We start from the raw sequence: 57,464 nt of genomic DNA, 5'->3' as shown, positions 1-57,464 counted from the left end.
CTGTACGACGCGTCCGCCCTCACCGGCGATCTGATGCTGTTCATGCGGGAACTGCCGAAGGTCGACGACGCCTACCGGCAGATCTTCATCGAGAAGTGCAACGCGTTCCTCAACACGGTCGACACCGAGGTCCTCGACGAGCTGCCCGCCGGCCAGCGAGTGCTGTGGATGCTGGTCCGCAAACACAAGATCGACGAGCTGGTGGAGATCGTGCCGACCATCCGGTCGCGGCACCGCATCGTGCGGCGCGGCCTGCGCCGGTACCACGACCTCATGTTCCTCGACGACAATCTGCCCGAGCTGCCGCGGGTACTGTTCGCCGCGGGCACCCCGCGCCCGCGTACGAGGCTGCACGAGGCCACCTGGCACGACGGAAAGCTGCGGCTGCGCGGCCACGCGTTCATCCCCGGGCAGCCCGCGGCCCGCCCGTGGACCACCACGCGGATGATCTGGCTCAAGGGGCCGGGCGGGCACCAGAGCCGCCGAATCCCGCTGGTCAACCGCCGGTGCCCGGACGCCACCGCGGACTTCGGTGCCCCGGGGGTCTCGTACGACTGGTCCGGCTTCACCGCGGAGATCGACCCGGCGCTGTTGCGCGGCGCGGACGGCGAGTGGCGCGACGGCACGTGGTCGCTGGTCATGGGCGTGGTCGGCCTCGGCCAGAAGAGCCAGGGCTCGTTCGAGCTGGGCCAGCGAGCCAACCCGGTCCGGTTCACCAGCTCGTACGTCGACAAGGACGTCCGGATCACCCCGATGGTCATCGACCGCCGGGTGAAGCTGCAGGTCGAGCACATCGGTGCCTGGCTGGAGGGCGGCGTCCTCGCGGACGGCGCAATCGAGATCCGCGGCGAGCTGACCGGCCGTGGCCCCCACCCGGTGACCGCCCGGCTGTCGCGCATCTCCGGGGTCGCCTGGCGCAGCTACCCGGTGCACATCACCGGGGACCGGTTCACGTTCCGTATCCCGGTGGAGGACCTGCAGGACGGCGATACCGCGGACCGGCCGCTGCTGGTCGGCGAGTCGGGTGACCGCTGGACCGTCGAGCTGGCGCCGGGCGACGAACACACCCGCCCCATCCGGCTCGCGGTGCGCGACGACTTCGCCTGGGCGCCGATGTTCCTCGGTGCGCGGGTGGTCAACCTGCACGCGGACAACGCCGGGCACCCGGTGCTCAGCGCGCTGCCGTACGGGCCGCAGATCACCTCGATCACCACCGGCGCGCAGACCTACCGGGTGACCGGCACGCTGCCGCCCGGCAGCGGCACGGCCGGGGAGTGGGCCGACCTCAAGCTGGTCCTGCGTACGGCGTCGGCGCGCGAGACCCGGTCCTGGCCGGTCGAGATCACGGGCGACACGTGGCAGGCCGAGTTCGACCCGCTGCACGTCCCCCGGTTCGGCGAGACCGTACGGCTGCGCGCCGGTACGTGGAACCTGCTGTGCCGCGTCGGCAACGGCCCGATCCTGCAGCTGCCGTTGAGCGCGGCGGCCCTGGTCCCGCTGCCCCTGCCCCTGCCGTCCGACCCGCGGCGGGTGACGCTGGAATGGCTCGGCGACGAACGTGCCGTCGTACGCGCCCGCAGCGCGCTGGCGGACAACGAACGCGGCAAGCACTGGGGTGCGCACAGCCGGGAGACCCTGTACCCGGCGTACCGGAAGCAGCCGCTTCGGGACGCGGTGCTCTACAACAGCTTCACCGGCCGGCAGTACTCGGACAGCCCCCGGGCCGTACACGAGGAACTGGTCGCCCGCGGCCTGCCGCTGGAGCACGCGTGGGTGGTCGGCGACGGCCAGGCGGCGGTCCCGGCGGGCGCGCGTGAGATCGGGCTGTGGCGCCGGGAGTGGTACGAAGCGCTCGCCACCTCCCGCTACATCGTCACCAATCAGCACCTGCCGCACTGGTTCCGCCGCCGCGAGGGCCAGGTCGTGGTGCAGACGTGGCACGGCACCCCGCTGAAGCGGATCGGCTTCGACATCGAGGACCCGCAGTTCGCGGACCCGCTGTACTTCGACAAGCTGGAGGAGGAGGCGCGCAACTGGAGCCACCTGGTCTCGCCCAACCGGTTCAGCACGCCGATCCTGCAGCGCGCCTTCAAGTTCCCCGGCCAGATGCTGGAGATCGGGTACCCGCGCAACGACATCCTGTTCGCCGACCGGTCGAAGGTGGGCCCCGCGATCCGGGAGCGGATCGGGCTGCCGCCCGGCAAGAAGGTCGTGCTGTACGCGCCGACCTGGCGCGACGACGAGTTCTACGACGCCGGTGGGTACCGGATCACGATGCAGCTCGACCTGGAGGCCGCACAGGCGAAGCTCGGCGAGGACCACGTGCTGCTGGTCCGACGGCACCCGAACATCGTCGACGAGATCCGCGGGGCGGGCAACGGGTTCGTCTGGGACCTGTCGACCTACCCGGACATGGCCGATCTGCTCGCGATCACGGACGTGCTGATCACGGACTACTCGTCGGTGATGTTCGACTTCGCGAACACCGGCCGCCCGATGCTGTTCTTCACGTACGACCTGGCGCACTACCGCGACCAGCTCCGCGGCTTCTACTTCGACTTCGAGGCCGAAGCCCCCGGGCCGCTGCTCAGCACGTCGGACGAGGTGGTCGCGGCGATTCGCGACGTGGACACGGTGAGTGCCGAGTACGCCGACCGGTACAAGGCGTTCGCGGCCCGGGCCTGCGACCTGGACGACGGCTCCGCCGCCACGCGGCTGGTCGACCAGATGCTCCAGGCGGGCGGTAGTGGATCTTGAGCAGGGTGGACCGGGTGCTGCGCCGCTGGCGGGCCGCCGCGCCGGCGCCCGGCCAGGCGCGTCGCGTGGCGGCCGTGGTCAACGCCGAGGGCGAGGCCACCCGCAAGATCCTCACTGACATCCGGTGGGAGCTGCGCGAGCAGCGCAAGTACCTGGAAGCGTTCCGGCACGTGGTCGCCCGCGACGTGTTCGCGGAGCTGCGCGCGTTCACGGAGGCGCAGCAGCTCGGCCTCGCCGCCACGCTGGAGCGGGTCGCCGCGGACCGGATCAGCTTCGCCCGCTTCGGCGACGCCGAGCTCAAGCTGATGCTGCGGCCCGACACGGAGACCGGCGGGCAGCCGTGGTCCGCGGGGCTCGCCGGCGATCTGCGCGAGCTGCTGACCATGCACGGCCACGACCGCGAGCGCCTGCTGCTGGGCTTTCCGCACCCGTACCGGAACCTGCAGTGGACCGGGGTCTGGCTGGACCTCTGGCCGGAGCTGCGGCCGCTGCTCGACCCGGACTTGGTGTTCGGGACGACCCACGTGACCCGGCCGCTGATGTTCCAGCGCCTGGGAGAGCAGGGCACCCGGTTGTGGCGCGACATCTGGGCGGACCGGGACGTGTGCGTGGTGACCGGGGAGAAGTCCCGTTTCGTGTGGGAGGCGGGCCTGTTCGACGGGGTGCGCTCGCACCACACGGTCCTGTCCACCAGCACCGACGCGTACGCGGACCTGCCGCGCCTGATGAAGGAACTGGCCGACCAGGACCCCGATCGGCTATACCTGGTGGCGCTCGGCCCGGCAGCTCCGCTGGTGACCGCCGGGCTGGCCCGCACGGGCCGCTGGGCGATCGACGTCGGCGCGCTGCCCCAGAACTGGGCGAAGGCTCAGAAACGCTGACCCGCGCTTACCATGCACGACAACGAATTCGGGAACTCTGGAGGGCCATCCGGTGTGGCGTAGGGCGCGGCAGTCGATCCGTCGGTATGTGCGGCCGGGCGCGGGTGACGCGTCGGGTGCCGCCGCGACGGCCAAAGGCGCGGACGACGCCACCCTGAAGGTGCTCAAGGACATCCGCTGGGAGTTGCAGGAGCAGCGCAAGTACTTCGAGAACTTCCGGAAGGTGATCGCGGCCGACGTGCTCACGGACGTCGCCCGCTTCACCGACGAGCACCAGCTCGGCTTCGAGCAGACGCTGGAGAAGATCGCCGCCGAGCGGGTCAGCTTCGCCCGTTTCGGCGACGGCGAGTTCACCACGATGCTGCGGCCGGAGTTCAACCTGCGCTTCCAGCCCTGGTCGGCCGAACTCGCCGCGGACCTGCGGGCGGTGCTCACGCTCGACGGGTACGACTCCGACCGGCTGATGCTCGGCTTCCCGTACCCGTACCGCAACGTGCACTGGTCCGGGGTCTGGCTGGACATCTGGTCCGAGGTGCGGCCCCTGCTCGACACCTCGATCTCGTACGGCAACAGCCACGTCTCCCGGCCGGTGTTCTTCCAGCGCACCGGCAACCGCGGCGTCGAGCTGTGGCGCAACGTCTGGGACAGCCGGGAGATCTGCATCGTGACCGGGGAGAACTCCCGGTTCACGCTGGAGCCGGCGCTGTTCGACAACGTCAAGTCGAGCCGATTCGTCCATTCCACCCCGGTGAACGCTTACGCGGACCTGCCGCGGCTGATGCAGGAGCTGGAGAAGGAGGACCCGGACCAGCTCTACCTCATCTCGCTGGGCCCCACCGGCACGCTGCTCGCGGCGTTGCTGTCCCGGATGGGCCGGTGGGCCATCGACATCGGTCACATCAGCGACAGCTGGGCGAACGTCTTCGCCGGCGGCCAGTGGCCGGAGTCCAAGGGCGTCAAGGCAAAGTGACCCCACCTCCTGCCCGACGGGCATGACGGCGGCCACTATCGTTCCATGTCATGACCTCCATCGCGCTCGCCGAGGAACTGCTCCTTCTCGCGTACGACGACGAGACCGGGAAGGCGACCGGCTCGCGTATCGGGCTCGACCTCGGCATGGCCGCGGCCGTGCTGGTCGATCTGGCGCTGAAGGGGCGAATCGCGTACGTCGACGGCTACTTGAAGGTCGTCGACCCGACGCCGGTGAACGACCCGATCGAGGACGCCGTGCTGGCGAAGGCGGCGGCCGACGAGCCGCACACCCCGGCGCAGTGGGTGCAGCGGCTGCGGCACGGCCTGCGCGCCCGGGTCCTCGACGACCTGGTGGCGCGGGGGGTCGTGCGGGACGTCGACGAGACCCAGCTCGGGGTCATCCACGTGCACCGGTACCCGACCACCGACCCCGCGTACGAGGCGGAGATCCGGGGCCGGCTGGCCAACGCGCTGATGAGTGACGCGGTGCCGGACGAGCGCACCGCCGCGCTGGCCACACTGCTCATCGCCACCCGGATGGAGCCGGCGCTGCGGCTGCCGGCCGACGAGGCGGCGCGCGCACACCAGCGGCTGGAGGCGATCGCCAGCGGGGCGGGCTTCTCCGGCGGGGTGAACCTGGAGGACTCGATCGTGCGGCCCAGCGTCGCGCTCGTCGTCGCCACGCTGGGCCGGGCGATCACCGCCGCCCTCGGCACCCCCAAGGCCCTCTGAGCCGGGCGCTCAGCCCAGGCCGAGCGCGGCCGCGGTCTCGGCGCGCAGCTCGGTCAGGGCGGCGGCCGCGCGGGTCCGGGCCGCGGCCACGTCGCCGTCGCCGACCGGCTCCACCACCTCCAGGTACGCCTTGAGCTTCGGTTCGGTCCCCGACGGCCGGATCACCACGCGCGCCGCCGCGGTCCGGAACGTCAGCACGTCCGCCGCGGGCAGCCGGTCCTCGACCTCGGTCAGGTCGGCGCCCAGCAGGGTCACGGGGGGCTTCTCCCGTACCTGGGTCATCGCCCGGCCGATCTCCGCCAGATCGTCGACCCGGACGGAGAGCTGGTCGGTGGCGTACACCCCGAACTCGGCGGCCAGCTCGTCCAGCCGGTCGGACAGGGTCCGGCCCTGTGCCTTGAGCGCGGCGGCCAGCTCCGCCACCCGTAGCGCAGCCGTGATGCCGTCCTTGTCGCGCACGTGCCCCGGCGCCACGCAGTACCCGAGCGCCTCCTCGTAGCCGTACGCGAGGTCCTCGGCTCCGCGGACGATCCACTTGAAGCCGGTGAGGGTCTGCGCGTACGGCACGCCGCGGGCCGCGCACATCGCGCGCAGCAGCGACGACGACACGATCGTGGTCGCGTACGTGCCGGGGACGTGGTGGCGCTGGAGGTGGTCGGCGAGCAGGGCGCCAAGCTCGTCGCCGCGCAGCGCACGCCACGTGCCATCCGGGCCGGGCACGGCGACCGCGCAGCGGTCCGCGTCCGGGTCGTTGGCGATCGCGAGGTCCGCGCCGGTGGCGGAGGCGAGCGCGAGCAGCCGGTCCATCGCCCCGGGCTCCTCCGGGTTGGGGAACGCGACCGTGGGGAACTGCGGGTCCGGCTCCGCCTGCGCGGCGACCACGGCCGGGGCGGGGAACCCGGCCCGGGTGAACGCGGCGGCCAGCACCGCCCCGCCGACCCCGTGCAGCGGCGTGTACGCGACCGTCAGATCGCGGGGGCCGGGGTCCAGCACCGCGGCGGCGCTGTCCACGTACCCCTGCACGACCGCCTCGGTCAGCACCGTGCCGGGCTCGCCGAGCGGCACGTCGGCCAGCGGCCCGACGGCCTGGATGGCGGCCTCGATCTGCACGTCGGCCGGGGGCACGATCTGCGCGCCCGCCCCGGCCGGGCCGCCCAGCGCCGCGCCCAGGTACACCTTGTAGCCGTTGTCCTGGGGCGGGTTGTGGCTGGCCGTGACCATCACCCCGGCCACCGCGCCGAGGTCGCGTACCGCCCAGGCCAGCACGGGGGTGGGCAGGGGGCGGGGCAGGACCAGCGCGTCCCGGCCCGCGCCGGTGGCGACCCGCGCGGTCTGCTCCGCGAACTCGCGGGAGCCGTAGCGGGCGTCGTACCCGATCACCAGCGGGCCCGGGCCGCCCTGGGCGGCGAGCCAGCCGACCAGCCCGGCCGCGGCGCGCGTGACCACCGCGAGGTTCATCCCGTTGGGTCCGGCGCGCAACTGGCCCCGCAACCCGGCCGTGCCGAACGTGAGTGGCCCGGCGAACCGGTCGGCCAGCTCCGCGGCGCTGCCGGGCAGGCGCTCCAGCAGTGCGGTCAGTTCGGCGCGGGTGGCGGGGTCGGGGTCGTCAGCAAGCCAGGCCTCAGCCCGGGCGCGAAGATCGTCAGAAGCCATGCTCAGTGGATAGCACGCCTCAGGCGTTCTGGAACGCGAAGGTCCGCGTCATCTCCTCGAAGATGGGCTTGCTCTCCGCGAACTTGGCGTCCGACGAGGTCAGGTAGAACGAGTACATCTTCCCGTCGCGGGTGGTCTCCTGCCAGATCCCATGCCGCATCTCGTCGCCCTTGCCGCACGTGTACTCCAGCTGCGCGCCCGCCTGCCCGGCCACCTCGACGTCGGACACGCTGAGCCGGCTGTACGGGTCGGGGCAGTTCTTCGAGGTCTGCAGCGTGTGCTCGGCGATCTTCTCGGCGAACCGGCGCGGGTCGGCGTCGCCCTTCTCGACCAGGATGCGGACCTTGCGCTTGCTGTCCTGCGGGTCGACGTAGTCCACCCAGACCCCGGAGGCGCTGCGGAGCCACGTCTTGGGGACCTTCACCGTCACACCCTTGCCGCGGTGCTCCTGGGTCTCGAACGACGCCTGCACCGGCTGCGCGGCCGCCTGCTGCTGGTTGCGCTGCCGGGTGTCGTTGCCGCCGGTGAACACCAGCACCAGGGCCAGCACCAGCACGACCGCCAGGCCGCCCGCCGCGGCGATCTGCATGTTGCGGGGCCAGCCCCGGACGGTGGTGACGGCCCGCTGCGCGCCCAGCCGCACCGTCTCCGACGCAGCGGCCAGGACGGCCCGGCGCCGGGCACCCGGGCTCACCACGACCGTGCCGGGCATCGGGTCACGAGCTGCCCGCGCGCCGTCCCACGAGCGGCGCGGCGGGATCACGCCGGTCGGGTCGGCCTGACTGCCGCCCGGGGGCAGCATGCTGGTCCGCTCGCTGTCCCCGCCGGGCGGGATGACCGTGGTCCGGTCGCCGTCGCGGCCCGGCGCCGGGTACGCCCCGGTGGGCGCGCCGGCGACCGGGGTCGCCGTGGTCGGCTCGGGCTCGGGGGCACGTCGCCGCCCACCGCCCTGGCGCAGCTTGGCGAGATGCCCGCTGAGCGACTCGCCCGGGGCGAGCATGGCCCGCCCGCCGATCCCGCCGCTGGGCTTCGCCTCGGGAGGCGGCACCGCCTGGGTCGCCGCCGGGTCCGGCCGCTGGGCCGGCACCACCGAGTACGGGTCCGTCATGAGGTGCGGCGGGGACTTGCTGGCCAGCGGGCCGGCCAGCTGCTGGCGCAGCATCGTACGGGCGGTCTGCACGTCGAAACGGCGGGCCGGGTCCTTCTCCAGCAGGCCCATCAGCACGCCGGTCAGCGAACCGGCCCGCTCCGTCGGGGCCGGCGGGTCCTCGACCACGGCGTGCATGGTCTCGATCGGGTCGCCCTTGTCGAACGGCGGCCGGCCCTCGACCGCGGTGTACAGCGTCACGCCGAGCGAGAACAGGTCGCTCGGCGGGCCGAAGTCGTGGCCCATCGCGCGCTCGGGGGAGATGAAGTGCGGCGAGCCCAGCACCATGCCAGGCGTGGTGAGCTGCACGTCGGTCGGCATCCGGGCCACGCCGAAGTCGGTGAGCACGCACCGGCCGTCGGCGCAGATCAGTACGTTGGCCGGCTTCACGTCGCGGTGCAGCACGCCGTGGGCGTGGGCGACCTCCAGCGCGCCCAGCAGGGCGATGCCGATCTTGGCCACCACGCGCGGGGCGACCGGGCCGTCCTCGATGACCATGTCGGCGAGGCTGCGCGCGTCCAGCAGCTCCATGACGATCCACGGCCGGTCGTTCTCGTGGACGACGTCATACACCTGTACGACTGCGGGATGCTGCAGCGCCGCCGCGGCGCGGGCCTCGCGCATCGTCCGCTCGAACATCGAGTCCCGGTCGCTCGGGGCCAGACCGGGCGGGAGCACGACCTCCTTGATGGCCACGTCGCGGCGTAGCAGCGTGTCGGCCGCGCGCCAGACCGTGCCCATGCCGCCATGGCCGACCGCGGCGCGCAAGGTGTAGCGCCCGCCGATGAGCGTGCCCGGGGCTGCGCGTCCGCTGGTCGGAGTGGTGTCACCACCGCTCCACGTCGGAATCTGAGTCACTGAGATTGCCACCGAGGGGGATATAGGGCCGGGGACCAACTCCGCTATCTTGCCGGTTCCCACCCCCTTTGTGAAAGTCGCTGGGGCCGTGTTCCGGGGAACTTGACTCCTGGTAGTGATATCTGTGCCGTCGGTTCCGGAGTTTGTCCACAGGTGGGCCAAAGACCACACCCCATCCCCTGAACGACGCCTTAGGATCGCCCCTGTGAACGCAGAATCCGGGTTCGAGATCAAGCCGGTGTACGACCGCGACGACGTGCCCCCCGGCGCCGAGGCGCGGATCGGCGAGCCCGGGCGGTATCCGTACACGCGTGGGGTGTATCCCACGATGTACACCTCCCGCCCCTGGACCATGCGGCAGTACGCCGGTTTCGGCACCGCCGCGGAGTCCAACGCGCGCTACCACCAGCTGCTCGCGGCCGGCACGATGGGGCTGTCCGTGGCGTTCGACCTGCCCACCCAGATGGGCTACGACTCCGACGAGCCGATCGCCCACGGCGAGGTCGGCAAGGTCGGGGTCGCCATCGACTCGATCGACGACATGCGGCGGCTGTTCCACGGCATCCCGCTGGACCAGGTCTCCACGTCGATGACGATCAACGCCCCCGGCTCGGTACTGCTGTTGCTCTACCAGCTCGTCGCGGAGGAGCAGGGGGTGCCCGGCACCGCACTGCAGGGCACGATCCAGAACGACATCCTCAAGGAGTACATCGCCCGGGGGACGTACATCTTCCCGCCCAAACCGTCGCTGCGGCTGGTGGCGGACACGTTCGCGTACTGCCGGGCCCAGATTCCGAAATGGAACACGATCAGCATCTCCGGCTACCACATGGCCGAGGCGGGGGCGTCGCCCGCGCAGGAGATCGCGTTCACCCTGGCCAACGGCGTCGAGTACGTGCGCGCCGCGGTGGCCGCCGGGCTCGCCGTGGACGACTTCGCCCCGCGGCTGTCGTTCTTCTTCGTCGCCCGCACGACACTGCTGGAGGAGATCGCCAAGTTCCGGGCGGCCCGGCGGATGTGGGCGCGGATCATGCGGGACGAGTTCGGGGCGAAGGACCCGAAGTCGCTCATGCTGCGTTTCCACACTCAGACCGCCGGGGTGCAGCTCACCGCGCAGCAGCCCGAGGTCAACCTGGTCCGGGTCGCGATCCAGGCGCTCGGCGCGGTCGCCGGTGGCACCCAGTCGTTGCACACCAACGGGTACGACGAGGCGATCGCCCTGCCGACCGAGAAGGCGGCCCGGCTCGCGCTGCGCACCCAGCAGGTCCTCGCGTACGAGAGCGGGCTGACCGGCACGGTCGACCCGTTCGCCGGGTCGTATGCGATCGAGGCGTTGACCGACGAGGTGGAGGCCGCCGCGACCACGCTGATGGAGCGCGTCTTCGCGCACGGCTCGGCGGTGGAGGCGATCGAGCAGGGCTTCCAGAAGCGGGAGATCGAGGCGTCCGCGTACCGGATCGCCAACGAGATCGACTCCGGTGACCGGGTGGTGGTCGGGGTCAACCGGTTCACCCTCGACGAGGAGGAGCACTACGAGCCGCTGCGCGTCGACCCCGCCATCGAGGCGGGTCAGGTGGCCCGGCTCGCCGAGCTGCGCGCCGACCGCGACGGCGCCGCCGTCGAGGCGGCCCTGGCCGACCTGCAGAAGGCCGCCAACGGGACGGACAACGTGCTGCCGCCGATGCGGGAGGCGTTGCGCCTTCGTGCCACCGTGGGGGAGGTCTGCCACACGCTGCGCGGCGTGTGGGGGACGTACCACCCGGTGGAGCGCTTCTGACTCCGGGGCCAGCCGAATCGGACTCGTGGTGTGCCAACCCGCGGCCCGCCGGGGTCATCGTGGGCTGCGTTTGAACCGCGTCACCTCCGCGAGACGTTACCCGTTGTAGGAGGTGGTGATTCGATGTCTGTGTTCATGGACACCGCTCTTATCAGGGCTTTCGTGACCGTACGCGTTCCGATCGCCACGGGAATGACGTTGCGCAGCGTCACCACAATCGGTCTACGCTGTCGCACGTTGCAGAAACCCGTCCAAACTTCGAGAGCGATAGAGAACCCGACATGACGAGTGCTCTGACGGTGCCCGGCGGCACCCCGTCGCCCACGGAGTCGATGTCGCCCGCTTGGCCCTCCCCGCCACCCGGCGCCGACCCGCTCCCCGGCCAGCTCGACCGCTGGCTGGCCGCCCGTGGCGCGGAACTCGTGGCGATCCGCCGGCACATCCACGCCCACCCCGAGCCGTCGCACGCCGAGTTCGAGACCGCTGCGCTCATCGCGCGCGAGCTCGCGGTCGCCGGGCTCTCCCCGAAACTGCTGCCCAAGGGCAACGGCGTCATCTGTGACATCGGCCGCGGCGACCGGGTCATCGCGTTCCGCGCCGACCTGGACGCGTTGCCGCTGCACGACGTCAAGGACGTGCCGTACCGGTCCACGGTCGCGAACGTCGCCCACGCCTGTGGCCACGACGTGCACACCACCGTCCTGCTCGGACTCGGGCTGGCCCTGGCCCAGCTCGAGGAGCAGGGGGAGCTGCCCGGCCGGATCCGGCTGCTGTTCCAGCCCGCCGAGGAGTCCGTGCCCTCCGGCGCGCCCGAGGTGATCGCCGCGGGCGGCCTCAAGGACGTCGCGGCCATCTACGCGCTGCACTGCTACCCGCAGTTGCCCGCCGGCCTGGTCGGGGTGCGTTCCGGGCCGTTCACCGCGGCCGCCGACACGGTCGACGTCACGCTCACCGGCCCGGGCGGCCACACCGCCCGCCCGCACCTGACCGCCGACCTGGTGCATGCGCTGGGCCGGGTCATCGTCGACGTGCCCGCGCTGCTGGACCGCCGGGTCGACCCGCGCGCCGGGGTGTCCATGGTGTGGGGTGCGGTGCACGCCGGGGAGGCGTTCAACGCGATCCCCGACGAGGGTCACGTGCGCGGCACGGTGCGCATCCTCAACCGCGATGCGTGGCGTGAGGCCCCGGATCTGGTCACCCGTCTGATCCGCGACGTCGTCGCCGCCACGGGCGCGCAGGCCGAGATCAAATACCAGCGTGGCGTACCCCCGGTCATCAACGACCGGATGGCTGCGGCCGTCATCGCCGGTGCGGCCGGGGCGGCGCTGGGCGCCGACCACGTCGTCGAGGCCGAGATCAGCATGGGCGGCGAGGACTTCTCCTTCTATCTGGAGCACGTTCCCGGCGCGATGATCCGGCTCGGCACCGGCATCCCGGGCGACGCGGTCCGCCACGATCTGCACCAGGCCGACTTCGACGTCGACGAGCGGTGCATCGGGTACGGCGTCCGCGTGATGACCCACACCGCCCTGGCCGCCCTGGCCACGGGAGCCTTCTGAGCCCAGCCGGTGGGCGGCGAGGTGGTGTGCCCACCCGACCTCGCCGCCGGCACCGCTGAGCGGCCTGCCCCTACTGTGGACCGTCGGTCGGCCCCGACGCGGGCTTGGCGGGCGGCTTCGCCGCCTCCGCGACCGGTCCGGCTGTCGCGACAGGGGTCGCTGTCGATGGGGTCGCAGCAGATGCCGTCGCCATCGCTGGGGCCGCCGTCGAGGGGGCGGGACGCGAGCGGCGGCCGTAGCGGCGGATCAGCCAGAAAGCGGCGAACGCGGGGATGCCCAGGGCCAGCAGCCACGGCAGCAGCGCGCCCAGCACGGTCAGCAGCACCGCCAGCGACGCGACGAGCGCGTGCCAGCCGCCTTTGAGCCCGGAGAAGAAGCCGGGCGTGCCCTCCGGCTTGGCCACGGCCGCTTCCGGGCCGAGCAGTTCCGCGGTGATCGTGGACAGGGCGGTGAGGTCGGCCAGGTGGCGCTTCTTGGCCTGCAGCGATGCCAGATCCGACTCCCGTGTGGCGACCTCGCGTTCCAGCATGACCAGGTCGTTGAGCGTCTTGGCCTGGGCCAGCAGCCGCCGGCCGCTGTCCACCCGGGCCTGCTGCGTGGAGATGCGCGCGTCCAGGTCGACGACCTGCTCGGTGACGTCCTCGGTGTTCGTGGAACGCTGCTGCTCGGTGCCCAGCCCGGCGATCTGGTCGACCAGCGCGGCGAATTTCGCCGACGGTACGCGCAACGTCAGCGAGGCGTTGTCCCCACCGGAGCCGTCCGGCCCGCTGTGCCGGTTGTCGCCGCCGACAAAACCGCCCACGCCGGTCGCGAACGCCGCCACCTGCGCCGCCGTGGCGTTCACGTTCTTCACCCGTACGGTGATGGAGCCGGTGTAAATGATCGACCGCTGGTCGACCGACAGGTCGGGTGCCTGGGCACCGGGGGCCTCGGCGCCGGGTGCCTTCTCCTGGGCGGCGTCGGCCTGGGCCTGGCCCTGCATCGGTGCCGCGGGTGCCCGCCCGACGGCCGTGCTGGCCTGGTCCGTGGAACCGCCCGAGCTGCAGCCGGCGAGCGCCAGAGCCAGGAGCGCGGCCGTCGCGCCCAGCGCCCGGGTGTTATGTGGGTGTCGCATTCCCATGATTTCCTCCATCCCCGCAGGGTCTGCACGCTCGGACGTGCGGCGAGGGTGTCGCGGTTCCGGCAGACTGCGAGTCGACGAGTAACGAATCGGCTGCGGAGGGATCCCGTGCGCGTCACGAAGCTCACCCACTCCTGCCTGCGCATCACCGGCGGCGACACCGTGCTGGTGGTCGACCCGGGCGTGTTCGGCGAACCCTCGGCGTTGGCCGGTGCGGACGCCGTACTCATCACCCACGAGCACCCCGACCACCTCGACGTGGACGCGCTCGCCGCGGCCGTCGCCGCCAAACCCGACCTTCGGGTGTACGCCCACGCCGACGTGCTGCCGCAGTTGTCCGGTCTGGCCGACGCGGTGACGGCCGTGGCGCAGGGCCAGGAGTTCGAGGCCGCCGGGTTCACCGTGCGCGCGTACGGCGGTCAGCACGCGGTCATCCATCCGGACATCCCGCGGATCGCGAACCTCGGCTACCTCATCGCCGACGGGCAGGACACGGTGTACCACCCGGGCGACTCGTACACCGTGCCGGCCGAGCCGGTCGACACGCTGTTCGTGCCGCTCAACGCGCCGTGGATGAAGCTCAGCGAGGCCATCGACTTCGCCCGTGCGGTCAAGCCCCGCCGGGCGTACGCGCTGCACGACCACCTGCTCACCGCGCAGGGGGCGCAGATCAGCAACGGGCACCTGGAACGGCTGTCCGGTACGGAGTACGCGCAGCTCGCCCCCGGTACGACCGTCGACTGACGCGGTGAGCGGGGACCGGTCCGCCGACATCGTGCGGCGGCTCTACGAGGCACCACCGGACGGTTTCGTCGCGGCCCGTACGGCGGCGGTCGACGCGGCGCGGCGCTCGGGCGACCGGGAGGCGGCGAAGCGGTACGCGGCGCTGCGCAAACCGACCGTCGCCGCGTGGCTGGTGAACCTGCTCGCGCTGCACCGCCCCGACCTGGTCGACGAGCTGGTCGAGCTGTCCACCGAGCTGCGCTCGGCCCAGCGCGCGCTGCACGGCGACCTGCTGCGTGAGCTCTCCACCCAGCGGCGCCGGATGGTGTCCGCGCTGGTCGGGGTCGCCCGGGACCTGGCGGTCGCCCAGGACCCGGCGCTGTCCGCGGGCAAGCTGCCGCTGGCCGAGGTCGAGGCGACGCTGACCGCGGCGCTGGCCGAGCCGGAGATCGCCGCGCAGGTGCGGTCGGGCCGGCTGGTGCGCGCCGCCTCGTACGCGGGGTTCGGCGAAGTGCCCCGGCCACGGCTACGCCTGATCACCGCGGACGATCCCGCCGAGGCCGCCGAGTCCGGCGACGCTCCGGTGGCCGCCGAGCCCGACGACGGTACTGAGGCCGCCGGGTCCGGCCAGGCTCCCGAGGCTGCCGAGCGCGGCAATGCGTTCGAGCGCGGCGACCGCCGGGCAGCGCATGACCGGCCGGACACCGGCCCGAAGGAAGCCGCCACGGCCGGGCCGGGGGCCGCCGCCCGGCGGGCGCTCACGCGGGAGCTGGCCTCGGCCCAGGCGGCCGAGCGCAAGGCGGCCGACGCACTCGATCGGGCGGTCGCCGCCGAACGTGACGCAGCTCATGCCCTGGATGAGATCGAGGCGGAGATCGCCGAGCTGGACCGGCGGCGGGCCGTGGCCCAGGCCGACGTGTCCGGGCGCACGCTGGCCCGACGCTCCGCGGAGCGGGAGGCGACCGCCGCGCGCCGCCGGGTCGGCGACGCCGAGGCGGCGATCGAGGACCTCGATCTTCGAGGACGTGAGTGAACGGCCATTTTCCAGAACCGGTCAGGCAGAGCAGAATCGGGCACGTGACTCCGGAACAGGCAGCCGCCACGGCCAAACCGGGACTCGCGGGGCTCGTCGGTGCGTTCGCCGAGTCACCGCGTACGCTGCGCCGCGCCCGGCTGCTCGGCCTGTCCGGGTGGGCCTACCACGTGTCCGCGAGGGCCGGGGCGCTCGGCGACGTGAAGCCCGAGACGGCGGCTGCGGCGATCGGCTTCATCGCGCCCGAGGCGGTCACCGACGGCTGGGAGGCGGCCGCCAAGACCACCGAACCGCGCGAGGTCGCCACCTGGCATCTGCATGAGCTGTGCGTGTGGGGTGCCGAGGAGATCGGCGAGTTCCCGAGGCTGAGCCGCCTGCTCGGGCTGGCCCGGCGGGTGGTGGACGGGGTCGACGCGGCGGGGCTCCCGCTGTTCGCCGCGTGGCGAGCGATGCCGGTACCGGACACGTCGCCGGGCGCGCAGGCCGCGGTGGCGCTGCACCTGCTGCACGAGCACCGGATGAGCGTGCAGGTCCTGGCGGTGCGCGCCAGCGGCCTCACGCCGTTGCAGGCGATCATCGCGGGCCCGGAGGGGGAGACCGGGGCGGTGGCGTTCGGGTGGCAGCCGCCGTACCCGCCGGCCGGGCCGATCGTGCGGCGGCTGATGTGGGCCGAGTCGGTCGCGGACGCGCTCGCCGGTCAGGCGTACGCGGAACTGGACCTGACCGAGCGGGTCGAGCTGATCGGCCTGCTCGAGTCGCTGCATCACGCCCTGGGCCGCTGAGCAGCGTGTTCGGGCCAAACCGGTTGGCGAGGCGCCCTTGCTGTGGTCCGATGCGCTGGTGACCGAATTGCCCGACGGCTGGACGACGCGCCGGCCGAGCCTGGACGACGTCCCCGCGATCCTCACGCTCGTGCACGCCAGCGACGTGGCCGCCATGGGCGAGCCGGACTTCACCGCCGAGGAGGTTCGCGAGGCGCTGACCGCGCCGAACACCGACATGAACCGCGACTGCTGGCTCGCCCTCGACCCGGCCGGGCAGATCGTCGGCTGGACGTACCCGCACAACACCACCGGGGGCGAACGCGACTTCATCGAGGTGTACGTCTGGCCGGGGCGGGGCGAGCCCGCGCAGCGCCCGCTGCTGGAGCTGATGCTGGCGCGGGTCGCCGAGCGGGCGACCGGATTCGGGTACGACCCGATGACCGTGCGCGCGGGCGCCATCGCCACCGAAACGGCGTGGATCGTGACGCTCACGGGCGCCGGGTTCACGTTCGTGAAGCAGCACGCCCGGATGAGCATCGCGCTGGACGACTCGGTGCAGCGGGTGCCGGAGCCGCCGGCCGGGGTCGCGGTCCGTCCCGTGCGCGCGGACGACGACGCGGAACTGCGCCGGTTCCACGCGACGATCGAGGAGGCGTTCGCGGACACGGACCATCGGGCGACCGACTATGAGACGTGGCGCGGGCAGGTCGCCGCGGAGAGCACCGTGGCGTACGACGAGTGGTTCGTCGGCGAGGTCGACGGGCAGTGGGCCGGGGTGCTGCAGAGCTCCGACGTGGGCGCCGAGGACAACGCCGGGTGGGTGAAGTTCCTCGCGGTGCTCGGCCCGTACCGGCGGCGGGGGGTGGGTGAGGCGCTGCTGCGGCGCGCGTTCGCCACGTACGCCGCGAAGGGGCGCACGGAGGCCGGGCTCGGTGTCGATCTGGCCAACCCGACCAAGGCCGCGCGGCTCTACCACGCGGTCGGCATGCGCCCGATGTACCAGGCCGAGATCTACCAGCGCACCGTGGCGGCGGCCTAGAGGTCCGGCGACGCGGTACGGGTGGGGCGCGAGCGCAGCTCGGTCACGTAGTCGTCCGGGGCGCCGGCCTTCTCGGCCGCGTTGGCGATCTCGGACAGGTACCACGTGGTGGGCATGCCGCCCTCGTAGCCCGCGAACACGTACACCCAGGCGCTGATGTCGCCCTCCAGCGTCGACACCCGGACCGTCACCTTCTGGTACGCCCCGGCGGTCACGCCCTCGACCTCGTCGAGCTGTGCCGCATCCCACTGGTGCACGTCGTAGAGCGCGACGAACACCCGGTCGCCGGGGGACTCGACGATCGTGGTGACCGCGCCCTCCCAGCCCATGTCACCTTCGCCCGCGAACGTCAGGCGCCAGCCTTCTATCCAGCCCACGCCGACCATCGGCGAGTGCGGGCAGTAGGCCCGCATGCGGGCGGGGTCGAGGTTTGAGCCGTACGCGGCGTAATGACGCACGGCGATGACGATAGCCCGAGCCGCCGGTAGGGGAGAATACGAAGGTGCGTAACGGCACGTCGGGGTGAGTTTTGCGAGGATTGGAGTGCTGTGAGCCGGATTGTCATCATTGGCGGAGGACCCGGCGGCTACGAGGCCGCCCTGGTCGCCGCCCAGCTCGACGCGGACGTGACCCTCGTCGAGGCCGATGGTGCCGGTGGGGCCTGCGTCCTGTCCGACTGCGTGCCGTCCAAGACCTTCATCGCCAGCTCCGAGGTGGTCACCGGCTACCGGCACAACGAGCAGTTCGGGGTCAGCTCAGCCGGGCTGGAGGGCGTCACGGTCGACGCGAAGGCGGTCAACGAGCGGGTCAAGCGCCTCGCGCTCGCCCAGTCCGGCGACATCCAGGCCAAGCTCGTCAAGGCCGGCGTGGACGTGGTCAACGGGCGGGCCCGGCTCGGCGAGGACACCCTGGGCCACACCCACCAGGTGCTCATCACGCCCGCGGGCGGCCAGCCGTACGCGGTGGATGCCGCCACCGTGCTGATCGCCACCGGCGCCACGCCGCGGGTCCTGCGTACCGCGGCGCCCGACGGCGAGCGCATCCTCGACTGGCGTCAGCTCTACGACCTCACCGAGCTGCCCGAGCACCTGATCGTGATCGGCTCCGGCGTCACCGGCGCCGAGTTCGCCAGCGCCTACCTGGCCATGGGGGTCCGGGTCACGCTCGTCTCCAGCCGGGAGCGGGTCATGCCGCACGAGGACGCGGACGCCGCCATGGCCATCGAGCGGGTCTTCCGAGAGCGCGGCATGACGATTCTGAACCAGTCCCGCGCCGACTCGGTCACCAACACCGGCTCCGGCGTGCAGGTCACGCTCGCCGACGGCCGTACGGTCGAAGGCTCGCACGCCCTCATGGCGGTCGGTGCGATCCCGAACACCGCCGATCTGGGCCTGCGCGAGTACGGCGTCGACGTCGCCGACGGCGGCTACGTCACCGTGGACCGGGTCTCCCGGACCAACGTCCCCGGCATCTACGCGGCCGGTGACTGCACCGGGGTACTGCCGTTGGCCAGTGTCGCCGCGATGCAGGGACGGATCGCGATCTGGCACGCCATGGGTGAGGCGGTCGCGCCGCTGCGCCTGCGTACGGTCTCCGCGAACGTCTTCACCGACCCCGAGCTGGCCACGGTCGGGGTCTCGCAGAACGACGTGGACGCCGGACGGGTGCCGGCCCGTCAGGTCATGCTGCCGCTCACCGGCAACGCCCGGGCGAAGATGGCCGGCCTGCGCGACGGCTTCGTCAAGCTGTTCTGCCGCCCCGCCACGGGCCAGATCGTCGGCGGTGTCGTGGTGGCGCCCAAGGCGAGCGAGCTGATCCTGCCGATCACGATGGCGATCGAGAACAACCTGACCGTGGACCAGCTGGCCCACACGATCACTATCTACCCGTCGTTGTCCGGCTCGATCGCCGAGGCGGCACGCCAGCTGATGCAGCACGAGGTGCAGTAGGGCGGTCGGCGCTCCGCCCGTCCGGCCCTTCGGCGCGGGGCCTGTCTGGGCCGGGCCGGTCGGCGCTCGGCCCGTCGGTGTCCGTGTGCAGCTCGGTGTCGCGGCCGCCGAACAGCGCGAGCATCCACCCCGCCGTGCCGAAGATCACCGCGGCGGTGGCGGCCACGGCGAACAACCGCCACGCCGACTGGGTCACCGCCGTGCCGCCGACGTGCCCGACCAGGCCCCCGTACGTGGCCCAGCCGATCGCGGCCAGCCCGTCGTACGCGACGAACCACTTGATCGGGTATCCGCGGCGGCCGGCGTGGTACCCGGCCGCCATCCGCCCGCCCGGCACGAACCGGCACAGCAGCAGCACCAACGGCCCGGGCCGGCGCAGGCCGCGGGTGAAGCGGGCGGCCGCGCGGCGGGTCCGCGACTCGCCGAGCACGGCGTCGTGCCGGGGGGCGAACCGGTGGCGTAATGCGGCCAAGCGGTCACCGACCCTGCCGCCGCCCGCGGTGCGGCCGAGCACGAACGCGATCGAGTCGCCGGTGAACATGCCCAGCGTCCCGACCGCGATGACCAGCGGGAGGCTCAGGTTGCCATACACCGTCAGGGCGCCCGAGGTGATCATGATGGCCTGGATCGGTACGACCGGGACCATGGCGTCCGCGGCGAGGAACCCGAACAGGGCAAGGTATGCCCAGGCCGGTGTCGCCACTGCGGTCAGCAGGTCGGTCATGTGGTCGGCCACCTCGCGGCTTGGGGCTGAAGGGCGTCTCCTGGCAGTAGAACGCGGATACCTGGGAGAAAAGCTGCAGATCTCAGCATGCGCTCAGGTCTGTTGCGGCAACCCGGTGATGCCCGACACCGTACGGCGCGAGAACGGCCCGAGTGTGGTGGTTTCGTCCCGGTGTCGGGCAGTTCGAGCCTGATGGGCAGTCGGTTTGCCGATACGTGATCGCCGCGGTGGCGCGTACGGTTGATGCGGTTCGCGACGCCGGGTCCCCGTTGTCGGCGTGGCGGACGGCGCGCGCCCGCCCGGCCGCGTCCGGGTATGCGGCGCCCCCGGGCCGTCGGTAGGTCCCGTACCGGCGGCCCGCCCCGCGCCTGCCTCAGTCGATGGTGCAGATGGTGGTACCCGCGGTCACCGTGGCGCCGACCTCGACGGCCAGCCCGGAAACCGTGCCGGCCCGGTGAGCCTGCAGTGGCTGTTCCATCTTCATCGCCTCGACCACCACGATCACGTCGCCCTCGGAGACCGTGTCGCCGTCCTGGGCGGCCACCTTGACGATGGTGCCCTGCATCGGCGCGGTCAGCGCGGCCGCGCCGCCCGCGGCCGCAGGGGCCTGCTGACGGCCTCCGCCACGGCGTGCGGTGGGGCGGGCGGCGCCGGCGGCTGCGGGCGTACCCGAGGAAAGACCGGCGGGCAGACGGACCTCGAGCCGCTTACCGCCCACCTCGACCACGACGGTCTCGCGGGCCGGCTCCTCCGTGCCGGGCGCGGCGTGCGCGACCGGCTCGACCCCACCGGCCCACTCGGTCTCGATCCACCGGGTGTGCACCGTGAACGGCTCGGACGTGAACGCCTCGTCGCGCACGACGAGCCGGTGGAACGGCAGCACGGTGGCGATGCCCTCGATGACGGTCTCGTCCAGGGCGCGGCGCGCGCGGGCCAGCGCCTCGGCCCGGTCCTCACCGGTCACGATGATCTTGGCGAGCATCGAGTCGAAGTTGCCGCCGATGACCGTGCCCGCCTCGACGCCCGCGTCGACCCGGACTCCGGGGCCGGACGGCCAGGTCAGCGCGGTGACCGTGCCGGGGGCGGGGAGGAAGTTGCGGCCCGCGTCCTCGCCGTTGATCCGGAACTCGATCGAGTGCCCGCGCGGCTGCGGGTCGGACGTGTGGCGCAGCGGCTTACCCGCGGCGATCCGGAACTGCTCGCGCACCAGGTCGACGCCCGCGGTCTCCTCGCTAACCGGGTGCTCCACCTGCAGCCGCGTGTTGACCTCCAGGAACGAGATCGTCCCGTCCTGGCCGACCAGATACTCCACAGTGCCCGCGCCGTGATACCCAGCCTCGCGGCAGATCGCCTTGGCGCTGGAGTGGATCTGCGCCCGCTGCTCGTCGCTCAGGAACGGCGCGGGCGCCTCCTCGACCAGCTTCTGGTGGCGGCGCTGCAGCGAGCAGTCACGCGTGCCGACCACGATCACGTTGCCGTGCGTGTCCGCGAGGACCTGCGCCTCGACGTGGCGAGGCCGGTCCAGGTAGCGCTCGACGAAACACTCGCCGCGCCCGAACGCGGCCACGGCCTCGCGGGTCGCCGACTCGAACAGCCCTGGGATCTCCTCGATCGTCCGGGCCACCTTCAGGCCGCGCCCGCCACCGCCGAACGCCGCCTTGATGGCGACGGGCAGCCCGTGCTCGCGCGCGAACGCCACGATCTCGTCCGCATCGGCCACCGGTTCGGGAGTGCCCGCGACCAGCGGCGCACCCGCGCGCTGCGCGATGTGCCGCGCGGTGACCTTGTCCCCGAGGTCGCGGATGGCCTGCGGGCTCGGCCCGATCCAGATCAAACCCGCATCGAGTACGGCCTGAGCGAACTCCGCATTCTCCGACAGGAAGCCGTACCCGGGGTGCACCGCGTGGGCGCCACTGCGGGCCGCGATGTCGAGCAGCTTGTCGATGCGGAGATACGTCTCGGCGGCCGTGGTGCCGTCCAAGGCGTACGCCTCGTCGGCGAGCCGCGCGAACGGCGCGTCCCGGTCGGGGTCGGCGTAACCGGCGACGCTGGTGAGGCCTGCGTCCTTGCAGGCTCGGATGACACGGACGGCGATTTCGCCGCGGTTGGCGATCAGTACCTTGCGCACGTCGCTGAGCCTAGCGCCCCGACACCGACTCGGTGCTCAGTCAAGTTTGGCTATTACGCTGAGGACGTGTCCGCCACCCGCATGATGATCCTCGGCGTTGTCCAGTGGATGCAGCCGGTGCACGGCTACGACGTGCGGCGTGAGCTGCTCAGTTGGAGCGCCGACAAGTGGGCGAACGTGCAGCCCGGGTCGATCTATCACGCCCTGCGCAAGCTCACCGACGAGGGCCTGCTGCGGGCGGTGGCGACCGAACAGGTGGGCGCACGCCCGGCGCGCACGACGTACGAGGTGACGGAGAAGGGCTCGGCCGAGTTCGAGGCGTTGTTGCGCAGCAACTGGTGGCATCTCGCCACCCCGCCGGACCCGTTCATGGCGGCTTTCTCGTTTCTGCCCGCCCTGCCCCGGGAGGAGGCCGCGGCGGCGCTGCGCAACCGCGCGACTCAGTTGCGTGCGGGCGTGCAGCAGTTGCAGGCTGCGCAGGGGTCGGAGTGGGCCGCGCGCAAGCCGACGTTCGTCAGCTGGATGTGGGAGCTGGCGATGGACCGCGCCGAGGCGGAGATCGCCTGGTGCGAGCGGGTGGCCAAGCGCGTGGAGCAGGGTGAGCCGTACCTGCCTGCGTCGCCGCCGTGCGACCGTGTTTCGGAGGATGCGGCGGCCGAGGAACCCGTCGCCGGGCCGGCCGGTGAGCAGGATCGGACCGGGCGTCCGGACTGGCCGGACGAGTGGGTCGACCGCTGACTATTCAAGTTTGACTAGTCGCGGTGGCGGCCCTACGCTGCCCCGTGGCGGGCGTTCGCCTGCCCCACGACTGGGGGAAGTCAAGTGATCGAGACGCGAGGACTGCGCAAGTCGTTCACGTCCCGGCAGGGACGTGAGAAGAAGATCGTCGAGGCTGTGCGCGGCGTCGACCTGACCGTGGCCGAGGGAGAGATCTTCGGCTTTCTGGGCCCCAACGGCGCCGGCAAGACCACGACGCTGCGGATGCTCGCCACGCTCATCGAGCCCGACGGCGGCACGGCCACCATTGCGGGCGCGGACCTGCTCAAGAACCCGGGCGAGGTGCGCCGCCGCATCGGGTACGTGGCCCAGGGCGGCAGCACCTGGGACGACTCGACCGCCCGCGAGGAGCTGGTCCTGCAGGCCCGCCTGTACGGCATCTCCCGCTCCGTCGCCACGGAACGGGCCAACCGGGTCCTCGACGCGTTCCAGCTCAGCGACTACGCCGACCGCAAGTGCAAGACGTACTCCGGTGGCCAGCGCCGCCGCGTCGACATCGCGCTCGGCATCATCCACGAGCCCAAACTCGTGTTCCTGGACGAGCCCACCACCGGTCTCGACCCGCAGAGCCGCGCCCACATGTGGGACGAGGTGCGCCGCCTGCGCGGCGAAGGCATGACCGTCTTCATCACCACGCACTACCTCGACGAGGCCGACGCCCTCTGCGACCGGATCTCCATCATGGACTACGGCCAGATCGTCGCGTCCGGGACGCCGGCCGAGCTCAAGCGTGAGATCTCCGGCGACGTGGTGCGTGTCGGCCTCGCCTCCGCCGAAGTAACCGCCGCGGCGGAGGTGCTCGACGCGGCCCCGTTCGTGAACAAGCTCGAAACCCAGGACGACGGCGTGCGCCTCTACGTCGACGAGGGCGCCACCGCCATCCCCCTGGTGCTGCGCGCGCTGGACGCCGCGTCGGTGCCGCTGGGCACGATCGAACTGCACCGCCCCAGCCTCGACGACGTCTTCCTGACCAAGACCGGCCGCTCGCTGCGGGAGGAATGAGCAATGAAGCTGCTGCGTGACACCGCACTCATTTTCCAGCGCCAGGCGCTGCTCCTGCTGCGCAATCCAGTGTGGATCTTCGTCGGCGTGTTCCAGCCGGTCATGTACCTGCTGTTATTCGCTCCGCTGCTCAAGCCCGCGCTGCAGGTGCAAACCGACGCGCAGGCGTACGAGATCTTCGTGCCGGGTCTGCTCGTGCTGCTCGCCATCTTCGGCGGATTGTTCCAGGGCTTCGGGCTCATCGCCGAACTGCGAGCCGGCATCATCGAACGGTCCCGGGTCACCCCGGTCAGCCGCCTCGCGCTGCTGCTCGGCCGGTCGCTGCGCGACGTCGTCTCGATCATCGCCCAGGCAGTGATCATCACGCTCCTCGCGCTCGTGTTCGACCTGCGGGTGTTCATCGGGAACCTGCTGCTTGCGTACCTCATGCTGGGTTTGATCTCGCTGATGACCTCGGCCGTCAGCTACGGCGTCGCGCTGAAGGTGCGAAGCGAGGACGCCCTGGCCCCTCTGATGAACACCGTGGCCCAGCCGGTGCTGCTGCTGTCGGGCATCCTGCTGCCGCTGACCTTCGCCCCCGGCTGGCTGCAGGGCGTCGCCGACTGGAACCCCTTCTCGTGGGCTGTCGACGGGACACGCGCGCTGTTCCGCGGTGACCTGGCCGCCGACGCGGTATGGCAGGGACTGGTCATCATGGCTGTGCTCGCCGCAGCGGCGGTGGCGTGGGCGGCGAGGATGTTCGCCCGTAGCGTGCGGTGAATTCCGCCGGGCGACGGCCCGCAGCCCTCCGGCGGCGGGCCGTCGCACCGTCTTCGCCCCGTGCGCACGGCCGACTGGGCGCCGCCTGTGCGCACGGCCGCACGGCCGTCGTCTTCGCCCCGCGCGCATTGCCGACTGCGCGCCGCGGCTCAGGCTCCGCCAGCTCAGGCCCCGCCGGGCTCAGGCCAGGCGGCGAGCCATCGTCAGGCCGTCCCGGATCGGCAGGATGACCGCCTCCACGCGCTTGTCGGCCACCACCGCGTCGTTGAACGCGACGATCGCCTGGTCGCTGTCGCTCTGCGGATCGAGCACACGGCCCGACCACAACGTGTTGTCCACCAGCAGGACTCCGCCGGGCCGCACCCGTGGCACCAGCTCCTCCCAGTACGTCTGGTAGCCCTCCTTGTCTGCGTCGATGAACACCAGATCCAGATGCGGCTCGGCGGGCAGCTCGCGCAGCCGCTCCGCCGCCGGCCCGATGCGCAGCTCGATCCGGTCGTCGACCCCGGCCCGCTTCCAGTAGCGGCGCGCGACATCCGTGTAGTCCTCCGAGATGTCGAAGCAGATCAGCCGGCCCCCGTCGGCGAGCCCCCGCGCGATCGACAACGAGGACATCCCCGTGAACGTGCCCACCTCCACCGCGCGGCGAACGCCGGTCAGCGTGGTCAGCATCCGCAGGAAGGCCGCCTGCTCGGGCGCCACCTGCATGCCCGCGTCGTCGGGCAACGCGGACCAGGTCTCGGCGATGAGCTCCGCCATGACCTCGTCGGGAGCGGTGCTGTGAGCGAGCAGGTAGTCGTGCAGTTCGGCGGTGAGCGGCAGCGGTGTGTACGTCATACCGACGACCCTAGGCGCTTTCGTCGGTCATCGGGCCCCCTGTGGACAACGACGGTCGTCAGTCCTGCCAGTGCTGGTTTCGGAGTCCCGGCCAGAGCTGGTTTCAGAGCCCCGTCAGACCTGGTTTCAGAGCCCTGTCAGACCAGGTTCATTCCCGTCATAGCTGGGTTCAGAGTCCCGGTCATAGCTGGTTTCAGTCCCGCCAGAGCTGGGTGATGGACACGTCGAAGCCCGACAGCAAGCGACGCAGCAGTGGCAAGGACAGCCCGATCACGTTGCCGGCGTCGCCCTCGATCCGGTCCACGAACGCGCCGCCACGCCCGTCGATGGTGAACGACCCAGCCACGTGCAGCGGCTCCTCGGTCGCCACGTACGCATCGATCTCCGCGTCCGAGATGTCCGCGAAATGCACGACCGTCGTGCCGACCTCCTCGGCCTGCTTGCCGTCCACCAGGTCGGTCAGGTGATGCCCCGTGTACAGGACCCCGGAGCGCCCGCGCATCGCGCGCCAACGCTGCACCGCGTCGTCGGCGTTCCCCGGCTTGCCCAGGATCTGTCCGTCGAACGCGAGCACCGAGTCGCAGCCCAGGACCAGCGTGCCGGGGTCGCTCGGCAGCCGAGCGGCGACCGTACGGGCCTTGAGCCGGGCGAGCGTCAGGCTGAGCGTGTGTGCGTCGTCCGCCTCGACGAGGGATTCGTCGACGCCGCTGACCAAGGTGTCGGCGTCGATGCCAGCGGCCTTGAGCAGGGCGCGGCGGGCAGGACTCGCCGACGCGAGCACCAGACGGTACGAGATGTGGGTCTGCACGCCGCAACGCTACAAGCAGGGCTCGGTCACGTCGTCGACGCCTGACTTCGTGTGGCTACTGGGGCGGCAGGAGGACGAGCAGCGGGACGCGAGTGCCCATCCTCAGGTTGGATGCCGGCCGCCCGAAGGAACGACTGCAGGGCGGTGGCCAGCGATTCGATCTTCTCGTCCTCGATGAAGGCATAGCCGGATTGTGAGATGCAGTCGGCGACTCGCTCTGCCATGCGCTGAAGGGGATCGCCGTTGGTGTCGGTCATCGAGCACTCCTTCGTGGAGCGTCTGTTGGTCTGGACTCTATTTCTGATTTGCTGAGCTGGACGCTCCTCGTTGGTTCCCGGCCTTTGTGCGCGGCGGTATCGACATCAGGGCAGGTCGTGTGGTGTGGCCTGCCGGGTCGTCCCGCCTCCTTGGGCTGGGAACACGGAAGCCCGTCAGGCCGGATCACTCTCGGCTGCGGACCGGGGAGTGACGATCGAAACCTAACCCAACCTTATGCATATGGCAACCCCTGGACGCAGAAGGAGGTGTCCTTGTGCTTGCGGGTGGTGTCGCTGCGTGGTCCACTGTGCGTGCGGACCAGGGAGAACAGGCGTGGCGAAGTCCAAGACGCAGCAAATCATCGATGACATCAGCACACAGATCGAAACCGGACGTCTCAAGGCTGGCGACCGGTTGCCGAGCACTGCCGAGCTCCGTACGCAGTACGGGGTGTCCATCACGGTGGTCCGGAACGCGGTGCAGTGGCTCAAGGCGAAGGGCCTCGTTGAAGGCCTGTCGGGGGTCGGCGTGTTCGTGACAGAGCCGGGAAACCGTTCGAACGACTGAACTCGGGCGCAGAGGGTCGTGCGGCAGCCGGGCAAGAGCCCAAACCCGTAGATCGCTAGTCGTCGTCAGCGTCCGTCCGCGACGTCGGTTAGGAGTCGCGGATGAGCTTGCTTGTCTACTGTCCGCTCGGCGGGCCACTGTTGCAGGACGTCGCAGGGTTCGAATGTCCGTGCATCCCGAACCGAGGTTCGTTTACGGAATGAGTCGTTGATGATCGGTAGCCCGCTATCGGCGAGCGGCGCGGCGGTCAGGCGTAACGGATAGAAGATGTCGAAGAGGATCATCAGGGAAACGGGTTACCTCTCCATCGACCGATGCTCATCTGATCCGCGGCGGCGCCGTAGCGAGAAGAAAGCAATGGTCCCGATCAGAAGCGCGAGCACGGTGGTGCTCACAAATAGCAGCGACGACTTGCCTGGCGCTGACGAATTTGGCACGGCATGGTTGTCGGCGCGAGATGTGTTTTCGATCGACGGTGGTGGCCCGCTTGACTGGTCCGGTGGCACTGATGAGTTTGCCGAGAGCGCCGCCACGACGTTGATGACCCCATGGCCATATTCCGGGTCAACCCCGGAATCTCCCTCATCAATGGCCGTCGATTCCATGCGGGCCACAACCTCATGCGCGGTGAGCCGCGGAAACCTGCTTCGAATCAGTGCGGCGACTCCGGAGACAATCGCGGCAGCGTCGGAAGTTCCTGTGCCGGTCCCATATTGATTGTTGGGTCGCGTAGTCAGGATGTCGGTCCCGGGCGCCATTAAATCAAGAGCGGGCCCTGTGACGGAGACCGAGGCTCGTTCGCCGGTGCGCGCGACAGCACCCACTGCCACAACGCTGGGAACAAAAGCGGGAGCAGTTACGCCGCTGGCCTCCGGCCGGTTTCCTGCGGAGGCGATAACTACTACGTTCGCTCGTGCTGCGGTCTCAAGCGCATTCAACGTGGCGGCCGAGATTCCGCCCCCAATGGAGATGTTGATCACGTCGGCACCATGGTTAACCGACCAAAGTATTGCGGGAGCCAGGTCACGTTTGAAGGAGCCGGTCGAAGCGACCCTTACCGGGAGAATCTTGGCGTCAGGCGCAATCCCTAACGCCCCGGATCCGTCTTTGCCGTGTGCCGCAATGATGCCGGCCATGCCGGTGCCATGACCGTCCACATCGGCCTGGCCATCGCCGCCCGGGCTGACGAAGTCCTTTCCGTGAAGAATGCTGCCAGACAGGTCTGTGTGGTCGGCGACGCCGGAATCTATTACCGCGACCGTGACGCCGAGTCCGGTACTGATTCGATGCGCATCTGAAATCCGGAGAAAGTCGAGGTGCCATTGATGGTTGCGAACTGAATCAGCCCTTGCGGGGGTTGTGAGTGTGGCTGATCCAACGATTGTTAGCAGCACTGCGGCGACTGCAGTCAGTCGCCGACTCATGCGCTGATGCCGATGGCTGGGCCGGGATCGATTGGCCCGGGATCGATTGGCGGAAGCAAAATTGGGTCGACGCCGTGGACTATTTCCCATGGATTGTCTGGGTCCCAGCGACTGTGGTTCGGGTCAGCTCTGCTCGCGCTGCGATTGCCTCTGCCTTGCCAGGTCATATCGCCGCCCTCGGTAATCATCCACGGCCGAGATGCTGCGGCGCGGGTGGCGCGGTTCGACAGGCTTGAAGATGTCGACTTCGAATCGATGACGCCTCCCACGGGATTGGCTTGACGCGACACGGTTCCTATATGCCCCTGGCTGTTCCTGGCGACCGGTGTCTGTCCGATGGGGCCTCCACCTGGGGTCGATCCAATAACCCTCTCAGAAAATACTGTCGGGACTCGCTCACTCGGGGCGCCGTGTACCGGCCTAAGTGGACGGCCGGCCGCCGCGTCATCACGCGGCGCAAATTCGCTTGGGGTGCTTCGTGCAAGAGGTGGGGTAATCATCGGCCGAATGACGTCGGCGTCTCTGATAGGTGCAGAAGCGGTCGAGCCGGGAGCTGCCGTTTCGGCACCAGCGAGCAGTAGCTTCGAATTGTTTGGTGCCGAAAACGGCGGAGTGATTACTTGAGCCATCGATAACGTCGAGCCAGCCGGGCGATCACGTTGAATGCTCTCGAGGGGGATGGGCGAGCGGGTAGCCGTGGTCACCGGATGTGAGATGTTAGTATCCGGTGCAGTCGAAGGCAATGTTGGCGCTGGGATCGATGGCGGCCTCGAAGAGGCTGATTCGCTCACAGAGAAGCGATTGCCGCTCCACTCATCGAACGAATTTGTTGGTTCGTACAGCGCGGGCTTCTGCAGTTGTGATTGTGCGCTGATCACTGTGTCGCTGAGGTCGTACATGATGCTGCGCGCCTGGTTGTTCAGTTCTTCCTGGCGGTCGATGGGGATCGGCGGCGCTGTCGGCACTGGAGACGCCTGGGGACGCGGCGTGGGCACAGGGCTTGAGGACTGGTGGGATGCCGCGGTCGCCGCATCTCGCTCTGCCTGCCACTTGGCGAGGCTTGCCTGGTTCGCCACGTACTCCTTGTACAGGGGCTCCAGTTTCGTGCGGGCAACGTTGAGCGTCAGCGTTACCGTCGAGAAGGTCGTGTAGTTGGTCGACGCAGCGGCCTGCGTCTCGGTGAGGTCATGGATGAGACCGTCCAGGCGCGCGAGGTACGCGGCGGATGCCGGGCTCCTCTCCGGTGGCCACGCCTCGGCGAGGTTGTCCCGGTACGTCCTGACCGCGGCCAGATGGGTCAGGGTGAGTTCCGAGGTTCGCCGCCAGCCTTGAACGACCTCGTAGTGCGGCTCCGTGTTCTGGTCGGCGATGGCCTCCCACATCGACCTGACATCGTGTGCGACCCAGTCCGTTCCGCCGTGGCCGCCGCCGTCAGCCCTCAACATCGGCCGGGACCGTTTCGTCGTCGGTCAACCGACCCGGGTCCGTTGCGGAGAACGCCGCGTCCACGTCGTCGACCCGGGCGTGGGAGAACGCGTCCGAGCCGCGATACTCCTGGCTGATCGACCTCGCCACCTCCGCGAACTGGCCGGTGCCGTCACGGAAGTTGAACGTGTTGGAGAACGTCGCAACCTGCACGTCGTGGTGGTCTCGGAGGAACGCCTGGAGTTCGGGGAAGTTCGGCGCGTCCGGTAGTGGCGTGAGCATCGAGGCGGTGACGAGGTCCAGATGGGGGCCGTATCCGGTTTCGACCTCTCTGGCCAGCCCGGCGGCGAAGTCCTCCATGGCCTGGATGTCGGCCTCGATGGCGCCGTAGTCGGACAGCCAAACCGGCGATCTGTCCGCGTCGGAAGTCACGAAGTAGCCCTCCCCCGAAAGTACGAGAACCCCTCGGAAGAGTAGTCGGTCAAACACGGACGCGGGAGATCGATGATTCTCTGTGGACGGTCGTCCACAACAGAGGCCAGGGCACCCGCCCGGATCCACGCTATCGGGGCAAAGCGGATTCTCTCCACGAACCGGATCTACCCGACGGTCGGGCACTGCGGATCCATGCGCTCGTCCCGATCCGCGACGTTTGCCCGGCGGGGGCCGCCGACCGGCTGACCAGGGCGGTGACGAGCGCCGCGATCTCCTCGGCGGTCGGTTCGCCCCGGGTCACGCGGAACACGGTTTCGGAGTCCATCGACGCAGCTTACGACGCCGGTAGGGGCGTACGGTGACACGCGTCCCACAGACTGCTGATCAATTAGCTGCGGCTCGACAGGCCAGGGTATTTTCTGCGTGATGTCTTCTTCTCCCCCGCTCATTGTCGCTGACCGTTACCGGCTCGTTGCGCCGCTCGGTCAGGGCGGGATGGGCCGTGTCTGGCGTGCCACCGACGTCGTGCTGCACCGTGACGTGGCCATCAAGGAGCTCGTGCCGCCGCCCGGCCTGACGATCGGCGAGCGGCAGGAGATGCGGGAGCGGTCGCTGCGCGAGGCCCGGGCGATCGCGCGGCTCAACAACGTCAATGTGGTCCGCGTCTTCGACGTTCTGCGTACGGATGCCGATCCGTGGATCGTCATGGAGTACGTGCCCTCGCGTTCCCTGCAGGACATCCTCGCCAGCGACGGGCCGTTCACGTCGGTGCGCGCGGCTGAGATCGGTCTCGGCATGCTGAACGCGCTGCGCGCGGCGCACCGGGCCGGGGTGGTGCACCGCGACGTGAAGCCGGGCAACGTTCTGCTCGGCGAGGACGGCCGTGTCGTGCTTACGGACTTCGGTCTCGCCACGGTTCCCGGCGACCCGAACGTCACCCGGACCGGCCTGGTGCTCGGCTCACCCGCGTACATCGCTCCGGAGCGGGCCCGGGACGGCACGGCCGGCCCGTCCGCGGACCTGTGGTCGCTCGGCGCGACGCTGTACGCCGCGGTCGAGGGGCAGTCGCCGTTCGCCCGGCCGTCGGCGATCGCCACGCTCGCGGCGCTGGCCACGGAGAACCCGCCGCCTGCCCGCAATGCCGGGCCGCTCAAGGCGGTGCTCAACGGCCTGCTGCGTAAGGATCCGGCCCATCGGATCAACGCCGACGAGGCGGAGCGGCTGCTGCTGCGCGCCACGGGCCGCCGGGCGAAGCTGACGTTCCCGATGAGCCCGACGATGCGACGCCCGGGTGCCGGGCGTGACCGTTCGGCGCTGCCGTTCCAGCCCCCGGTCGTACCCGGAGGTGGTTTCACCGCAACCGGCTCGGCGCCGGTCGTGCCGGGCCCGCGCCCGCCGGTTTCCCCGGCGCGGCCGCCGGTGTCACAGGGCCGTCCGCCGGTTGCTCCCACACGGCCCCCGGCTGGTCCTCCGGTGTCGCCGGGCCACCCGCCGATTGCCCCCGCCGCGGACGCGCGTCCCGTCTTCACGCCGGGCAAGGCGACGGTGGGCCGTCGACCCGTTCCGGAAACGCCGACCCGCGTCGACCGGTCCAGAACCGACGTGCCCGCGCGGGGTGAGCGGCCCGGGGCTGATGCGCACACCCGCGTTGACCGCCTGGCCGAACCACCCCGACTCGACGCGACGCGGGTGGACACGCCGCCGGTGCGCGACGCCCGGCGTCCGGGCCGGGCACCGGCAGGATTTGCTACGCCGCCACCTCCGCCGCACGGCATCGCGGCGCCCGCGTCGACTCCCGGTGCGGGCGAGACGCTGCGCGGGTCCCGGGCGGACGAGGCTCTGACAGCTGACGAGGTTGCGGCACACCGTCGCCGTCCCGCGGCCCGTATCGAGATGCCCGCCCCGCCGAGGCCGGGCGGCGGGACCGACAGCGCACCACCGACGCAGCGATCCGAGCGTGACAAGGACTCGCGGGGCACGTCCGCTGCGACATCGGAACGGAAGGTTCCCGCTACCGCGCCGTCGCAGCCCAACGCGCAACCCGCGGCTGCCGCGCCGGGCCAGACCGTCGACCACAGCCCGTCCGGCGGCCCGAGTGTGGCCGACGGCGATTCCACCAGCCCGGGTTCGGTTGACGGCGATTCCGCCGGTTCGGGTCCAGCTGACGGAAACTCCGCCGACGCGGCTTCGGCGGCGACCGCCGCCGATGCGGCTACCGGGACACGGATCCGGCCCGACGTCACTGACGCCGGTCGCGGGGAACAGAGCGGCGCCGCCGCACCCGATGCCCCATCGACGCCCTCCGGCGCGGCCACTGCGAAGAGTGCAGGGGCGGCCCGCGCCACGAAGGCCGGTGCGACAGAGGACCCGCAGCCTGGTGCCGACGCGGCTCCGAAGGCTTCCGACACGGTCGGAGCAGAGGCTGCGAAGGCGGCCAAGGCGGGGGCTCAGACCAGCGCGGCTTCCGCCCCCCACTCCGAAACGCAGGCACCGGAGGACCGGTCGGCCGAGGCCGAGGCGACCGAGGCCCAGGCGACCGAGGCCCAGGCGACCGAGAAGCAGCCGGCGGAGGCCGGGCAGGCCGCGGATCAGGCAGCAAAGCCCAAGGTCGGCGTCAAGCCCACGGTGGGTGCCCGCGCGGGTGCCGGTTCGAGCAGCAAGGCGTCGCGCAGGAAGGCCCGAGGCCGAAAGGCCGGTAAGGCGGCGGAGACGACGGCCGCCGACCGAACGGCGGTCGGCAAGGCTTCCGGTGACGACGCAGACGGATCGGCCGCCGCGCCCACGGCAGCCGCCGCCGAAGCGGTCACGAAGGACGATGCCGCCACGGCCGGCGATGCCGCGACGACCGATGACGCCGCAACCAAGGACGATGCCGCCACGATCGGCGATGCCGCGACGACCGATGATGCCGCAACCAAGGACGGCGCGGCCAGAAAGGCCGGGACACCGGCCGGCGAGGTCTCAGCAGCATCCAGCGAGGCAGACGTTCCGTCCGCCGAGGAAACATCTGCGGCCGGGACCCGGACCGGCGAGCCAGACGGTACGGCCGCCCAGCAGCTTGCTGCGGACGCGACCACGAAGGTGCCGACCGTGGAGGCGTCTCGGTCGGGCGTGCCGCTGGCCCGTACGGCGATGGATCAGATCGGCAGCGCGGGGCGCACGGGCATCGGCCGGCGCGGGGCGCATCTGTCCGGCGACGAGACGACCGTGGTGCCCCCGATCGGTGGTGCCCAGCAGCCGTTCCAGAGCGGGCCGCTGAGCACGGGATCGTCGGGCCGGCCCGCGTGGCAGCCCATGCCGACCCGGGCTCCGTCGGCCGGTGCGAGGGGCCTCACGGTGTTGGGGACGACCCTGACCCGTCGGCAGACCGCGATCGGTGGGGCGATCCTGCTGGCGTTGCTGCTGGTCGTGGCGCTGATCGTGCATACGGTTGTCGGCGGCGACGACGCGAAGGCCAAGGACCCCGGGCGCAAGGCCGCCATCTCGTCGGCCGGCCCCGCCGCTTCCGCGCCGGCGCAGCCCGCACCGGCCCCCAGCCAGCAGACCCCGTCGCAGACCCCGTCCACGACGCCGCCGACCAGTTCCACCCCATCGGCGGTCTCGGGGGTGCCCGACGGCTGGTACCTCTACCGGGATTCGGACTTCTCCCTCCCACTGCCGAACGGCGCGCAGGTCAAGCATCCCGGCAACGAGCTCCAGGTGCGGTGGAACAACCGTCTCCTGCTCATCGACGTGATCGATCAGCCGTCGCCGGATCCGGTCGCTGACTCGGAGGCGCAGGAGGGTATGCGCCGCGGCTACCAGAAGGTCCGGCTGGATCCGGTGAAGTACTTCCTCAAGGCCGCGGACTGGGAGTACTTCTACACCACCAACAGGAACAACCGGCAGCACGTGCTGAAGCGGACGTTCCTCACCAGCCCGGATCAGGGGTTCAGCGTCGGGATCTACGCGGTGCCGGAGGACTGGGGTTCGGCGAGCCAGGAGATGCAGATCATGCTCAACGGGTTCAAGCCGGCGTCCTGAGCTGCCCGGCGTGGAGCGCTGATCGACTACGCTGCCGGGCTGTGTCGACCGACGGACTGACGGACCTGTGGGACAAGCTGTTCAGCGCCCAACCCGACCCGCCCGCGCTGCTGGTGCTGGTCACCGCGCTGCTCGCGTTCGTGGCGGTGGCGTTCCGGCCGCTGTGGCGGATCGCGCGCAACGCGGTCACCATCGCGCATGAAGGCGGCCATGCGCTCGCCGCACTCCTGACGGGGCGCCGTCTGCGCGGCATCCGTCTGGAGTTCGACACGTCGGGCCTCACGCTGTCGGCGGGGCGCCCGACCGGCCCCGGCATGATCCTGACGCTGCTGGCGGGCTACATCGCTCCGTCGCTGGTCGGGCTGCTCGGCGCGTGGCTGCTGGGCGGTAACCGGATCACCCTGCTGCTGTGGCTGGCGGTCGCGCTGCTGCTGCTCATGCTCATCAACATCCGCAACGTCTTCGGCGTGGTGTCCGTGGTGGGCACGGGCGCGATCGTGTTCCTGGTGTCCTGGTACGCGACGCCGCAGGTGCAGGCCGCGTTCGCGTACACCGGTGTGTGGTTCCTGCTGATCGGTGGGGTGCGCCCGGTCGGCGAGCTGCAGAAGCTGCGCCGCCGGGGCCGGATGCCGGAGTCCGATGCGGACCAGCTCGCCCACCTGACCCACCTGCCGGCGTTGTTCTGGGTGGGCACGTTCTGGCTGGTCAACCTGGCGGTGCTGGTGGTGGGGGCGGTCCTGCTGGCGGGCCAGTGGCTGCCGCAGCTCGGCACCAGCCCTACAGCGGGATGTTGCCGTGCTTCTTCGGCGGCAGCGTCTCCCGCTTGCTGCGCAGCATGCGCAGTGCCCGGGTGACCTGCGCCCGGGTCTGTGACGGGGCGATGACGGCGTCCACATAACCGCGTTCGGCCGCGATGTACGGGTTCGCGAGCGTGTCCTCGTACTCCTCGATGAGCTGGGCCCGGGTGGCCGCCGGGTCGTCCGCCGCGGCCAGCTCCGCGCGGTACAGGATGTTCACCGCGCCCTGCGCGCCCATGACCGCGATCTGCGCGGTGGGCCACGCGAAGTTCATGTCCGCGCCGAGGTGCTTGGACCCCATGACGTCGTACGCACCGCCGTACGCCTTGCGGGTGATCACCGTGACCTTGCCGACCGTGGCCTCCGCGTACGCATAGATCAGCTTGGCCCCGCGCCGGATGATGCCCTCCCATTCCTGGCCGGTGCCGGGCAGGAAGCCGGGCACGTCCACGAACGTGAGTACCGGGATGTTGAAGGCGTCGCAGGTCCGCACGAACCGGGCGGCCTTCTCGGAGGCCGCGATGTCCAGCGTGCCCGCGAAGTGCATGGGCTGGTTCGCGACCACGCCGACCGGGCGGCCCTCGACGCGGCCGAAGCCGACCACGATGTTCTGCGCGAACAGCGGCTGCACTTCGAGGAAGTCGTCGACGACCGCCTCGATGACCTTGTGGATGTCGTAGGGCTGGTTGGCCGAGTCGGGGATCAGGGTGTCCAGGGCAAGATCAGCTTCGTTGGGCGCGAGGTCCGCGGGCATCTCGAAGGTGGTCGGCTCGTCCAGGTTGTTGCTGGGCAGGTACGACAGGAGCGCGCGCACGTAGTCGATCGCGTCCTCCTCGTCGGCGGCCAGGTAGTGCGCGTTGCCGCTGCGGGAGTTGTGGGTGCGGGCGCCACCCAGCTCCTCCATGCCCACGTCCTCGCCGGTGACCGTACGGATGACGTCCGGTCCGGTGATGAACATGTGCGAGGTCTGGTCGACCATCACGGTGAAGTCGGTGATCGCGGGGGAGTACACCGCGCCGCCCGCGCACGGGCCCATGATCAGGGAGATCTGCGGGATGACGCCGCTGGCCCGCACGTTGCGGAAGAAGATGTCCGCGTACAGGCCGAGGGCGACGACACCCTCCTGGATGCGGGCGCCGCCGGAGTCGTTGATGCCGACGATCGGGCAGCCGATCTTCATGGCGAGGTCGAGCACCTTGACGATCTTCTCGCCGAAGACCTCGCCGAGCGACCCGCCGAACACCGTGAAGTCCTGCGAGAACACGCACACCTGACGGCCGTCGACCGTGCCGTAGCCGGTGACCACGCCGTCGCCGTACGGGCGGTTCTGCTCCAGGCCGAAGTTGGTGGAGCGGTGCCGGGCAAGCTCGTCGAGCTCCACGAACGAGCCCTCGTCGAGCAGCATGGCGATCCGCTCGCGGGCGGTCTTCTTGCCGCGGGCGTGCTGCTTCTCCACGGCGCGCGCCGAACCGGCGTGAACCGCCTCCTCGACCCGGTGCTCCAAGTCGGCGAGTTTTCCCGCAGTCGTGTGGATGTCGGAGCTGGTCGCGTCCTGCTGGGTGGTCACGGGTACCGTCCTCGCCCTCTGCGCCACGCCGTCGTCGCCGTGGGTTGCCGCTCGTTCGTGATCGTAGTCAGCCACGGGCGGGGCGTCGCTACGGGTGCGTTTCGCACTCAATACCCCATTCGTTACAACCCCCGTGACGAACTGGATGACCGTTACCGGCATCGCCCTGATCGGCGTGGGGGTAATCCTGCTGGTCGCGTTCCGTGCCGTCCTCTTCGGCGGCCGCGCGCGGCGGCGGGCCTCCCGGCAGGTCACGGCGTCCCGGCGGGCAGAACTGCCCGCCGCGCCGGAGGACGGCCCGTGGGCCGCGGAACTGCCCGCTGCCTCGCCCGACGGTCCCTGGGCCGCAGATCAGCCCGCAGCCGCCTCCGACGGGTCGTGGGCTGACGATCTGCCCGCGCCGTCGGCCGACGGCCCCTGGGCCTCGGATCCGCCCTCCGGCGGTTCCCGGGCGGCGGATGAACCCGAGGTGTGGGGCACTCCGGGCGGACGTCGCGGCCGCGCAGTTCGTGGCGCGAAAGGCTCCGGCCGGCCCCGGGACGCGGAACCCCCCGTTCCGGCAACCGGAAGGTCGGTAGCGGCATCCGCGGACGCGGACAGTTCCCGGCGACACTTCACGGCTCCGCGCCGTACCGCCAGGGGCCGGTCCGCGCCCGGCGGCTTCGCGGACGGCCCGGACCGGACCGGCGCCGACGGCCCGGCGCGGTCCGGGCGCAACGCCGGGCGCGCACAGGGCGAACGCCGGACCGTCTGGCTTGATCCGGATCCCGAGGCAGGGGATGTGATGCCGCCCGTGCCGGTCGTCGCGGGCGCTGCCGACATCGCCCCCGGCTCCGCGCCGGTCGTGGCGGGCCCGGGATCCGACGACCACACCGCCGAGCCCGCATCCCGGCGCCCGCGGCGGCGGCGCGGCAGCAGCACCGCGCCGGTGCGCCGTCGCCGTCGTCGGGGCGAGGAGGACGAGGACTCGCCGTTCGTGCTGGCATCCCTCGGCCTGGCCGACGACGACCCCGACGGGCGGGACGGCCTCGACGACCTGCCCACCGCCGGCCGCCCCGGCGGGGACCCAGATGCGTACGGGTCGACAGATGACCCGGAACGGGACGGGCCGGCGGAGTCCGGCGGACTCCCGGCGACGCTGCTCGACGGCCCCGACGACGAGCGCGGCGACTTCCGGAGCCCGGACTCCGCCGCGCAGCCGCTCTCGTCGTACCGCGTGTCCGCGCCGGCACCCCGTGGCTGGCCCGCGGAACGCGCCGACAGCCGCTACGGCGACCGGGTGGACGGCTGGGTGCGCCCGCAGTACCGGGAGTTGCCCGAGGCCGAAACCGCGGGCGCCTACTGGACCCCCGCCCCGGACGGCCCGTACGTGGAGCCGTCCGCCAGCGGGTACGGGTGGCCTGTCCAGGTGGAGAGGCTGCCCGCCGCGCCGCCGTACGAGCCGGTCGCCGGGTTCGACCTGCCGCCGGTGTCCGATCTGACCACCGTGGTGCCCAACTGGCCGACGATCGGCCGCGCCACGCCCAGCCAACCCCGGTACGCCCCCGCGCGCGACAGTGGCGCCGGAATCCTGTGGGGCTCCGCGCGCGACGACACGGTCTGGGGCGACTCCACCTTGGACGAGGCTCCCGAGGTGCCCGCGTGGCCCGCCACCGGCTCGGCCCGCGGTCAGGTGCCGGGACCCGCGGCGCGTTCCGGGCCGACGCCAGACCCGGTGCCGTTCCCGGACTCCGGCCCGATGGCGAGGTCCGGCCCCATGGCGACGTCCGGCCCGATGGCGAGGGCGGGGCAGTTTGAAGGCTCGGGGCCGCAGGCTAGGCCCGACCTCCTGGGGAGTTCCGAGCCGCTCTCGGGTTCTGGGCGGCTCGCGCGGTCCGGGCCGCTGTCGGGGTCGGCGTCCGTGCCGGGGGCGATGTTGCCGCCGTCGGGGGCCTGGCCGCAGGCCGACTCCGGGCGGCCGCGTGAGTTCGGCCCCTCGTCCGGTGTGGCCCCGGCGCCGATGCAGGGACTCGGCCCGGTACGGGGCTTCGGGCGGCCCTCGGGAATCGGCCGTCCCGCCGGCCTCGGGCGGCAGCCGGCCTACGGCTCGGCGCCGGGGTTCGGGTCGCGGCCGGAGGCCGTACCGCTGCCCGCGGACGAGCGTGACCCTCGCGTCCGGCCACGTCCCCGGCCGCGGCCCCGTCCGGGCGGCGCAGAGGTGCGCAGCACGGTCTACGTCAGCCGCCACGCCGCCGACCCGGGCTGAGCCGCACCGGGGTGTTTCGAGGGCGGGGGATCCGGAGTGCGCCCCCACGGCCAGTGCCCCGGGCCTCCCGGTGACGATCGCGGGCTAGGGTGGGCGAATGCCGGCCTCCCCGTACGCGGATCTGGAGCGTCCCCCGCTGGTCGCGCGCTCCCTGGAGCGTGGCCTGCTCACCCCCGGCGGTTTCTGGCGGCGCCTCGATCTGCGTGACGAGACCGATTCGACGAACGCCGATGTCGCCGCCGCGGCCCGCGCGGGTGAGCCGGAAGGCCTGATCGTCGTGGCCGAGCAGCAGCTCGCGGGGCGGGGCCGGCGGGGCCGGGATTGGGTGTCGCCGCCTCGCGCGGGCCTGACGGTCAGCGTGCTGCTGCGTCCGGGCGCGTCGGTGCCGGCGCGCGGCTGGTCGCCGGTCCCGCCCCGGGCGTACGGCTGGCTGACGCTGCTCGCGGCGGAGGCCCTGCGCGCCACGGTCGAGAAGCTGGCCGGCCTGGACGCGGTCGTGAAGTGGCCCAACGACCTGCTGGTGCGCACGTCGGCCGGGGAGGCGAAGTGCGCGGGCATCCTGGCCGAGATCGTGGACGACGCGGTGGTGCTCGGCATCGGCCTCAACGTCACGACCCGCCCGGGCGAGCTGCCGGACACGCCGACCGGCCTGCCGGCCACGTCGTTGCAGGCGGCCGGCGCGGAGATGACCGACCGGGATCCGCTGCTGCGGTCGCTGCTGCGCGGCCTGGCCCAGTGGTACGAGGGCTGGCGCGACACCGACGGCGACGCGGAGATGTGCGGGCTGCTGGCCGCGTACCGAAATGGGTGCGCGACCGTCGGGCGGCCGGTCCGGGTGCTGTTGCCGGCCGGTGACGAGATCGCCGGGCAGGTGGTCACGGTGGACCCGGACGGTCAGCTGGTGATCCGGACGGCTGACGCCGAGCGGCGTGTCTCCGCGGGCGACGTGGTGCACGTACGCTGACCCGCGTGCGTTTCCCGGACGATGTGCTCACCGATGACGAGGACGTGGTCCTCCATCTGCGCCCGCACGCCCGGGCGGCGGTGCTGCCCGGCCTGGTGCTGCTGGTTGCGCTCGCCGCGCTGATCGTCGCATGGGTGATGCTGCCGACGAACTCCGGCGGCCGGATCGGCGTCTGGGTGGTCGCGGTGGTCTGTGTGGTGGCCGCGGTGCGCCGCGGTGTGTGGCCGCTGCTGGTGTGGCGCTGCACCCACTACGTCATCACGGACGAGCGCGTGCTGCTGCAGGACGGCGTGCTGGCCCGGGAGCGGCGTGACCTGCCGCTGGCCCGGATCAACGACCACACGATGTCCGAGTCGCTGTTCGACCGGATGCTCGGCTGCGGCACGCTGACGATCGACTCGATCGGTGACCAGGTCGCGGTGCTGGAGTCCGTGCCGCACGTGCACGAGGTCCAGACCGTCCTGTACGAGCTGATCGAGCAGGACCGCCTGCGTCCGGGCGACGAAGACCTCGCCGACGACGAGCCGGCCGACGACGAGGACGTGCCGGCCCGGCGCTGATCAGCTGCCGGAGCGCGCCGGGCGTTCGGTGTTCAGCTCGGCGGCCAGCTCGATCTCGCGTTCGAGCTCGGCGAGTTGCGCGGCGCTGCCGGGCTCGTGCTCGGCGCTGAGCTCGGCGAGGCCCGCGGCCGGGTCCAGCTCGGTGATGGCGTCCTCGTGGCCGTCGACCGGCGGCTTGAGGAACACGAACGTCCGGTATGCCCAGAACCGGAAGACCGTGGCGATCGCGGTCGCGAACAGCGTGATGCCCATGATCAGCATCTTGTGGTCGTCTTCGTTGAGACCCGCGCCGTACTTGGCGACGGCGACCGCGCCCGACTGGATCAGCATGCCGACGAGGTTGAAGCCGAAGAACAGGGCGTACTCGCGGCGCAGCGCGCTGCGCGTGTGGTTGCGGTAGGTCCAGTAGCGGTTCGCCAGGTACGCCAGCGTCGTCGTGATGACCGTGGCGACCACGGTGGCCTTCACCGCGCCGATCGGCATGGCCACATAGGTGATGACCATGTAGAGGGCGGTGTTCGCGGCGCCGATGACGCCGAACGCGAGCGCCTCGGGGACGACACGGCGTAGCCGTTCCGTCAGCGAGTGTGCTGAGGGCATTGGACAACCTTACGGGAGGACGGACGGGTACCGCGGAGGGCTGAGGGTGGTGACGGCGGCGTCACAGGCGGGGAACAGGGGCTAGGCCGGGGTCCGCGGTCCCCGGTCCGGGTGAAACGAGTTCCGTGGCGACGGCGGCGCGGAACACGAATCGGCGATACGACCAGAAGCGGAACAGGGTACCCAGAACGCCGCCGACGAGCAGCCCCGAGACGTTGTCTGCGAGCGGGCTCTGCAGCGCGGGCCAGAACCGGCCGAGCCCGTAGTGGCTGATGGCCAGGCAGGCGAGGCCGATGCCCAGACCGGCGGCGTTGAGGAGGAAGAACGTGGCGTACTGCCGTGCCATGTTGTGGTGCTCGCGGTGCCGCCACGTCCAGAAGCGGTTGCCGGCGAACGCGACCGTGGTCGCGACGACGGTCGAGCCGGTCTTGGCGAGCAGGGTCTCGACGTCCAGTTGCAGCAGAACGTTGAAGATGGCCAGGTCGACCGTGAACGCGATGACGCCGACGACGCCGAACTTGCCGACCTCGCGCACCAGGGCAGCCAGCCCGGCGCGCAGGCCGGCGGTCTGCGGCGGCGAGGTCTCTGGCACGCCCCGAGCGTACCGGCGCTGGTCACCCGCTGCCGGGTCCGTGAGGCTACCGTGAGCGACTCTTAACCCGTCGGCTCTGCATGGTGACGCTGACGGTACGGACGGTAGCGAGTGACGTCCAGATCGGCGATTTCCGCGAGCCGTCCCCGGCAGCTTGCGCACCAGCTCAGGTGCGCGCGCATCCGGGCGGTGTCCCGGGTGGCGAGCCGGCCGCGGACGTGCCCGCCGAGCCGGTCGCCGGTCCACCGGCATTCGGGCTGCTCGGCGGTGGCCACGTGCTGCTGCAGGTAGCGCTGGCGCAACCCCTCGCGGGCGCGGTGGGCGAGCACGGCGACCGCGTTCGGGGTCAGTCCCAGCAGCGGGGCGACCTCGGCGGGGCTGGCCCCTTCCACCTCGGTGTGCCACAGCACGTCGCGCCACCGGGCGGGGAGCTGGCTGAACGCGCGGGCGGCGAACGTACGTTCCAGCCGGTCGAGCGCCGGGTCGAGGAACGGTTCGCCCGGGTCGTAGCGGGTGAGGTCGTCCGTGAACTCCAGCCGCCGGTCGCGGCGGGCCCGGTGGTAGCAGACGTGACGCAGCGTGGTGTGCAGGTACGCCCGGAACGCCACGAGCGGGCCGCGCCCCGCCCGCAGCGCGGCGAACACGTTGGTGAACGTCTCGGCGACCAGGTCGTCCGCGTCTGCGGGGTTCGGGGCCAGGCTGTGAGCGAGCTGCCGGGTAGCCGCGGAGTGCCGCTGGTAGAGGGTGCCGTACGCGGCCGCGTCGCCGGCGCGTACGGCGGCGAGTAGGTCGGTGTCCGTATCGCTGCCCGGGATCGCCATTCCTGCCTCCTGACGGCGATGGGGAGGAAAGCCCGATTACGTGCAAGTTTAGGGCGCTTGGTCGGCTTTGTGAAAGTCGAGGCAGGAAGCAGGTCTGGCGGGCTCCGTGCGCACACGTGCGCTGACATCCGAAAGATCAATCGTGAACGCGCACAAACACCGAGGATTGTGCGGTTGTCCACAGGGTGAACCGATGAACTGAACGGTCGATCGGCTTACGCTCAGGTGACTCCCGTGACATACGAGGCCGTCCGCGGCCTGGCTCGTCGCAGGTCAGTGCCGACCGAAGGAGATCCACGAATGTCATTGCCCGCTGTCACCGCCCCCACCCGCCACCAACGCCTGCTCGACTGGATCGACGAGGTCGCCGCACTCACCACCCCGGACGCCATCGTCTGGTGCGACGGCTCCGAGCAGGAATGGACGCGCCTCACCGACGAGCTGGTCGAGGCCGGCTCACTCGTCCGCCTCAACGCGGAGAAGAAGCCGAACTCCTTCTGGGCCCGTACCGATCCCGGTGACGTCGCCCGCGTGGAGGAGCGCACCTACATCTGCTCCGTCGACCCGGCCGACGCCGGTCCGACGAACAACTGGATGGCGCCTTCCGAGATGAAGGCGACCATGACCGAGCTGTACCGCGGCTGCATGCGCGGCCGCACGATGTACGTCGTCCCGTTCTGCATGGGTCCGCTCGACGCGCCCAGCCCGATGTTCGGCGTCGAGCTGACCGACAGCCCGTACGTGGTGGCGTCGATGAAGATCATGACCCGGATGGGCACCAAGGTGCTCGAGGCCATGGGCGACGACGCGCCGTTCGTGCCCGCCCTGCACTCCGTCGGCGCGCCGCTGGAGCCGGGTCAGCAGGACGTCCCGTGGCCCTGCAGCGAGACCAAGTACATCTCGCACTTCCCGGAGACCCGCGAGATCTGGTCGTTCGGCTCCGGCTACGGCGGCAACTCGCTGCTCGGCAAGAAGTGCTTCGCGCTGCGAATCGCCAGCGTCGCCGCCCGCGACGAGGGCTGGCTGGCCGAGCACATGCTGATCATGAAGCTGACTTCGCCCCTGGGCGAGGTCCGCTACATCGCCGCCGCGTTCCCGTCGGCCTGCGGCAAGACCAACCTGGCGATGCTGGAGCCCACGATCCCCGGCTGGAAGGTCGAGACGATCGGCGACGACATCGCCTGGATGCGTTTCGGCGAGGACGGCCGGCTGTGGGCCACCAACCCGGAGTACGGCCTGTTCGGCGTCGCGCCCGGCACGGACTACAAGACCAACCCGAACGCGATGCGTACGCTGGCCAAGGGCAACTCGCTGTTCACCAACGTGGCGCTCACCGACGACGGCGACATCTGGTGGGAGGGCATGGGCGAGCCGCCCGCGCACCTCACCGACTGGCACGGCAACGACTGGACGCCGGACTCCGAGGCCGTGTCCAGCCACCCGAACAGCCGGTTCTGCACGCCGATCACGCAGTGCCCGATCCTGGCGCCGGAGTACGACGACCCGCGCGGTGTGCCGATCGACGCCATCCTGTTCGGCGGGCGGCGCAAGACCACCATCCCGCTGGTCACCGAGGCCCGCGACTGGTCGCACGGGGTCTACCTCGGCGCCACCCTGTCGTCGGAGACCACGGCCGCCGCGGTCGGCCAGGTCGGCGTCGTACGCCGCGACCCGATGGCGATGCTGCCGTTCATCGGCTACCACGCCGGTGACTACTTCCAGCACTGGATCGAGATGGGCAAGGGTGCCGGCGGCGACGCCGACAAGCTGCCCAAGGTGTTCTACGTCAACTGGTTCCGCCGCGGCGACGACGGCCGGTTCCTGTGGCCGGGCTTCGGCGAGAACTCCCGCGTGCTCAAGTGGGTCGTCGAGCGCCTCGAAGGCCGCGCCGCGGCCGTGGAGACCGCGATCGGGCACGTGCCCACCCCGGACGCACTCGACCTGACCGGGCTGGACATGTCGGCCGAGGACCTCGAAGCCGCGCTGCACGTCGACCGCGACGAGTGGCTGGCCGAGCTGCCGCTGGTCACGGAGTGGTTCGAGAAGATGGGCGACAAGCTGCCCGCCGTCCTGTGGTCCGAGCTGGACGCGTTGCGCGCCCGCTTGAACGCCGGCTGAAACCGGCGCTGACCTCAGGCACGTCACCCCGGCGCCCGCACCCACTTCAGGGTGCGGGCGCCGGTCTGTAGCGTGCGGATGTGAGCCTCGTGACCGGCATCGCCGACCGGAGCGCCGGCTGGTGACGTTCGACGTGGTGGTCGTGGGGGCGGGCCCCGCCGGAGCCGCCGCGGCCCTGGCCGCCCGCCGGGCCGGGTCCACAGTGCTGCTGCTGGACCGCGCCGACTTCCCCCGCGACAAGCCGTGCGGCGACGGCATCGCCGCCGACGCGCTGGACGTCCTGGCGAGCCTCGGCGTCCCCGACGCCGCGTGCGGGTACCCGCCGGTCGCCCGGCTGCGGCTGGTCGCCCCGGGCGGCGCCACCGTGGCCCGCCCGCTGGCCCGGCCCGCCCACACCGTGCCCCGCCGCGTCTTCGACGCCCGCCTGGTCGACGCGGCCGTCGCCGCCGGGGCCGAGCTGCGCCGGCACACCGTACGGGCGCTCCGCGACGAGGGCGACGCGGTCCGGGTGGACGGCTTCCGGGGCAAGGTCGTGATCGGCGCCGACGGAGCCGGCTCGGTGGTCCGCCGGGCACTCGGCCACCCGCCCAATCCGCCCGGGCACCTCGCACTCGCCCTGCGCGGCTACACCCCGTGGGACGGCACGGAGCAACTCATCGTCACCACGAGCGCCCGCTGGCCCGCGTACGCGTGGTCGTTCCCGCTCGGTGACGGCACCGCCAACGTCGGCTACGGAGAGGTGCTGCGCGGCGTCCCGCTGAGCCGCGCGTACCTGCGGGAGCGCCTGACCGGGCTGCTGCCCGGCACCGACGCGACCGGCCTGCGCGCCCACCACCTGCCCCTGTCCACCCGGCGGCCCCCGCCGGGGCGCGGGCGGGTGCTGCTATCGGGTGACGCCCTGTCGTTGATCAACCCGTTCACGGGTGAGGGGATCTTCTACGCGGTGCTCTCCGGGGCGCTCGCGGGCGCAGCCGCGGCCACCGGATCCGCGGACGCAGCCGCCCGCTACACGGCCGCGCTGCGCCGGCGGCTGGGCCGCCACCTGCGGCATTCCGGGATGGCGGCCCGCCTCACCCGGCATCCGCGGGCGGTCGACGCGGCGGTGCGGGCCGCACATCGGCATGGGGCGGTCTTCGACCGGATGGTCGGTCTCGGGCTCGCCGACGGGGTTTTCGACATGCGCACCATCGGACGCATCGCCGCAGAGCTGGTCCGTCAGGGTCCGGTCCGGCCTTGAGCGCATGCGCGCTGCGGATAGGCTGGGCGTGATGAGTCTGCGGTCCCTGGTCTACTCCGTGTACGAGCGGCGGCTCGCCGGAAAGCTGGTCGGCAAGCCGGTGCCCCGCCATGTCGGAGTCATGTGCGACGGCAACCGCCGCTGGGCCCGCGAGATGGGCTACGTCGACCCCAACGACGGTCACCGCGTCGGCGCCGCCCGGGTCAAGGAACTGCTCGCCTGGTGCGACCAGGCCGGCATCGAGCACGTCACGCTGTACCTGCTGGCCACGGACAATCTGCAGCGCCCCGCCGCGGAGCTCGACCCCTTGCTGAAGATCATCGAGGATCTCGCCACCGAGCTGGCCGAGGACGGCAACCCGTGGCGGCTGCGCATCGTCGGCGCACTCGACATCCTGCCCGCGGCCACCGCGACCGCGCTCAAGGCCGCGCAGGAGAAGACCCGCGACCGCAACGGCGGCGTCGAGGTCAACATGGCGGTCGGGTACGGGGGACGCCGCGAGATCGCCGACGCGGTCCGGTCCCTGCTGCACGAGAACGCCGCGGCCGGACGCACCATCGAGGAACTGGCCGAGATCCTCGACGTCGAGCACATCGCCGAGCACCTCTACACGCGCGGACAGCCCGACCCCGACCTGGTCATCCGTACGAGCGGGGAGCAGCGCCTGTCCGGCTTCCTGCTGTGGCAGTCGGCGCACTCGGAGTTCTACTTCCACGACGCCAACTGGCCCGACTTCCGCCGCATCGACTTCCTGCGCGCCCTGCGCTCCTACGCCGGCCGCCAGCGCCGCTACGGCGCCTGACCGGCGGTCACGCCCGGAAGGCGGGCAGGGCGTCGGCCAGGAATCGGGCCACCGCCTCGGGGGACTCCAGGGTGAGGTCGGCGGCGCTGGACAGCTCCGCACCGGTCTCCGGGTTCGCCACCGCGACGCACATGCCGATGAACCGCGGGTCCAGCGCCTCCCGGGCGCGCAGCGCGTCGAACGCCTTGACGTCGGACATGTCGTCGCCGAAATACCACGCACAGCCCGCGGTCAGCACCGCCTCGCTGATCACCATGCCCTTGTCCTGGTCGACCGGCGGCTTCAGCTCGACCACCATGCGGCCCCGCTGGGTCCGCAGCCCGATCCGCTCGGCCTGCTCGTGACCCCAGCGCTCCACCACGTCCGCCAATTGCGGCGCGGTGCGGTAGTGCAGGGCCACCGACAGCCGCTTGTACTCCACCAGGATCGAGTCGGGCAGCTCGGCCTTGGCCTGCTCGGCCAGGTCGGCCATCGCCGGGACCCACGGCAGCGCGGCCGGCTCGGTCACCACCTCGCCCTCGTGCAGCACCTCCAGGCCGTACAGACCGTACAGGTCGACGTGGGCGAGGCGGGTGAAGCGGGACTGCAGGAAGCTCACCGGGCGCGCGGACACGATAGCCACCCGGGCGACCACGGCGGCGAGGGTTTCGAGTACGTCGAGTGCCTGCGGGACCGGATGCACCGCGTCCGGGTCGTCGGCGACCGGGGCGAGCACCCCGTCGAAGTCGAAGAAGAACGTGGTTTCCTTCGCTCGCGCGACGGTGAACTCCCACGCCTCGGCGGCACTCAGCGGGTGCGATGGACGTGCTGACTCTGCCACGTGCGCCAGCCTACTCGCCGAACGTGTCGTTGCAGGACGCCGAATCGGTGGACCACCACGGCGTGACGGCCGTCACTCTCCGTACGCATGGGTCAAGGTCGGCTACCGGACGGCGCACCCAGCGTCTTCGCTCTATCGCGCGTGACAGTTGATCAGCTAGCGTCTACTTATGGCACGGGGTTCTCCCGGGCCAGCCGGAGGCCCGGACCTGCGAACATGTTGCGCCACGGGGCCCGCATCCCGACCCCGTGTCAGGGACGGGCGCCGGGACGTGGCGGACCGCGGGTGGGGTTCGGGTGCACGCCCGCCGGAGCAGGCCTGTGACATCTCGCCGTACTGACGCCGGGGCATCGCACGACCCGGCCGCCCACGCCTCCAGCAGCTACGCCGCGGCGGGACGTCGTTCCCGCGACCGGCACGCCGACGCGGAGCCCGCCCCGGCGGGCCGGGTGTTCGTTCTGGACACCTCGGTCCTGCTGTCCGATCCGGCGGCGTTCCGCCGGTTCACCGACCACGAGGTGGTCATCCCCCTGGTGGTCATCTCCGAGCTGGAGGGCAAGCGGCATCATCCCGAGCTGGGCTGGTTCGCCCGGCAGACGTTGCGGATGCTGGACGAGCTGCGCATCAAGTTCGGCCGCCTCGACCAGCCGGTGCTCTGCAACGACGAGGGCGGCACGCTGCGGGTGGAGCTGAACCACGCCGACCAGAGCGCCCTGCCGCTGGGCTTCCGCAACGACTCCAACGACACCCGGATCCTGTCCGTGGCGCTGGGTCTGGCCGCGGAGGGCCGCGAGGTCACCCTGGTCAGCAAAGACATGCCGCTGCGGGTCAAGGCCGCCTCGGTCGGTCTCACCGCCGACGAGTACCGGCACGGCCAGGCCAGCGATCCCACCTGGACCGGCATGAGCGACCTCACCCTGGCCGAGGACGAGGTCAGCCGCCTGTACGCGGGGGAGTCGCTGGTCCTGGAGGAAACCGCGCACCTGCCGTGCCACACCGGCCTGGTGGTGCATTCCGCGCGCGGCTCCGCCCTGGCCCGGGTGACCCCGGACAAGGCGGTCAAGCTGGTCCGCGGTGACCGGGAGGCGTTCGGGCTGCGGGGCCGTTCCGCCGAGCAGCGGATCGCGCTGGACCTCCTGCTGGACGAGTCGATCGGGATCGTCTCGCTCGGCGGCCGCGCCGGTACGGGCAAGTCGGCCCTGGCGCTGTGCGCGGGCCTGGAGGCCACGATGGAGCGCAACCGCCACAAGAAGGTCGTGGTGTTCCGCCCGTTGTACGCGGTCGGCGGCCAGGAACTGGGCTATCTGCCCGGCAGCGAGTCGGAGAAGATGTCGCCCTGGGCGCAGGCGGTGTTCGACACGCTCGGCGCGGTCGTGCACGCCGACGTCATGGAGGAGGTGCTGGGCCGCGGCATGCTCGAGGTGCTGCCGTTGACCCACATCCGCGGGCGCAGCCTGCACGACGCGTTCGTCATCGTCGACGAGGCGCAGTCGCTGGAGCGCAACGTGCTGCTCACGGTGCTGTCCCGGATCGGGCAGGGTTCGCGGGTGGTGCTGACCCACGACGTGGCGCAGCGTGACAACCTGCGAGTGGGTCGTCACGACGGGGTGACCGCGGTCATCGAGGCGCTGAAGGGGCATCCGCTCTTCGCGCACGTGACGCTGACCCGGTCGGAGCGCTCGCCCATCGCCGAGGTCGTCACGGACCTGCTGGAGGACATACCCCAATAGGCGAAGGCGCGGTGGGATTTCGGCCTGATTTGCACCCATAAGCCGTGTGATCCATTTCACAACGGCGCGCCAGAGTTTCACATCGACTTCACCGTGCGCGATGGTGTTCGGCGAGTACCACCGGATGGGTGCTCGTCGGACACCGGCGTCGCGCACATCCCTTCGATCGATGCAGGTCGAGGTCTCGGCCCGCACGGGTCGCGGTGCTCACGGCGCGGACCGATGCCGGTTCTCCGGCGAGGGCCGCGCCGCGTCATTGCCCCCGACGAAGGGAAACTTCGTGAATCGGCACTGGAGCCGGGTCGGTGTTCGCGTGACCTCGGTCGGTCTGCTCGTTCTGGGCGTGATCGGCGGCGTCTATCTCGGACAGGACCACGCAGTCCAGCAGCGCAGTGCCGAAGCGCAGCTCGTCGTCCAGGCCGACGCGGAAGAAATGCAGCTGATCAAGGAGCGGCACGCGGAGCACGCGGCCGCCCGGGCATGGCAGCGTCAGGCCGAGGACGACGCGGCCGCGAAGGCCGCCACTGAGGCCAAGGAGGCGGCCGGCAAGGCCCGGTCGCTGGAGAAAGAGGCCATCGCCAAGCGCGAGCAGGAGAAGAAGGCGGCCGAGCAGAAGAAGGCCGCCGAGTCGGGCGGCGGCGGAACCGTGCCGTACTCCGGTGACATCCCCACCTCCTGCGACGAGTACAGCGGCAACCGCGCCATCGGGTGTGCGCTGATGCTGGAGGCCGGCTTCAAGATCGACCAGTTCCCGTGCCTCGACAAGCTCTTCAAGAAGGAGAGCGGCTGGAACCACCACGCCAAGAACTCCGGCTCCGGTGCGTACGGCATCCCGCAGGCGCTGCCCGGCAGCAAGATGGCCTCGATCGCCGCGGACTGGGAGGACAACCCGGCCACCCAGATCAAGTGGGGCCTCGGCTACATCGAGGGCCGCTACAACAGCCCGTGCGGAGCCTGGTCGCACTCGCAGAACACCGGCTGGTACTGAGAATTTTCCGCGATGGGGGTACGCGTTTCGGCGCGTACCCCCATCGTTGCGTTCAGTGAATGATCAAATGGCCGTATGGTCCGGAATGCCGTTTCCGTGATTCTGTGCGGTGCGCTCATCGCGCCGCTGACCACCGGCGACGTGCCGGCCCGTGCGGACGGGCACGCGCCACCGCAACGCGTCGTGGTCGGCGGCAAACTCGCGCCGGACGGGCGGTTCCCCTGGATGGTCCGCCTCTCCATGGGCTGCGGCGGTGCGCTGACCGCACCCCGCGTCGTGCTCACCGCGGGCCACTGCGTGGCCGGCACCGGGCCCGACACCAGCATCCGCGTCGTCGCCGGTGTCGCCGATCTCAAGTCGCCCAACGCCATCGTGGCCCGGTCGGTCACGGTGATCCGCGCCACGGGATTCCACGGCGAGACCAACGGCGACGACTGGGCCGTCATCAAGCTCGACCGGGCCATCGACCGGCCTGTCCTGCCGCTCAGCCGCGGCGGTGACACCGGCCCGCAGACCATCATGGGCTGGGGACAGACCAGCGAGACCTCACCGCAGCAGCAGCGCCGCCTGCGGTACGCCACCGTGCCGCTCGTCCCGGACAGCACGTGCGCGGCCGAGTACCGGGGGGCGGGGGTCGAGCTGGTCGTCGACGAGTCCATCTGCGCCGGATCGCCCGGCATCGACACCTGTCAGGGCGACTCCGGTGGCCCCATGGTGCGCCGTACCGACCGCAACGGGTGGGTGCAGACCGGCATCGTGAGCTGGGGAATCGGCTGCGCCCGCAAGGGCTACCCCGGCGTGTATACGGAAGTGGCGACGTTCCAGGCGGCGATCCGCGCCGCCATCCGGAGACTGGGGTAGCCCCGGCCGCACCCTGGCACGCTCCGTGTTGGCGGGGTAGCGGCCGCCTGGAACACTTGGGGCCGTGAGCTACCCCGAGACGCGCGAGGACGCGGCGGCCAGGTTCGGTACCGAGGCCTTCTACGCATCGCTCGGCCGTGCGTTCGTGGCCATGTGCGCGCTGATCCCGGTGCTGTTCCTCATCGAGGCCCTCGACATCGCGATCGGCCGCGGGCGGCTCGACATGGCCGGCGGCATCATCCCGCATCGCCTCGACGGCCTCGACGGCGTCATCTTCAGCCCGTTCCTGCACGCGAGCTGGGACCACCTGTACGGCAACGCCGTACCGCTGATCCTCGTCGGCACGTTCGTGCTCGCCGCCGGTACCCGCCGCTTCATCTGGTCGACGCTGCTCATCATGCTGATCAGCGGCCTCGGCGTGTGGTTCATCGGCGACCCGGACAGCGTGGTCGTCGGCGCCAGCGGCGTCATCTTCGGCTACCTGGGGCTGCTGTTTGCACGCGGCTTCGTCGAGCGGAGCTGGTGGAACCTCGGCGTGGCCGCCTTCATCGGCCTGCTGTACTGGTACCAGCTCTACAACGTGCTCCCCACGGACCAGCCGATCTCCTGGCAGGGGCACCTGCTCGGCCTCATCGGCGGCGTCATCGCCGCCATCCTCTTCCGTCGCCGCCCGTCCCGGGGCGCCCCGGCGTTGCCCGACCCGACCACGCCGACCCTGACCGACTTCTGAGCGCGCCGCCTGTCGTAGCGGCGCGCTCCCGAATCGGTGCGAATCAGATCAGGCCGGTCTCGCCCGGCACGGCGGGCACGGTCGGCAGGTGACCGTCGAAGTCCACCGCCGAGTACAACGACAGCTTCTCCAGCCGGTGGTACGAGTCGATCACCCGGATCGTGCCGCTCTTGCTGCGCATGACGATCGACTGAGTGTGCGCCCCGCCCGCCCGGTACCGCACACCGCGCAACAGGTCACCGGAGGTCACCCCGGTCGCCACGAAGAAGCAGTTGTCGCCCGTGACCAGATCGTCCGTGGTCAGCACCCGGTCCAGGTCGTGCCCGCCCGCGATCGCCTTCTCGCGCTCCGAGTCGTCCATCGGCCACAGCTTCGCCTGGATCATGCCGCCCAGGCACTTCAGCGCACACGCCGCGGTGATGCCCTCCGGGGTGCCGCCGATGCCCATCAGCACATCGACGTCCGACTCGATCCGCGCCGCCGAGATGGCGCCCGCGATATCGCCGTCGGAGATGAACTTGATCGTCGCGCCCGCGGCGCGGACCTCCTCGACCAGCTTCTGGTGGCGGGGGCGGTCGAGGATGCACACCGTCACGTCGGAAATGCTGGAGCGCTTCGCCTTGGCGATGCGGCGCAGATTCTCCGCGGTGCCCGCGTTGATGTCGATCACGTCCGCGCAGTCCGGGCCGACCGCGATCTTCTCCATGTAGAACACCGCGCTGGGGTCGAACATCGCGCCGCGCTCCGCGACCGCCAACACCGCGACCGCGCCCGGCATCCCCTTGCTCATCAGCGTCGTCCCGTCGATCGGGTCGACCGCCACATCCACCTCGGGGCCCGTGCCGTCACCGACCCGTTCGCCGTTGTACAGCATCGGGGCGTGGTCCTTCTCGCCCTCCCCGATCACCACCACGCCGCTCATCTGGATCGAATTGATGAGCTTGCGCATGGCGTCGACGGCTGCGCCGTCGCCACCCTCCTTGTCGCCGCGACCCACCCAGCGCCCGGCCGCCATCGCGGCGGCCTCGGTGACGCGGACCAGGTCGAGGGCGATGTTCCGGTCGAGATCCTGCGGAACGCGGGCAACAGTCACGGCGGGGCCTCCTCGCGACACTGCGGGTGTGGGTGAATCGATCCTGTCATGGGCGACTACGCAAAGTCCCGCCGCAGCGACTTGATTAACACCGGGTGGGGGTCGCCGCCGGCCATCAGTCAAGATGGGTACGTGGAATCAGCCCGCCCCGCATCCTCGCAGGCCCCAGCCCCGGAAGCTGCCGCTTCCGACGTCCCGGCTGCGGAGGGTCCGGCCGTGGGGAAATCGGCCTCGGAGGGTCCTGCCGTGGAGAAATCGGCCTCGGAGGGACCGGGTCCGGGGAGTCCGGCCCCAGAGACGCCCGGCCCCGCCGGCCGTGTGCGGCCGCTGGGCCGCGGTGGCGAGCGGGCCCCGCGGGACATGATTCTGTCCCTCGTCGTCCTGCTGGTCCCGATCGTGCTGGTGCTGGTGTTCTACCGCGTCGTGCTCAACGGCGACGCCCCGATGACCATCGACCCCGGCTCCACCATCCAGGAGGCGCAGGCGGCCAAGGCGTTCCCGGTGGCTGCCCCGCGCGCGCTCGGCGACGACTGGCACGTGGTCAGTGCGACCTGGCTCCGCGAGGCGAACGGCGCGACCCTCCGGCTCGGGTACGTCGCCCCGGACGGCGGCCCGGTGCAGCTGATCGAGAGCAGCGCGCCGTCCGAGACCTTGGTGCCGCGGGAACTGGGCAAGGGCCTCGTGCCACACGGTACCTATCAGGCCGCGGGCCGTTCCTGGCAGCGGTACGTCGCGGGGCCGGACAACCAGGCGCTGGTCCTGCTGGAGCCGAAACGCACCATCATCGTCCTCGGCAAGGCGGACACCGGGCACCTGGAGTCGCTGGCCGCGGCCCTGCCCTGAGCCGGCCCTGCCCTGAGCCGGCCTGCCCAAGCGGGTCCTGCCCGGAGCCGGTTCTGCCGTGAGGCGGGCTGCGCCGTGGCAGCCGGGATGTGCCGCGGCGTCGGCCGCCGTCAGTCCTGGGTGCGGGCGGCGCGGGCGGCGTCGATGCGCTGCCGGGCCCCGTCGAGCCAGCGCTGGCACACGTCGGCGAGCTGCTCGCCGCGCTCCCACAGCGCCAGCGCTTCCTCCAGCGAGCTGCCGCCCTGCTCCAGCCGCTCCACCACCGAGGCCAACTCGGTGCGCGCCTGCTCGTAATTCAACGTCTCGTCGGTCAACGCGACTCCTGCACGCTCGCCTGCAGCTCGCCTTCTGCGAGCCGTACCCGAAGAAGATCGCCCGGTGCGGCCTCGCCGGCCGCGCGGACGACGTGGCCGTCGGCGCGCTGCACGATCGCATAACCGCGCTGCAGCGTGGCAGCGGGCGACAGCGCGCGCAACCGGGCCAGGGTGTGCCGCAGCTCGTCGTCCGCCCGGCGCAGCCGGTGGTCGACGCAGCGCGCGGCCCGGTCCCGCAGCGCGGTGACCTCGCTCGCCCGCTGGTCGACCTGCACCTCCGGACGGGCCAGCACGGGCCGGGAGCGCCACGCCTGCAGGCGCTGGGTCTCGCGGTCGAGCATGGTGCCGATCGCTCGGTCCAGCCGGTAACGGGCCTGGTCGATCAGCCGGCTCTCCTCGCCGAGGTCCGGCACGATCCGTTTTGCGGCATCCGTCGGAGTGGACGCGCGCACGTCGGCCACATAGTCGACCAGCGGAGCATCCGTCTCGTGACCGATCGCGCTGACGACCGGGGTGCGCGCGGCGAACACCGCCCGGCACAGCGCCTCGTCGGAGAACGGCAGCAGATCCTCCACGCCGCCGCCACCGCGCGCCAGCACGATCACGTCGATCGTCTCGTCGCCGTCCAGCACCGCGAGCGCGTCGATGATCTGCGGCACCGCGGTCGGCCCCTGCACGGCCACGTTGACGACCCGGAAGTCCACCGACGGCCAGCGGCGGCGCGCATTCATCAGGACATCGCGCTCGGCTGCGGAGGCCCGGCCGGTGATCAGGCCGATCCGGCGGGGCAGGAACGGCAGGCGGCGCTTGCGCTCGCGGGCGAACAGGCCCTCCGCAGCGAGCAGGCGTTTGAGCCGCTCCAGCCGGGCCAGCAGCTCACCGAGGCCGACCTGGCGGATCTCGTCGGCGCGCAGGCTCAGCGAACCGCGGGCCGGATAGAACTCGGGCTTGGCATGCAGGGTCACCCGGGCACCCTCGGCCAGCTCGGGGGCGCCCGCGTCCAGCACGTCACGGTGCGTGGTGACCGTGAGACTGAGGTCGGCCGACGGGTCACGCAGCGTCAGGAACACCACGCTGGCGCCGGGGCGGCGACTGATCTGGGCCACCTGCCCGTCCACCCAGACCCAGCCCAGCTTGGCGACCCACGCGCCGATCTTCTGGCTGACCACCCGCACCGGCCACGGCTCGTCCGCGGTGCTGGCCGGTGGCCGCTCCGCGGGGCTGGTGGCCGTGCGCTGCGCGGCGCCTGCAGCCGGCTGCTGCCCGCTGCCCGCAGCGGGCAGCTCCGTGGCATGGCGGGGCTGCTCCGGCTGGGTCACCCGGCCAGCCTACGGAAGGGGTCCGACATCCTCCGCGGTGGCGCGGCCCACGCCGGACTCCCGGCGCGCGGCGTTCATGCGCCGCACCGCCACGACGGCCCCCGCCGCCAGCAGGCCGACGTACGACCAGACGAGCAGGTCCGCGGCCAGCGACAGGACGTCGAGCTGCCAGTCCTGCGCGTTGGCCACCCGCTCGGCGGTCGCGGGGTCGTCCGCGAGCGCGCCGCGCCTCAGCAAATGGAACGGCCACCCGCGGGTCGTGACGTACGCAAATTCGCAGCACTGCTGCGACGCCGACACCGCGAGCCCGGCCGCGGTCCCGGCCAGACCCGTGGCCACGGCGGCGATGGTGGTGGGCACGACCGGCAGCCGGGTACGGTGCGGCATCAGCAGCACCAGACCGCCCGCCGCGAGCACCGCGCCGACCGCGACGTCGAGCACCGGATCCGGGCCGTGCAGGTTGAGCAGCAGCCAGGTCAGGCCGCCGACCAGGGTGCACGCCCCGATCACTACCGATACGAGTGCGGCGATCCGGACCCACAGGCGCTGTTGCATCGCACGAGTATGCCCCGACGATCTTCGTGATGCGGCGTGGGCGGGTGCGCATCGAGCCCGACCGGGGCCTCGGGGCGTGCGGCAGGGCGGCTCCGTTGGCAGGCGGGTGCGGGTCGGGTGTGGTGGGGGTCGCACCTGGGGTGGCAGGGGTTAGGGGCACGTACCATGGCCGGGTGACCGAAACCCGTAAGCGCGTGCTCCTGGCCAGGCCGAGGGGGTACTGCGCGGGCGTCGACCGCGCGGTGCAGACCGTCGAGGAGGCGCTGAAGCTGTACGGCGCCCCGGTCTACGTCCGCAAGCAGATCGTGCACAACAAGCACGTGGTCAGCACGCTGGAGGCCCGCGGCGCGATCTTCGTGGAGGAGAACGAGGAGGTCCCCGAGGGCTCGATCGTGGTCTTCTCCGCGCACGGTGTCGCCCCCGAGGTGCACGAGCAGGCCCGGGCCCGCAACCTCAAGGCGATCGACGCGACCTGCCCTCTGGTCACCAAGGTGCACCACGAGGCGAAGCGGTACGCGGCGCAGGACTACGACATCCTGCTCATCGGTCACGAAGGCCACGAGGAGGTCATCGGCACCGCCGGTGAGGCGCCCGCGCACATCCAGCTCGTGGACGGCCCGGACGGGGTCGACAAGGTCACTGTCCGTGACCCGGAGAAAGTGGTCTGGCTGTCGCAGACCACGCTGTCGGTGGACGAGACGATGGAGACCGTGGCCCGGCTCAAGACGCGGCTGCCGCTGCTGCAGTCCCCGCCCAGCGACGACATCTGCTACGCCACCCAGAACCGCCAGCACGTGGTCAAGGAGATCGCCCCGTCCTGCGACGTGGTGATCGTGGTCGGCTCGAAGAACTCGTCGAACTCCGTCCGGCTCGTCGAGGTGGCGCTGGACGCCGGGGCGCGCGCCGGGCACCTGGTCGACTTCGCGTCCGAGATCCGCGACGAGTGGCTGGTCGGCGCCACCACGGTCGGTGTCTCCTCCGGCGCCAGCGTCCCCGAGGAACTGGTCATGGACGTGCTGGCCTTCCTCGCCGAGCGCGGCTTCGGCGAGGTCACCGAATTCACCACCGCGGAGGAACGGCTCACCTTCTCGCTGCCGCAGGAGTTGCGCCGCGACATGAAGGCGGCCGCCACCCGCTAGGCGGGGCCACCGACCGGCTCTGCCGCAAGCTAGGTGACCGGACCGTCGACCAGCTCCGGCGCCTGAGGCTGGCGCGGCGCCACCTCGACCTGCGCCGGGGCGGCAAGCTCGGTGTCGCTCACCCCCAGCTCGGCCAGCTTGCGCGCGCTGACCAGCACCCGGGCCTCCAGCGACCCCACGGCCCGGTTGTACGCGGTCACTGCCCCGCCGAGCGCCCCGCCCAGCCGGCCCACGTGCTCGCCCAGGGTGGCGAGCCGGCCGTACAGCTCGCGGGCCAGCTCGTGCACCGCGGCCGCGTTGCGGGCCAGCGCCTCCTGGCGCCACGAGTACGCCACCGTGCGCAGCAGCGCCACCAGCGTCGCCGGGGTGGCCAGCACGACGTTCCGGGTGAACGCGTGCTCCAGCAGCCCCGGGTCGCGTTGCAGTGCGGCGTCGAGGAACGGGTCCGCGGGCACGAACAGCACCACGAACTCGGGGGTCTGCGCGAACGCCGTCCAGTACGCCTTCGCCGCCAGCGCATCCACGTGCCCGCGCAGGTGGCGGGCATGCCGGTCGAGATGGTCGTCGCGGGTGCGCTCCTCGCGAGCCTCCATTGCGGACAGATACGCGTCGAACGGCGCCTTGGCATCCACCACCAC

52 protein-coding genes and 1 pseudogene (2 of these 53 cut by a window edge) are annotated in these 57,464 nt (G+C 71.3%); 29 read left to right on the top strand and 24 right to left on the bottom strand.

The annotated features are described in order from the left end of the window. The 4 genes in view from ACMCNK_RS17620 to ACMCNK_RS17605 are tightly spaced (at most 52 nt apart) and all read left to right on the top strand, a layout consistent with a single transcriptional unit that may run on beyond the window. Positions 1-2,757, top strand: the 3' portion of a protein-coding gene (locus tag ACMCNK_RS17620) for a CDP-glycerol glycerophosphotransferase family protein (RefSeq protein WP_412737500.1). Its footprint begins 762 nt before the window's first position; only the last 2,757 of its 3,519 coding nucleotides appear in the window; its start codon lies off the left edge, out of view; its stop codon occupies positions 2,755-2,757. A gap of 5 nt (positions 2,758-2,762) precedes the next feature. Further along, entirely contained in the window at positions 2,763-3,638 is an 876-nt protein-coding gene (locus ACMCNK_RS17615) for a GT-D fold domain-containing glycosyltransferase (RefSeq protein ID WP_412740893.1), read from the top strand. Between the two features lie 52 nt (positions 3,639-3,690). Then, positions 3,691-4,608 (top strand): GT-D fold domain-containing glycosyltransferase, encoded by a 918-nt coding sequence (locus tag ACMCNK_RS17610; RefSeq protein WP_412737499.1) that lies wholly within the window; start codon positions 3,691-3,693, stop codon positions 4,606-4,608. Between the two features lie 50 nt (positions 4,609-4,658). Beyond that, a complete protein-coding gene (locus ACMCNK_RS17605) occupies positions 4,659-5,342 on the top strand; it encodes a GOLPH3/VPS74 family protein (protein ID WP_412737498.1) in 684 nt (227 codons plus the stop codon). 9 nt (positions 5,343-5,351) lie between these two features. Here the strand turns inward: ACMCNK_RS17605 and ACMCNK_RS17600 are convergent, their stop codons facing one another. Both ACMCNK_RS17600 and ACMCNK_RS17595 read right to left on the bottom strand, forming a co-directional pair. Next, positions 5,352-6,995, bottom strand: a complete 1,644-nt coding sequence (locus tag ACMCNK_RS17600; RefSeq protein ID WP_412737497.1) for a phospho-sugar mutase — start codon at positions 6,993-6,995, stop codon at positions 5,352-5,354. 19 nt (positions 6,996-7,014) lie between these two features. Further along, complete coding sequence (locus ACMCNK_RS17595) at positions 7,015-9,000, bottom strand: protein kinase domain-containing protein (RefSeq protein WP_412737496.1); 1,986 nt, start codon at positions 8,998-9,000, stop codon at positions 7,015-7,017. A 205-nt stretch (positions 9,001-9,205) separates the two neighbouring features. Here ACMCNK_RS17595 and ACMCNK_RS17590 point away from each other — a divergent pair, with 205 nt between their 5' ends. Together ACMCNK_RS17590 and ACMCNK_RS17585 are read left to right on the top strand one after the other, a co-directional pair. Beyond that, positions 9,206-10,777: a methylmalonyl-CoA mutase gene (locus ACMCNK_RS17590; RefSeq protein WP_412737495.1), complete on the top strand. Its 1,572-nt coding sequence runs from the start codon at positions 9,206-9,208 to the stop codon at positions 10,775-10,777. Between the two features lie 281 nt (positions 10,778-11,058). Next, a complete protein-coding gene (locus tag ACMCNK_RS17585; RefSeq protein WP_412737494.1) occupies positions 11,059-12,336 on the top strand; it encodes an amidohydrolase in 1,278 nt (425 codons plus the stop codon). A gap of 70 nt (positions 12,337-12,406) precedes the next feature. Here ACMCNK_RS17585 and ACMCNK_RS17580 read toward each other — a convergent pair whose 3' ends face one another. Next, positions 12,407-13,456, bottom strand: coding sequence for a DUF4349 domain-containing protein (locus ACMCNK_RS17580; RefSeq protein WP_412737493.1), 1,050 nt, complete (start codon positions 13,454-13,456; stop codon positions 12,407-12,409). A gap of 108 nt (positions 13,457-13,564) precedes the next feature. Between ACMCNK_RS17580 and ACMCNK_RS17575 the strand changes: the two genes are divergently transcribed. Genes ACMCNK_RS17575 through ACMCNK_RS17560 form a run of 4 tightly spaced genes read left to right on the top strand, consistent with a single transcriptional unit; the run spans position 13,565 to position 17,015 of the window. Then, a complete protein-coding gene (locus ACMCNK_RS17575) occupies positions 13,565-14,200 on the top strand; it encodes an MBL fold metallo-hydrolase (RefSeq protein WP_412737492.1) in 636 nt (211 codons plus the stop codon). 4 nt (positions 14,201-14,204) lie between these two features. Beyond that, on the top strand, positions 14,205-15,212 hold the full coding sequence (locus tag ACMCNK_RS17570; RefSeq protein ID WP_412737491.1) for a hypothetical protein: 1,008 nt from the start codon (positions 14,205-14,207) through the stop codon (positions 15,210-15,212). Between the two features lie 44 nt (positions 15,213-15,256). Then, positions 15,257-15,994: an SCO6745 family protein gene (locus tag ACMCNK_RS17565; RefSeq protein WP_412737490.1), complete on the top strand. Its 738-nt coding sequence runs from the start codon at positions 15,257-15,259 to the stop codon at positions 15,992-15,994. Between the two features lie 58 nt (positions 15,995-16,052). Beyond that, positions 16,053-17,015 (top strand): GNAT family N-acetyltransferase, encoded by a 963-nt coding sequence (locus tag ACMCNK_RS17560; protein ID WP_412737489.1) that lies wholly within the window; start codon positions 16,053-16,055, stop codon positions 17,013-17,015. Here ACMCNK_RS17560 and ACMCNK_RS17555 read toward each other — a convergent pair. Beyond that, a complete protein-coding gene (locus ACMCNK_RS17555) occupies positions 17,012-17,473 on the bottom strand; it encodes a gamma-glutamylcyclotransferase family protein (protein ID WP_412737488.1) in 462 nt (153 codons plus the stop codon). The two genes, ACMCNK_RS17560 and ACMCNK_RS17555, sit on opposite strands and share 4 nt — an antisense overlap. 90 nt (positions 17,474-17,563) lie before the next feature. On the opposite strand from ACMCNK_RS17555, the gene ACMCNK_RS17550 reads away from it, so the two are divergent. After that, a complete protein-coding gene (locus ACMCNK_RS17550; protein WP_412737487.1) occupies positions 17,564-18,964 on the top strand; it encodes an NAD(P)H-quinone dehydrogenase in 1,401 nt (466 codons plus the stop codon). On the opposite strand, the gene ACMCNK_RS17545 is transcribed toward ACMCNK_RS17550, so the two are convergent. Further along, on the bottom strand, positions 18,894-19,688 hold the full coding sequence (locus tag ACMCNK_RS17545; RefSeq protein WP_412737486.1) for a DedA family protein: 795 nt from the start codon (positions 19,686-19,688) through the stop codon (positions 18,894-18,896). The genes ACMCNK_RS17550 and ACMCNK_RS17545 overlap by 71 nt on opposite strands. A gap of 373 nt (positions 19,689-20,061) precedes the next feature. Next, a complete protein-coding gene (locus ACMCNK_RS17540) occupies positions 20,062-21,816 on the bottom strand; it encodes a biotin carboxylase N-terminal domain-containing protein (RefSeq protein WP_412737485.1) in 1,755 nt (584 codons plus the stop codon). A gap of 66 nt (positions 21,817-21,882) precedes the next feature. Between ACMCNK_RS17540 and ACMCNK_RS17535 the strand changes: the two genes are divergently transcribed. From ACMCNK_RS17535 to ACMCNK_RS17525, 3 genes are all read left to right on the top strand, one after another. Then, the gene (locus ACMCNK_RS17535; protein ID WP_412737484.1) at positions 21,883-22,554 is read left to right on the top strand and encodes a PadR family transcriptional regulator; all 672 of its coding nucleotides are present in this window, start codon (positions 21,883-21,885) and stop codon (positions 22,552-22,554) included. Positions 22,555-22,638: 84 nt separating this feature from the next. Next, positions 22,639-23,595 (top strand): ATP-binding cassette domain-containing protein, encoded by a 957-nt coding sequence (locus tag ACMCNK_RS17530; RefSeq protein ID WP_412737483.1) that lies wholly within the window; start codon positions 22,639-22,641, stop codon positions 23,593-23,595. A gap of 3 nt (positions 23,596-23,598) precedes the next feature. Beyond that, positions 23,599-24,354 carry an ABC transporter permease gene (locus tag ACMCNK_RS17525; RefSeq protein ID WP_412737482.1) on the top strand — a complete coding sequence of 252 codons (756 nt, stop codon included), beginning with the start codon at positions 23,599-23,601 and terminating at the stop codon, positions 24,352-24,354. A gap of 180 nt (positions 24,355-24,534) precedes the next feature. Here the strand turns inward: ACMCNK_RS17525 and ACMCNK_RS17520 are convergent, their stop codons facing one another. The 3 genes from ACMCNK_RS17520 to ACMCNK_RS17510 form a co-directional block, all read right to left on the bottom strand. Then, the gene (locus tag ACMCNK_RS17520; RefSeq protein WP_412737481.1) at positions 24,535-25,191 is read right to left on the bottom strand and encodes an O-methyltransferase; all 657 of its coding nucleotides are present in this window, start codon (positions 25,189-25,191) and stop codon (positions 24,535-24,537) included. Between the two features lie 193 nt (positions 25,192-25,384). After that, positions 25,385-25,999 carry a Maf family protein gene (locus tag ACMCNK_RS17515; protein WP_412737480.1) on the bottom strand — a complete coding sequence of 205 codons (615 nt, stop codon included), beginning with the start codon at positions 25,997-25,999 and terminating at the stop codon, positions 25,385-25,387. Between the two features lie 26 nt (positions 26,000-26,025). After that, entirely contained in the window at positions 26,026-26,256 is a 231-nt protein-coding gene (locus ACMCNK_RS17510) for a hypothetical protein (protein ID WP_412737479.1), read from the bottom strand. A 334-nt stretch (positions 26,257-26,590) separates the two neighbouring features. On the opposite strand from ACMCNK_RS17510, the gene ACMCNK_RS17505 reads away from it, so the two are divergent. Further along, complete coding sequence (locus ACMCNK_RS17505) at positions 26,591-26,824, top strand: winged helix-turn-helix domain-containing protein (protein ID WP_412737478.1); 234 nt, start codon at positions 26,591-26,593, stop codon at positions 26,822-26,824. Positions 26,825-26,889: 65 nt separating this feature from the next. On the opposite strand, the gene ACMCNK_RS17500 is transcribed toward ACMCNK_RS17505, so the two are convergent. The 5 genes from ACMCNK_RS17500 to ACMCNK_RS17480 all read right to left on the bottom strand — a co-directional run bounded on the left by ACMCNK_RS17500 (position 26,890) and on the right by ACMCNK_RS17480 (position 30,433). Further along, on the bottom strand, positions 26,890-27,108 hold the full coding sequence (locus ACMCNK_RS17500; RefSeq protein ID WP_412737477.1) for a hypothetical protein: 219 nt from the start codon (positions 27,106-27,108) through the stop codon (positions 26,890-26,892). A 12-nt stretch (positions 27,109-27,120) separates the two neighbouring features. Next, a complete protein-coding gene (gene mycP / locus ACMCNK_RS17495; RefSeq protein ID WP_412737476.1) occupies positions 27,121-28,248 on the bottom strand; it encodes a type VII secretion-associated serine protease mycosin in 1,128 nt (375 codons plus the stop codon). Then, a complete protein-coding gene (locus ACMCNK_RS17490) occupies positions 28,245-29,630 on the bottom strand; it encodes a hypothetical protein (protein ID WP_412737475.1) in 1,386 nt (461 codons plus the stop codon). The genes mycP and ACMCNK_RS17490 overlap by 4 nt, the downstream gene beginning before the upstream one ends. Before the next feature lie 49 nt (positions 29,631-29,679). Beyond that, the gene (locus tag ACMCNK_RS17485) at positions 29,680-30,105 is read right to left on the bottom strand and encodes a hypothetical protein (RefSeq protein WP_412737474.1); all 426 of its coding nucleotides are present in this window, start codon (positions 30,103-30,105) and stop codon (positions 29,680-29,682) included. 130 nt (positions 30,106-30,235) lie between these two features. Then, positions 30,236-30,433 carry an acyl-CoA carboxylase subunit epsilon gene (locus ACMCNK_RS17480; RefSeq protein ID WP_412737473.1) on the bottom strand — a complete coding sequence of 66 codons (198 nt, stop codon included), beginning with the start codon at positions 30,431-30,433 and terminating at the stop codon, positions 30,236-30,238. Positions 30,434-30,534: 101 nt separating this feature from the next. Between ACMCNK_RS17480 and ACMCNK_RS17475 the strand changes: the two are divergent. Both ACMCNK_RS17475 and ACMCNK_RS17470 read left to right on the top strand, forming a co-directional pair. After that, positions 30,535-31,809, top strand: a pseudogene (locus tag ACMCNK_RS17475) (protein kinase domain-containing protein); the annotation flags it as partial. Between the two features lie 2,363 nt (positions 31,810-34,172). Next, positions 34,173-34,985 (top strand): M50 family metallopeptidase, encoded by an 813-nt coding sequence (locus ACMCNK_RS17470; protein WP_412737472.1) that lies wholly within the window; start codon positions 34,173-34,175, stop codon positions 34,983-34,985. Here the strand turns inward: ACMCNK_RS17470 and ACMCNK_RS17465 are convergent. Further along, on the bottom strand, positions 34,909-36,495 hold the full coding sequence (locus ACMCNK_RS17465) for an acyl-CoA carboxylase subunit beta (RefSeq protein WP_412737471.1): 1,587 nt from the start codon (positions 36,493-36,495) through the stop codon (positions 34,909-34,911). The two genes, ACMCNK_RS17470 and ACMCNK_RS17465, sit on opposite strands and share 77 nt — an antisense overlap. 133 nt (positions 36,496-36,628) lie before the next feature. Here ACMCNK_RS17465 and ACMCNK_RS17460 point away from each other — a divergent pair, with 133 nt between their 5' ends. The 3 genes from ACMCNK_RS17460 to ACMCNK_RS17450 all read left to right on the top strand — a co-directional run bounded on the left by ACMCNK_RS17460 (position 36,629) and on the right by ACMCNK_RS17450 (position 40,264). Then, positions 36,629-38,740 (top strand): hypothetical protein, encoded by a 2,112-nt coding sequence (locus ACMCNK_RS17460; protein WP_412737470.1) that lies wholly within the window; start codon positions 36,629-36,631, stop codon positions 38,738-38,740. A 97-nt stretch (positions 38,741-38,837) separates the two neighbouring features. After that, complete coding sequence (locus ACMCNK_RS17455) at positions 38,838-39,704, top strand: biotin--[acetyl-CoA-carboxylase] ligase (RefSeq protein WP_412737469.1); 867 nt, start codon at positions 38,838-38,840, stop codon at positions 39,702-39,704. 5 nt (positions 39,705-39,709) lie between these two features. After that, a complete protein-coding gene (locus ACMCNK_RS17450) occupies positions 39,710-40,264 on the top strand; it encodes a PH domain-containing protein (RefSeq protein WP_412737468.1) in 555 nt (184 codons plus the stop codon). Here the strand turns inward: ACMCNK_RS17450 and ACMCNK_RS17445 are convergent, their stop codons facing one another. The 3 genes from ACMCNK_RS17445 to ACMCNK_RS17435 all read right to left on the bottom strand — a co-directional run bounded on the left by ACMCNK_RS17445 (position 40,265) and on the right by ACMCNK_RS17435 (position 42,277). Continuing rightward, a complete protein-coding gene (locus ACMCNK_RS17445) occupies positions 40,265-40,864 on the bottom strand; it encodes a GtrA family protein (protein ID WP_412737467.1) in 600 nt (199 codons plus the stop codon). Between the two features lie 61 nt (positions 40,865-40,925). Then, positions 40,926-41,456 (bottom strand): GtrA family protein, encoded by a 531-nt coding sequence (locus tag ACMCNK_RS17440; protein ID WP_412737466.1) that lies wholly within the window; start codon positions 41,454-41,456, stop codon positions 40,926-40,928. Between the two features lie 62 nt (positions 41,457-41,518). Further along, complete coding sequence (locus tag ACMCNK_RS17435) at positions 41,519-42,277, bottom strand: sigma-70 family RNA polymerase sigma factor (protein ID WP_412737465.1); 759 nt, start codon at positions 42,275-42,277, stop codon at positions 41,519-41,521. A gap of 300 nt (positions 42,278-42,577) precedes the next feature. Between ACMCNK_RS17435 and ACMCNK_RS17430 the strand changes: the two genes are divergently transcribed. The 3 genes from ACMCNK_RS17430 (at position 42,578) to ACMCNK_RS17420 (ending at position 46,434) form a co-directional block, all read left to right on the top strand. Beyond that, positions 42,578-44,395 (top strand): phosphoenolpyruvate carboxykinase (GTP), encoded by a 1,818-nt coding sequence (locus ACMCNK_RS17430; RefSeq protein WP_412737464.1) that lies wholly within the window; start codon positions 42,578-42,580, stop codon positions 44,393-44,395. Between the two features lie 121 nt (positions 44,396-44,516). Further along, a complete protein-coding gene (locus ACMCNK_RS17425; RefSeq protein ID WP_412737463.1) occupies positions 44,517-45,632 on the top strand; it encodes an NAD(P)/FAD-dependent oxidoreductase in 1,116 nt (371 codons plus the stop codon). A 31-nt stretch (positions 45,633-45,663) separates the two neighbouring features. Next, the gene (locus ACMCNK_RS17420; RefSeq protein WP_412737462.1) at positions 45,664-46,434 is read left to right on the top strand and encodes an isoprenyl transferase; all 771 of its coding nucleotides are present in this window, start codon (positions 45,664-45,666) and stop codon (positions 46,432-46,434) included. A 7-nt stretch (positions 46,435-46,441) separates the two neighbouring features. Here the strand turns inward: ACMCNK_RS17420 and otsB are convergent, their stop codons facing one another. Further along, positions 46,442-47,254, bottom strand: coding sequence for a trehalose-phosphatase (gene otsB / locus ACMCNK_RS17415; protein WP_412737461.1), 813 nt, complete (start codon positions 47,252-47,254; stop codon positions 46,442-46,444). Positions 47,255-47,574: 320 nt separating this feature from the next. Here otsB and ACMCNK_RS17410 point away from each other — a divergent pair, with 320 nt between their 5' ends. The 4 genes from ACMCNK_RS17410 (at position 47,575) to ACMCNK_RS17395 (ending at position 51,563) form a co-directional block, all read left to right on the top strand. Further along, positions 47,575-48,984 carry a PhoH family protein gene (locus tag ACMCNK_RS17410; protein WP_412737460.1) on the top strand — a complete coding sequence of 470 codons (1,410 nt, stop codon included), beginning with the start codon at positions 47,575-47,577 and terminating at the stop codon, positions 48,982-48,984. Positions 48,985-49,264: 280 nt separating this feature from the next. Next, positions 49,265-49,972 carry a lytic transglycosylase domain-containing protein gene (locus tag ACMCNK_RS17405; RefSeq protein WP_412737459.1) on the top strand — a complete coding sequence of 236 codons (708 nt, stop codon included), beginning with the start codon at positions 49,265-49,267 and terminating at the stop codon, positions 49,970-49,972. Between the two features lie 75 nt (positions 49,973-50,047). Beyond that, the gene (locus ACMCNK_RS17400; RefSeq protein ID WP_412737458.1) at positions 50,048-50,833 is read left to right on the top strand and encodes a S1 family peptidase; all 786 of its coding nucleotides are present in this window, start codon (positions 50,048-50,050) and stop codon (positions 50,831-50,833) included. A 64-nt stretch (positions 50,834-50,897) separates the two neighbouring features. After that, positions 50,898-51,563, top strand: a complete 666-nt coding sequence (locus ACMCNK_RS17395; protein WP_412737457.1) for a rhomboid family intramembrane serine protease — start codon at positions 50,898-50,900, stop codon at positions 51,561-51,563. Positions 51,564-51,606: 43 nt separating this feature from the next. Here ACMCNK_RS17395 and glpX read toward each other — a convergent pair whose 3' ends face one another. Further along, a complete protein-coding gene (gene glpX / locus ACMCNK_RS17390; protein ID WP_412737456.1) occupies positions 51,607-52,656 on the bottom strand; it encodes a class II fructose-bisphosphatase in 1,050 nt (349 codons plus the stop codon). A 360-nt stretch (positions 52,657-53,016) separates the two neighbouring features. Here glpX and ACMCNK_RS17385 point away from each other — a divergent pair, with 360 nt between their 5' ends. Beyond that, on the top strand, positions 53,017-53,499 hold the full coding sequence (locus ACMCNK_RS17385; RefSeq protein ID WP_412737455.1) for a DUF4245 domain-containing protein: 483 nt from the start codon (positions 53,017-53,019) through the stop codon (positions 53,497-53,499). A 110-nt stretch (positions 53,500-53,609) separates the two neighbouring features. Here ACMCNK_RS17385 and ACMCNK_RS17380 read toward each other — a convergent pair whose 3' ends face one another. From ACMCNK_RS17380 to ACMCNK_RS17370, 3 genes are all read right to left on the bottom strand, one after another. Further along, positions 53,610-53,813, bottom strand: coding sequence for an exodeoxyribonuclease VII small subunit (locus ACMCNK_RS17380; RefSeq protein WP_412737454.1), 204 nt, complete (start codon positions 53,811-53,813; stop codon positions 53,610-53,612). Next, entirely contained in the window at positions 53,810-54,988 is a 1,179-nt protein-coding gene (gene xseA, locus ACMCNK_RS17375) for an exodeoxyribonuclease VII large subunit (RefSeq protein WP_412740892.1), read from the bottom strand. Before xseA ends, ACMCNK_RS17380 begins: the two co-directional genes overlap by 4 nt. 153 nt (positions 54,989-55,141) lie before the next feature. Further along, complete coding sequence (locus ACMCNK_RS17370; RefSeq protein ID WP_412737453.1) at positions 55,142-55,687, bottom strand: hypothetical protein; 546 nt, start codon at positions 55,685-55,687, stop codon at positions 55,142-55,144. Positions 55,688-55,809: 122 nt separating this feature from the next. Here ACMCNK_RS17370 and ACMCNK_RS17365 point away from each other — a divergent pair, with 122 nt between their 5' ends. Continuing rightward, complete coding sequence (locus ACMCNK_RS17365; RefSeq protein ID WP_412737452.1) at positions 55,810-56,826, top strand: 4-hydroxy-3-methylbut-2-enyl diphosphate reductase; 1,017 nt, start codon at positions 55,810-55,812, stop codon at positions 56,824-56,826. Positions 56,827-56,855: 29 nt separating this feature from the next. Here ACMCNK_RS17365 and ACMCNK_RS17360 read toward each other — a convergent pair whose 3' ends face one another. Further along, positions 56,856-57,464, bottom strand: the 3' portion of a protein-coding gene (locus tag ACMCNK_RS17360) for a DNA recombination protein RmuC (protein ID WP_412737451.1). It continues 540 nt past the right edge of the window; the window shows 609 of its 1,149 coding nt (coding positions 541-1,149); its start codon lies beyond the right edge, outside the window; its stop codon occupies positions 56,856-56,858.

Origin of the sequence: Krasilnikovia sp. MM14-A1259, from assembly GCF_047159535.1 — a bacterium.
Lineage (GTDB): Bacteria > Actinomycetota > Actinomycetes > Mycobacteriales > Micromonosporaceae > Actinoplanes.
This window is presented reverse-complemented; position numbering and strand designations above follow the sequence as displayed.

What these genes read in the sequence shown, in the direction of transcription:
- ACMCNK_RS17385 (WP_412737455.1), top strand. Translation starts at nt 53,017, where the DNA reads ATGATTCTGTCCCTCGTCGTCCTGCTGGTCCCGATCGTGCTGGTGCTG.
- ACMCNK_RS17585 (WP_412737494.1), top strand. Translation starts at nt 11,059, where the DNA reads ATGACGAGTGCTCTGACGGTGCCCGGCGGCACCCCGTCGCCCACGGAG.
- mycP (WP_412737476.1), bottom strand. Translation starts at nt 28,248, where the DNA reads ATGAGTCGGCGACTGACTGCAGTCGCCGCAGTGCTGCTAACAATCGTT.
- ACMCNK_RS17370 (WP_412737453.1), bottom strand. Translation starts at nt 55,687, where the DNA reads ATGCAACAGCGCCTGTGGGTCCGGATCGCCGCACTCGTATCGGTAGTG.
- ACMCNK_RS17480 (WP_412737473.1), bottom strand. Translation starts at nt 30,433, where the DNA reads ATGGACTCCGAAACCGTGTTCCGCGTGACCCGGGGCGAACCGACCGCC.
- ACMCNK_RS17525 (WP_412737482.1), top strand. Translation starts at nt 23,599, where the DNA reads ATGAAGCTGCTGCGTGACACCGCACTCATTTTCCAGCGCCAGGCGCTG.
- ACMCNK_RS17435 (WP_412737465.1), bottom strand. Translation starts at nt 42,277, where the DNA reads ATGGCGATCCCGGGCAGCGATACGGACACCGACCTACTCGCCGCCGTA.
- ACMCNK_RS17400 (WP_412737458.1), top strand. Translation starts at nt 50,048, where the DNA reads ATGGTCCGGAATGCCGTTTCCGTGATTCTGTGCGGTGCGCTCATCGCG.
- ACMCNK_RS17580 (WP_412737493.1), bottom strand. Translation starts at nt 13,456, where the DNA reads ATGGGAATGCGACACCCACATAACACCCGGGCGCTGGGCGCGACGGCC.
- ACMCNK_RS17490 (WP_412737475.1), bottom strand. Translation starts at nt 29,630, where the DNA reads ATGTGGGAGGCCATCGCCGACCAGAACACGGAGCCGCACTACGAGGTC.
- ACMCNK_RS17445 (WP_412737467.1), bottom strand. Translation starts at nt 40,864, where the DNA reads ATGCCCTCAGCACACTCGCTGACGGAACGGCTACGCCGTGTCGTCCCC.
- ACMCNK_RS17500 (WP_412737477.1), bottom strand. Translation starts at nt 27,108, where the DNA reads ATGATCCTCTTCGACATCTTCTATCCGTTACGCCTGACCGCCGCGCCG.
- ACMCNK_RS17605 (WP_412737498.1), top strand. Translation starts at nt 4,659, where the DNA reads ATGACCTCCATCGCGCTCGCCGAGGAACTGCTCCTTCTCGCGTACGAC.
- ACMCNK_RS17600 (WP_412737497.1), bottom strand. Translation starts at nt 6,995, where the DNA reads ATGGCTTCTGACGATCTTCGCGCCCGGGCTGAGGCCTGGCTTGCTGAC.
- ACMCNK_RS17420 (WP_412737462.1), top strand. Translation starts at nt 45,664, where the DNA reads ATGAGTCTGCGGTCCCTGGTCTACTCCGTGTACGAGCGGCGGCTCGCC.
- ACMCNK_RS17510 (WP_412737479.1), bottom strand. Translation starts at nt 26,256, where the DNA reads ATGACCGACACCAACGGCGATCCCCTTCAGCGCATGGCAGAGCGAGTC.
- ACMCNK_RS17455 (WP_412737469.1), top strand. Translation starts at nt 38,838, where the DNA reads ATGCCGGCCTCCCCGTACGCGGATCTGGAGCGTCCCCCGCTGGTCGCG.
- ACMCNK_RS17545 (WP_412737486.1), bottom strand. Translation starts at nt 19,688, where the DNA reads ATGACCGACCTGCTGACCGCAGTGGCGACACCGGCCTGGGCATACCTT.
- ACMCNK_RS17520 (WP_412737481.1), bottom strand. Translation starts at nt 25,191, where the DNA reads ATGACGTACACACCGCTGCCGCTCACCGCCGAACTGCACGACTACCTG.
- ACMCNK_RS17430 (WP_412737464.1), top strand. Translation starts at nt 42,578, where the DNA reads ATGTCATTGCCCGCTGTCACCGCCCCCACCCGCCACCAACGCCTGCTC.